48 protein-coding genes and 1 pseudogene (1 of these 49 cut by a window edge) are annotated in these 56,875 nt (G+C 69.9%); 19 read left to right on the plus strand and 30 right to left on the minus strand.

The window, feature by feature from the left end; all coding sequences use genetic code 11:
* Nucleotides 1-120 precede the first annotated feature (120 nt).
* From KF708C_RS11435 to KF708C_RS11450, 4 genes are all read left to right on the plus strand, one after another.
* On the plus strand, nucleotides 121-1,506 hold the full coding sequence (locus KF708C_RS11435) for an MmgE/PrpD family protein (protein ID WP_020202250.1): 1,386 nt from the start codon (nucleotides 121-123) through the stop codon (nucleotides 1,504-1,506).
* Nucleotides 1,507-1,531: 25 nt separating this feature from the next.
* On the plus strand, nucleotides 1,532-2,407 hold the full coding sequence (locus KF708C_RS11440) for an HpcH/HpaI aldolase/citrate lyase family protein (RefSeq protein WP_059411895.1): 876 nt from the start codon (nucleotides 1,532-1,534) through the stop codon (nucleotides 2,405-2,407).
* The gene (locus KF708C_RS11445; RefSeq protein ID WP_059411896.1) at nucleotides 2,404-3,258 is read left to right on the plus strand and encodes an FAS1-like dehydratase domain-containing protein; all 855 of its coding nucleotides are present in this window, start codon (nucleotides 2,404-2,406) and stop codon (nucleotides 3,256-3,258) included. The genes KF708C_RS11440 and KF708C_RS11445 overlap by 4 nt, the downstream gene beginning before the upstream one ends.
* Nucleotides 3,259-3,343: 85 nt before the next feature.
* A complete protein-coding gene (locus KF708C_RS11450; RefSeq protein ID WP_059411897.1) occupies nucleotides 3,344-4,327 on the plus strand; it encodes a tripartite tricarboxylate transporter substrate binding protein in 984 nt (327 codons plus the stop codon).
* A 287-nt stretch (nucleotides 4,328-4,614) separates the two neighbouring features.
* Here the strand turns inward: KF708C_RS11450 and KF708C_RS11455 are convergent, their stop codons facing one another.
* From KF708C_RS11455 to KF708C_RS11465, 3 genes are all read right to left on the minus strand, one after another.
* Nucleotides 4,615-5,577, minus strand: coding sequence for a Bug family tripartite tricarboxylate transporter substrate binding protein (locus KF708C_RS11455; protein ID WP_059411898.1), 963 nt, complete (start codon nucleotides 5,575-5,577; stop codon nucleotides 4,615-4,617).
* A gap of 37 nt (nucleotides 5,578-5,614) precedes the next feature.
* On the minus strand, nucleotides 5,615-7,168 hold the full coding sequence (locus KF708C_RS11460; protein WP_059411899.1) for a class I adenylate-forming enzyme family protein: 1,554 nt from the start codon (nucleotides 7,166-7,168) through the stop codon (nucleotides 5,615-5,617).
* Nucleotides 7,169-7,241: 73 nt separating this feature from the next.
* Nucleotides 7,242-8,222, minus strand: coding sequence for a tripartite tricarboxylate transporter substrate binding protein (locus tag KF708C_RS11465; RefSeq protein ID WP_020202244.1), 981 nt, complete (start codon nucleotides 8,220-8,222; stop codon nucleotides 7,242-7,244).
* Between the two features lie 343 nt (nucleotides 8,223-8,565).
* On the opposite strand from KF708C_RS11465, the gene KF708C_RS11470 reads away from it, so the two are divergent.
* Entirely contained in the window at nucleotides 8,566-9,768 is a 1,203-nt protein-coding gene (locus KF708C_RS11470; RefSeq protein WP_059411900.1) for an acyl-CoA dehydrogenase family protein, read from the plus strand.
* Nucleotides 9,769-9,797: 29 nt separating this feature from the next.
* Entirely contained in the window at nucleotides 9,798-10,925 is a 1,128-nt protein-coding gene (locus KF708C_RS11475) for an acyl-CoA dehydrogenase family protein (protein ID WP_059411901.1), read from the plus strand.
* A gap of 8 nt (nucleotides 10,926-10,933) precedes the next feature.
* Here the strand turns inward: KF708C_RS11475 and KF708C_RS36890 are convergent, their stop codons facing one another.
* The 8 genes from KF708C_RS36890 to KF708C_RS11505 all read right to left on the minus strand — a co-directional run bounded on the left by KF708C_RS36890 (nucleotide 10,934) and on the right by KF708C_RS11505 (nucleotide 19,854).
* Complete coding sequence (locus tag KF708C_RS36890) at nucleotides 10,934-11,062, minus strand: hypothetical protein (protein ID WP_269432149.1); 129 nt, start codon at nucleotides 11,060-11,062, stop codon at nucleotides 10,934-10,936.
* On the minus strand, nucleotides 11,059-12,216 hold the full coding sequence (locus tag KF708C_RS11480; RefSeq protein WP_082079513.1) for an AAA family ATPase: 1,158 nt from the start codon (nucleotides 12,214-12,216) through the stop codon (nucleotides 11,059-11,061). Before KF708C_RS11480 ends, KF708C_RS36890 begins: the two co-directional genes overlap by 4 nt.
* Entirely contained in the window at nucleotides 12,213-12,458 is a 246-nt protein-coding gene (locus tag KF708C_RS35590; RefSeq protein ID WP_156173795.1) for an AAA family ATPase, read from the minus strand. The genes KF708C_RS11480 and KF708C_RS35590 overlap by 4 nt, the downstream gene beginning before the upstream one ends.
* A gap of 433 nt (nucleotides 12,459-12,891) precedes the next feature.
* Nucleotides 12,892-14,430: an acetolactate synthase large subunit gene (locus tag KF708C_RS11485; protein WP_059412032.1), complete on the minus strand. Its 1,539-nt coding sequence runs from the start codon at nucleotides 14,428-14,430 to the stop codon at nucleotides 12,892-12,894.
* A 113-nt stretch (nucleotides 14,431-14,543) separates the two neighbouring features.
* Entirely contained in the window at nucleotides 14,544-15,362 is an 819-nt protein-coding gene (locus KF708C_RS11490) for a GntR family transcriptional regulator (RefSeq protein WP_059411902.1), read from the minus strand.
* A 252-nt stretch (nucleotides 15,363-15,614) separates the two neighbouring features.
* Nucleotides 15,615-16,565 carry a DUF535 family protein gene (locus KF708C_RS11495; RefSeq protein ID WP_059411903.1) on the minus strand — a complete coding sequence of 317 codons (951 nt, stop codon included), beginning with the start codon at nucleotides 16,563-16,565 and terminating at the stop codon, nucleotides 15,615-15,617.
* A 487-nt stretch (nucleotides 16,566-17,052) separates the two neighbouring features.
* Entirely contained in the window at nucleotides 17,053-18,276 is a 1,224-nt protein-coding gene (locus tag KF708C_RS11500) for an MFS transporter (RefSeq protein WP_052165841.1), read from the minus strand.
* A gap of 111 nt (nucleotides 18,277-18,387) precedes the next feature.
* Nucleotides 18,388-19,854 carry an SLC13 family permease gene (locus KF708C_RS11505; RefSeq protein WP_059411904.1) on the minus strand — a complete coding sequence of 489 codons (1,467 nt, stop codon included), beginning with the start codon at nucleotides 19,852-19,854 and terminating at the stop codon, nucleotides 18,388-18,390.
* Nucleotides 19,855-20,045: 191 nt separating this feature from the next.
* Between KF708C_RS11505 and KF708C_RS11510 the strand changes: the two genes are divergently transcribed.
* Nucleotides 20,046-20,831: an AraC family transcriptional regulator gene (locus KF708C_RS11510; RefSeq protein WP_059411905.1), complete on the plus strand. Its 786-nt coding sequence runs from the start codon at nucleotides 20,046-20,048 to the stop codon at nucleotides 20,829-20,831.
* 112 nt (nucleotides 20,832-20,943) lie between these two features.
* A complete protein-coding gene (locus tag KF708C_RS11515) occupies nucleotides 20,944-21,267 on the plus strand; it encodes an antibiotic biosynthesis monooxygenase family protein (protein WP_020202232.1) in 324 nt (107 codons plus the stop codon).
* 44 nt (nucleotides 21,268-21,311) lie between these two features.
* On the opposite strand, the gene KF708C_RS11520 is transcribed toward KF708C_RS11515, so the two are convergent.
* Together KF708C_RS11520 and KF708C_RS11525 are read right to left on the minus strand one after the other, a co-directional pair.
* On the minus strand, nucleotides 21,312-22,946 hold the full coding sequence (locus KF708C_RS11520; RefSeq protein WP_059411906.1) for a Na+/H+ antiporter: 1,635 nt from the start codon (nucleotides 22,944-22,946) through the stop codon (nucleotides 21,312-21,314).
* 95 nt (nucleotides 22,947-23,041) lie between these two features.
* A complete protein-coding gene (locus KF708C_RS11525; protein WP_059411907.1) occupies nucleotides 23,042-24,508 on the minus strand; it encodes a metal-dependent hydrolase family protein in 1,467 nt (488 codons plus the stop codon).
* A 546-nt stretch (nucleotides 24,509-25,054) separates the two neighbouring features.
* Between KF708C_RS11525 and KF708C_RS11530 the strand changes: the two genes are divergently transcribed.
* Entirely contained in the window at nucleotides 25,055-25,402 is a 348-nt protein-coding gene (locus KF708C_RS11530; RefSeq protein ID WP_059411908.1) for a hypothetical protein, read from the plus strand.
* Here the strand turns inward: KF708C_RS11530 and KF708C_RS11535 are convergent.
* Nucleotides 25,399-28,515 carry a sensor histidine kinase gene (locus KF708C_RS11535; RefSeq protein WP_231586453.1) on the minus strand — a complete coding sequence of 1,039 codons (3,117 nt, stop codon included), beginning with the start codon at nucleotides 28,513-28,515 and terminating at the stop codon, nucleotides 25,399-25,401. The two genes, KF708C_RS11530 and KF708C_RS11535, sit on opposite strands and share 4 nt — an antisense overlap.
* Nucleotides 28,516-28,615: 100 nt before the next feature.
* Between KF708C_RS11535 and KF708C_RS11540 the strand changes: the two genes are divergently transcribed.
* Nucleotides 28,616-29,287: a response regulator transcription factor gene (locus KF708C_RS11540; RefSeq protein ID WP_059412033.1), complete on the plus strand. Its 672-nt coding sequence runs from the start codon at nucleotides 28,616-28,618 to the stop codon at nucleotides 29,285-29,287.
* Nucleotides 29,288-29,787: 500 nt separating this feature from the next.
* Nucleotides 29,788-30,492 (plus strand): LuxR C-terminal-related transcriptional regulator, encoded by a 705-nt coding sequence (locus KF708C_RS11545; RefSeq protein ID WP_043366050.1) that lies wholly within the window; start codon nucleotides 29,788-29,790, stop codon nucleotides 30,490-30,492.
* 129 nt (nucleotides 30,493-30,621) lie between these two features.
* Here the strand turns inward: KF708C_RS11545 and KF708C_RS11550 are convergent, their stop codons facing one another.
* From KF708C_RS11550 to KF708C_RS11570, 5 genes are all read right to left on the minus strand, one after another.
* Nucleotides 30,622-31,911, minus strand: coding sequence for an EAL domain-containing protein (locus KF708C_RS11550; RefSeq protein WP_156173796.1), 1,290 nt, complete (start codon nucleotides 31,909-31,911; stop codon nucleotides 30,622-30,624).
* Nucleotides 31,912-32,214: 303 nt separating this feature from the next.
* A complete protein-coding gene (locus KF708C_RS11555; RefSeq protein WP_155888021.1) occupies nucleotides 32,215-33,177 on the minus strand; it encodes a fimbrial protein in 963 nt (320 codons plus the stop codon).
* Nucleotides 33,178-33,278: 101 nt separating this feature from the next.
* On the minus strand, nucleotides 33,279-35,882 hold the full coding sequence (locus KF708C_RS11560) for a fimbria/pilus outer membrane usher protein (protein WP_059411911.1): 2,604 nt from the start codon (nucleotides 35,880-35,882) through the stop codon (nucleotides 33,279-33,281).
* A 182-nt stretch (nucleotides 35,883-36,064) separates the two neighbouring features.
* Complete coding sequence (locus KF708C_RS11565) at nucleotides 36,065-36,799, minus strand: fimbria/pilus periplasmic chaperone (RefSeq protein WP_020202222.1); 735 nt, start codon at nucleotides 36,797-36,799, stop codon at nucleotides 36,065-36,067.
* An 89-nt stretch (nucleotides 36,800-36,888) separates the two neighbouring features.
* Nucleotides 36,889-37,407 (minus strand): fimbrial protein, encoded by a 519-nt coding sequence (locus tag KF708C_RS11570; RefSeq protein WP_441602038.1) that lies wholly within the window; start codon nucleotides 37,405-37,407, stop codon nucleotides 36,889-36,891.
* Between KF708C_RS11570 and KF708C_RS36650 the strand changes: the two genes are divergently transcribed.
* On the plus strand, nucleotides 37,292-37,579 hold the full coding sequence (locus KF708C_RS36650; protein WP_231401588.1) for a hypothetical protein: 288 nt from the start codon (nucleotides 37,292-37,294) through the stop codon (nucleotides 37,577-37,579). The two genes, KF708C_RS11570 and KF708C_RS36650, sit on opposite strands and share 116 nt — an antisense overlap.
* Nucleotides 37,580-38,198: 619 nt before the next feature.
* Here KF708C_RS36650 and KF708C_RS11575 read toward each other — a convergent pair.
* Genes KF708C_RS11575 through KF708C_RS11585 form a run of 3 tightly spaced genes read right to left on the minus strand, consistent with a single transcriptional unit; the run spans nucleotide 38,199 to nucleotide 43,963 of the window.
* Nucleotides 38,199-41,324, minus strand: coding sequence for an efflux RND transporter permease subunit (locus KF708C_RS11575; RefSeq protein WP_020202220.1), 3,126 nt, complete (start codon nucleotides 41,322-41,324; stop codon nucleotides 38,199-38,201).
* 13 nt (nucleotides 41,325-41,337) lie between these two features.
* Entirely contained in the window at nucleotides 41,338-42,561 is a 1,224-nt protein-coding gene (locus tag KF708C_RS11580) for an efflux RND transporter periplasmic adaptor subunit (RefSeq protein WP_052165833.1), read from the minus strand.
* Between the two features lie 37 nt (nucleotides 42,562-42,598).
* On the minus strand, nucleotides 42,599-43,963 hold the full coding sequence (locus KF708C_RS11585; RefSeq protein WP_369796874.1) for a TolC family protein: 1,365 nt from the start codon (nucleotides 43,961-43,963) through the stop codon (nucleotides 42,599-42,601).
* Nucleotides 43,964-44,550: 587 nt separating this feature from the next.
* Between KF708C_RS11585 and KF708C_RS11590 the strand changes: the two genes are divergently transcribed.
* A complete protein-coding gene (locus KF708C_RS11590; protein ID WP_020202217.1) occupies nucleotides 44,551-45,315 on the plus strand; it encodes a sulfite exporter TauE/SafE family protein in 765 nt (254 codons plus the stop codon).
* A 30-nt stretch (nucleotides 45,316-45,345) separates the two neighbouring features.
* Here KF708C_RS11590 and KF708C_RS11595 read toward each other — a convergent pair whose 3' ends face one another.
* The gene (locus KF708C_RS11595) at nucleotides 45,346-45,831 is read right to left on the minus strand and encodes a GFA family protein (protein ID WP_059411912.1); all 486 of its coding nucleotides are present in this window, start codon (nucleotides 45,829-45,831) and stop codon (nucleotides 45,346-45,348) included.
* 700 nt (nucleotides 45,832-46,531) lie between these two features.
* On the opposite strand from KF708C_RS11595, the gene KF708C_RS11600 reads away from it, so the two are divergent.
* A complete protein-coding gene (locus KF708C_RS11600; RefSeq protein WP_059411913.1) occupies nucleotides 46,532-47,182 on the plus strand; it encodes an HAD domain-containing protein in 651 nt (216 codons plus the stop codon).
* 25 nt (nucleotides 47,183-47,207) lie between these two features.
* Here the strand turns inward: KF708C_RS11600 and KF708C_RS11605 are convergent, their stop codons facing one another.
* Complete coding sequence (locus KF708C_RS11605) at nucleotides 47,208-48,074, minus strand: DMT family transporter (protein ID WP_059412034.1); 867 nt, start codon at nucleotides 48,072-48,074, stop codon at nucleotides 47,208-47,210.
* Nucleotides 48,075-48,231: 157 nt separating this feature from the next.
* Nucleotides 48,232-48,387: a hypothetical protein gene (locus KF708C_RS35595; RefSeq protein WP_155888019.1), complete on the minus strand. Its 156-nt coding sequence runs from the start codon at nucleotides 48,385-48,387 to the stop codon at nucleotides 48,232-48,234.
* 199 nt (nucleotides 48,388-48,586) lie between these two features.
* On the opposite strand from KF708C_RS35595, the gene KF708C_RS11610 reads away from it, so the two are divergent.
* The 3 genes from KF708C_RS11610 to KF708C_RS11620 all read left to right on the plus strand — a co-directional run bounded on the left by KF708C_RS11610 (nucleotide 48,587) and on the right by KF708C_RS11620 (nucleotide 50,132).
* A complete protein-coding gene (locus KF708C_RS11610; protein WP_059411914.1) occupies nucleotides 48,587-48,790 on the plus strand; it encodes a SlyX family protein in 204 nt (67 codons plus the stop codon).
* Nucleotides 48,791-48,870: 80 nt separating this feature from the next.
* Entirely contained in the window at nucleotides 48,871-49,461 is a 591-nt protein-coding gene (locus KF708C_RS11615) for a DUF1439 domain-containing protein (protein ID WP_059411915.1), read from the plus strand.
* Nucleotides 49,462-49,652: 191 nt separating this feature from the next.
* Nucleotides 49,653-50,132, plus strand: coding sequence for a hypothetical protein (locus KF708C_RS11620; protein ID WP_020202209.1), 480 nt, complete (start codon nucleotides 49,653-49,655; stop codon nucleotides 50,130-50,132).
* A gap of 381 nt (nucleotides 50,133-50,513) precedes the next feature.
* Here the strand turns inward: KF708C_RS11620 and KF708C_RS11625 are convergent.
* Both KF708C_RS11625 and KF708C_RS11630 read right to left on the minus strand, forming a co-directional pair.
* Nucleotides 50,514-51,112 (minus strand): annotated as a pseudogene (locus KF708C_RS11625) (DUF938 domain-containing protein).
* A gap of 153 nt (nucleotides 51,113-51,265) precedes the next feature.
* On the minus strand, nucleotides 51,266-53,293 hold the full coding sequence (locus KF708C_RS11630; protein WP_059411916.1) for a PhoX family protein: 2,028 nt from the start codon (nucleotides 53,291-53,293) through the stop codon (nucleotides 51,266-51,268).
* A gap of 308 nt (nucleotides 53,294-53,601) precedes the next feature.
* On the opposite strand from KF708C_RS11630, the gene KF708C_RS11635 reads away from it, so the two are divergent.
* On the plus strand, nucleotides 53,602-54,237 hold the full coding sequence (locus KF708C_RS11635; protein WP_020202206.1) for an IMPACT family protein: 636 nt from the start codon (nucleotides 53,602-53,604) through the stop codon (nucleotides 54,235-54,237).
* On the plus strand, nucleotides 54,234-54,590 hold the full coding sequence (locus KF708C_RS11640; protein ID WP_059411917.1) for a 2Fe-2S iron-sulfur cluster-binding protein: 357 nt from the start codon (nucleotides 54,234-54,236) through the stop codon (nucleotides 54,588-54,590). Before KF708C_RS11635 ends, KF708C_RS11640 begins: the two co-directional genes overlap by 4 nt.
* On the opposite strand, the gene KF708C_RS11645 is transcribed toward KF708C_RS11640, so the two are convergent.
* From KF708C_RS11645 to KF708C_RS11655, 3 genes are all read right to left on the minus strand, one after another.
* A complete protein-coding gene (locus KF708C_RS11645; RefSeq protein ID WP_059411918.1) occupies nucleotides 54,523-55,638 on the minus strand; it encodes an extracellular catalytic domain type 1 short-chain-length polyhydroxyalkanoate depolymerase in 1,116 nt (371 codons plus the stop codon). The two genes, KF708C_RS11640 and KF708C_RS11645, sit on opposite strands and share 68 nt — an antisense overlap.
* Nucleotides 55,639-55,880: 242 nt before the next feature.
* Nucleotides 55,881-56,297: a VOC family protein gene (locus tag KF708C_RS11650; protein WP_059411919.1), complete on the minus strand. Its 417-nt coding sequence runs from the start codon at nucleotides 56,295-56,297 to the stop codon at nucleotides 55,881-55,883.
* 35 nt (nucleotides 56,298-56,332) lie between these two features.
* On the minus strand, nucleotides 56,333-56,875 hold the final stretch of the coding sequence (locus KF708C_RS11655; protein ID WP_059411920.1) for an N-acyl-D-amino-acid deacylase family protein. It continues 912 nt past the right edge of the window; the window shows 543 of its 1,455 coding nt (coding positions 913-1,455); its start codon lies beyond the right edge, outside the window; it ends in the stop codon at nucleotides 56,333-56,335.

Here is a 56,875-nt window from a genome sequence, read left to right on the forward strand (position 1 = left end):
TTTGACTTTGACTTTGATCTTGACGTTCAGCAGTTGACTTTGAAGTTGACTTTAAGCCCAAATAACTCTTGACTCTAAAGTAAAAAACCATCCAAAAACGAACAACCCAGAGCAAAAAAAATGACCCAACAACCCGACACCCAAACCTACCCAACCCGCCAACTCTGCGACTTCCTCGCCACCCTGAAACTAGAACAAATCCCCCAGGAAGTCATAGAAAAAACCAAAGACCTCTTCCTCGACTGGATCGCCTCCGCCATCGCCGGCAAGGACGCCCCCGCCATCCGCAAACTGCAGGAATTCGCCGCGGCGATGGGCCCGCAGCAAGGCCCCTCCGAAGTCTTCGTCGACCGCCGCCGCACCTCCCCGTATTTCGCCGCGCTGATCAACGGCGCGTCCTCCCACGTGGTGGAGCAGGACGACGTGCACAACGGCTCGGTGCTGCACCCGGCCGCGGTGGTATTCCCGGCGGTGATCGCCGCCGCGCAGGCCGAGGGCAAGAGCGGCGCGGACGTGCTGCTGGCTTCCATCGCCGGCTATGAGGCCGGCATCCGCATCGGCGAGTTCATGGGCCGCTCGCACTACCGCGTATTCCACACCACCGGCACGGTCGGCACGCTGGCGGCGGCGGCGGCGGTGGCCAAGCTGTACGGCATGGATGCCGAGGGCATCAACCAGGCGCTCGGCTCGGCCGGCACGCAGGCCGCCGGCTTGTGGGAATTCCTGCGCGACGCGGCGGACTCCAAGCAGTTGCACACGGCCAAGGCGGCGGCGGACGGCCTGATGTCGGCGTGGATCGCGCGCGCGGGCTTCACCGGCGCGAAGCGCATCCTGGAGGGCGCGCAGGGCATGGCCGCGGGCATGTCGAGCGACGCCAACCCGGCCGCGCTGACCGATGGCCTGGGCACGCGCTGGGCCACGGCCGAGACCTCGTTCAAGTTCTTCGCCTCGTGCCGCCACACGCATCCGGCGGCCGACGCGCTCAAGGCGCTGATGCTGCGCGAGCAGATCCGCGCGGACCAGATCGCCGCCGTGACCGCGCACGTGCACCAGGGCGCGATCGACGTACTCGGCCCCGTGACCGATCCCAGGACCATCCACCAGGCCAAGTTCTCGATGGGCACCGTGCTCGGCCTGGTGGCGCTGCACGCGCATGCCGGCCTCGGCGAGTTCGAGGACCACGCCTTGCAGGACGCGCAGGTGGCCGCCTTCCGCGACAAGGTGGAGATGGCGCTCGACGACGAGATCAACGCGGCCTATCCGCGCCAGTGGATCGGCCGCGTCACCGTGCGGACCACCGATGGCCGCACGCTCGGCGCGCGCGTGGACGTGCCCAAGGGCGACCCCGGCAACACGCTGTCGCGCCCGGAGCTCGAAGCCAAGGCGATCCAGCTCGGCGCCTTCCGCCACGGCGCCGGCGAGGCGGAGATGCGCGCCATCATCGCGCGCGTGTGGGCGCTGGAAAAGCAGCCGGACGTCAACGGCTGGCTGCCGCTCGCGCGCTGACGCCTCACCTTCCCGGGAAATACCGATGTCCTCAGTCTCCACCGCCGCCACCGCCATCACCTACCTGTTCGTGCCGGGCGACCGACCCGAACGCTTCGACAAGGCCGCCGCCGCCGCGCCCGACGCGCTGATCCTCGACCTCGAGGACGCCGTGCACCCGGACGCCAAGCCGGCCGCGCGCGGCGCCATCGCCGCGTGGCTGCGCGAGCGCGGCGCGCACGCGCACGCCTACGTGCGCATCAACGACGCCAGCTCGCCCGCCTTCGCCGCCGACATGGACTGGCTGCGCGCGCTGCCGCCGGACACGCCGCTGGCCGGCCTGCTGGTGCCCAAGGCCGAAGACCCGGTCGCGCTCGGCGAGATCGCCCAGGCGCTGGCCCAGGTCAACCCGCAGGGCCGCATGGTGGCCATCATCGAAAGCGCGCGCGGGCTGCACGGCGTCGACGCGGTGGCCGCCGCGCCGGGCGTGTCGCGCCTGGCCTTCGGCTCGCTCGACTTCGCCGTGGACCTGGGCTGCGCGCACACGCGCGAAGCGCTGCTGCTGGCGCGCTCGCGCATCGTGCTGGCCGCGCGCGTGGCCGGCCTGCCGCCGCCCGTGGACGGCGTCACCACCGCGCTCAAGGACGAGGCCGTGCTGGCCGACGACGTGGCCCACGCGCGCGCGCTCGGCTTCGCCGCCAAGCTGTGCATCCACCCGGCCCAGCTCGCCGCGGTGCGCGCCGGCTTCCTGCCCACCACGCAGCAGCTCGACTGGGCGCGGCGCGTGCTGGCCGCCACCGCCAGCGGCAGCCACGCGGTGCAGGTCGACGGCAAGATGGTCGACCGCCCCGTCATCGAACAAGCCCGGCGCCTGCTCGCGCTCGCCGGCCACCCCGAAACCCAGCAAGCCAATCCGTCATGACCCAGCTCGAACACCTGCGCACCTGGATCGGCCGCAGCGAAAGCCGCACCGAGACCCTTTCCCCCGAACCCGTGATCGGCCTGGCCGCCACGCTCGACCTCGACGCCGACGCGCTCGTGCGCGGCCCGCTGCCGCCGCTGTGGCACTGGCTGTATTTCCTGCCGCGCGCGCCGCAGCGCGAGCTCGGCCGCGACGGCCACCCCGCGCTGGGGGGCTTCATGCCGCCGGTGCCGCTGCCGCGCCGCATGTGGGCCGGCGGCGAGCTCGACTTCAAACGCGCGCTGCGCGTGGGCGACACCGTCACGCGCACCTCCACCGTGCGCAACGTCGAATACAAGACCGGCCGCAGCGGCGAGCTGTGGTTCGTCACCGTGGAGCACGTGCTCACCGTCGGCGGCGAGACCGCGCTGACCGAGCGCCACGACCTGGTCTACCGCGCCATGCCCGAGCCCGGCCAGCCGCTGCCGCCGCGCCCGCGCCTGGCGCACGCGCCGACGTGGCAGCGCCAGCTCCAGGCCGGCCCGGTCATGCTGTTCCGCTTCTCGGCGCTGACCTTCAACGGCCACCGCATCCACTACGACCACGACTACGTGCGCGACGTGGAAGGCTATCCCGGGCTGGTGGTGCACGGCCCGCTGCAGGCCGCGCTCACGCTCGACCTGCTGGCGCGCGAGATGCCGGCGGCCAAGGTGCGCCGCTTCGGCTTCCGCGGGCTGGCGCCGCTGTTCCACCACGACACCGTGACCGTGGGCGGCGCGCCGGACGCCGCCACGCCCGGCAGGATCGCGCTGTGGACCGGCGACGACGCCGGCGGCCAGGCGATGGAGGCCTGGGCCGAGGTGGAGGGCTGACGGGAGGGACGACGCAGGCTGACCGGCGCGGCACACCAATACAACATCGGGATCAGCGGGGAACCACGATAAATGGAGACTTCCTATGCATGCATCCCGAAAGGCCGGGCGGCGCGCCCGCCGCCTCGCCGCCTGCGGCGCCATCGCCGTGCTCTGCGCCGCGTCCGCGCGGGCGCAGCCGCCCTATCCGGCGCGGCCCGTCACGCTGATCGTCCCCTACGCGGCGGGCGGCACCACCGACGTGGTGGCGCGCCAGTTCGCCGTGGCCCTGCAACAGGCGCTCGGCCAGAACGTGATGGTGGAAAACAAGCCCGGCGTCTCGGGCACGATGGGCGCGATGGCCATCAGGCAGGCCCGGCCCGACGGCTACACGCTCGCCGTCATGCCGGTCACGGTGTTCCGCCAGCCCTTCGTCCAGAAGACCACCTTCGACCCGGCGCGTGACTTCACCTACCTCGCGCGCATCACCGGCTATACCTTCGGCGCGGTGGTGCGCGCCGATTCGCCGTGGCGGGACTGGCATGACTTCCTCGCCGCCGCGCGCGCACGGCCCGGCACGCTCGGCTACGGCTCGCCGGGCCAGTTCTCCTCGCCGCACCTCACCATGATGGAACTGGCCGGCAAGGAAAACCTGGCCGTCAACCACGTGCCGTTCAAGGGCGACGCCGACTGCATCAACTCGCTGATGGGCAACCACGTGCAACTGTGCGCCGCGGGCAACTCGGCCGGCACGCTGGTGGATGCCGGCAAGCTGCGCTGGCTCAACCTGTGGACCGCGCAGCGCTCGTCGCGCTGGCCCGGCGTGCCCACGCTGCGCGAACTCGGCTACGACATCGTCTCCAATTCGCCGTACGGCGTGGCCGGGCCGAAAGACATGGACCCGCACGTGGTGCGCATCCTCGAAGCCGCGCTCAAACGCGCCGCCGAGGACCCGCAGCACCTCGCCGCGCTCAGGCAGCAGGACCAGGACCTGATGTACCTCGACAGCGCGAGCTACACGCGCTACGCCATGCAGCAGATCGCCAGCGAGAAGGCGCTGGTGGAACGGCTTGGCATCAAGGCGGACTGACTTGGCGGTTTGCGGGGGCGCGTGGTGGTGTGTGATGCTGTCGTGCCGGGGCGGGAACTGGTGCTTCTTGCGGAGTGAATGTCTTCGCTTTCGCCGGCGCTCGCCCTCTCCCCCGGCCCCTCTCCCGCGCGCGGGAGAGGGGCCGGGGGAGAGGGCCAGGCGCCACCACGAAGTCACCGCCACCGCGAGCCGCAACCCGCGCTTCCCCGCCGGATAAAAAACGGCAGCAAAAAAAAAGCGGCCCACCAGAGCCGCTTTCCTCCCAGCAACACAAACTCAGCGCATCCTCACTCCACCTGGATCTTCGCCGTCTTCACCACGCCGCCCCACAAGGCCAGCTCCTTCTGGATACGGTCCGACAGCGGCTTCGGCCCGGTGATGTTGAGGTCGTAGCCGCCCTGCGTCATGCGCTGCTGGAAAGCCGGATCATCGCCGATCGCCTTCTGCGCCTTGACCAGCTTGTCCACCACCTCGGCGGGCAGCCTGGGCGGGCCCACCAGCGCGTACCAGCCGGTGACGTCGTAGTTCTTCAGGCCGGACTCGATCATGGTCGGCACGTTGGGCAGCGCGGCGTTGCGGGCCTTCGACGTGACCGCCAGCGCGCGCACCTTGCCGCCCTGGATATAGCCGATGGCGGTGCCGGTGATGTCGAACATGAACGTCACCTTGCCGCCGATCACGTCGGCCATCGCCGGCGAGTTGCCCTTGTACGGCACGTGCAGCATCTTCACGCCGCCCATCTCCGCCAGCAGTTCCGCCGACAGGTGGTTGGAGGCGCCCACGCCGGCCGAGCCGAAGCTCACGCCTTCGGGATGCTTGCGCGCGTAGTCCACCAGCTCGCCCACGTCCTTGGCGGGGAATTCCTTGTTGATGAGCAGGACGTTGGTGTAGTCGGTGATCAGGCCGATGTAGCTGAAGTCCTTGGTCGGGTTGAAGTTCACCGACTTCTGGATCAGCGGCGTCATGGTCATGGTCGGGCTGGCCACGAAGTACAGCGTGTAGCCATCCGGCGTGGACTTCGCGATCAGGTCCGCGGCGATGGCGCCGCTGGCGCCGGCGCGATTGTCCACCACCACCGGCTGCTTGAGCACGCGGCCGAGGTAGTCGGCGTAGATGCGCGCGGCGGTGTCGACCGGGCCGCCGGGCGCGTAGCCCACCAGCAGCTTGACCGGGCGCGCCGGGTAGGCGTCGGCCCAGGCGGCGCCGTGCGCCGCGGCCAGCAGCAGGCCGGCCATCATCCATCGTTTCATCGTGTCTCCTCCTTCTTGTGTTTGCGCCGGCGCGCGTTCAGGCCGCCGCCGCGTTGCCCTCCACCAGGGCGCGCAGCGGCTGCTTGAGCAGCTTGCCGCTGGCGGTGGTGGGAATGGTCTCGATCACGCGCACCTGCGCGGGCCGCTTGTACGGCGCCAGGCTCTCGCGCAGGTAGGCCTGCAGCGCGGGCACGTCGAGCGTGGTGCCGGGCTGGGTTTCGATAAAGGCCACCACTTCCTCGTTGCCGTCGGCGGCGGCGCGGCCCACCACGGCGGACTGGCGCACGCCGGGAAAGGCATTGATGACCGACTCCACCTCGATCGGGTAGACGTTGAAGCCCGAGCGGATGATCAGGTCCTTCGAGCGGCCGACGATGAACAGCGCGCCGTCCGCGTCGAGATAGCCCAGGTCGCCGGTGTTGAGCCAGCCGCCGGGCAGCAGCGCCTCGGCGGTCTGCCCGGCGTTGCGGAAATAGCCGCGCATCACGCCGGGCCCGCGCACGCGGATCTGGCCGCGCTCGCCGGGCGGCATCGGCTGGCCCTGCTCGTCGGTGATGGCGATCTCCACGCCTTCGACGATGTAGCCGGCCGAGCAGTCCGCGCGCGGCGCGTCCTTGCGCGTGATGAACAGCGAGCCGGCGTACTCCGTGATGCCGTAGCCGTGGTGCAGCGGCTGGCCGAACCACGCCTCGGTGTCGCGCTTGAGCGTGGGGTCCAGCGGCGCGCCGCCGGTGTACAGGTAGCGCAGGCGCGGGAAGGCCGTGGCGCCGGTCTGGCCGGTGCGCGCGGTCATCTCGCGCGCCAGCGCCATGATGCGCGTGAACATGGTCGGCACGCCCTGCAGCATGGTGAGGCCGGGCGAGCGCAGCGCCGCGAACACGTCGGCCGCGTCGAAGCGCGGGCGCATCACCAGGCTGGCGCCGGCATAGAGCGTGGCCATCAGCACCGTGGCGATGCCGAAGATATGCGACAGCGGCAGCGCGCCGTAGGCGATGTCGTCCGGGCCGAGGTCGCGCGAGGTGGCGGAGATGCGCGCGAACACCGTCAGGCCCGCGTGCGGCACCATCACGCCCTTGGGCGCGCCAGTGGTGCCCGAGGTATAGATCAGCGTGGCGATGTCGCGCGCCTCGGCGGCCTCCACGCGCTGCGGCGCGTGCTCCGCGCGCAGCACCGTGAAGTTCGGGTCGAGCGCGGCGCAGTCCGACGGCTGCGCGCCGAGGCGGGCCGCGTGCGCGGCGGCCACGTCGGACACGTTGCTGGTGAAGAAGGTCAGCAGCGGCTCCGCATGCGCGCGGATGCCGTCGATCTCGCGCGGCGAGAGCCGCGCGTTGACCTGGATCGGCCACGCATGCAGCGTGCTGCACGCAAACAGCATGACCACCATCTCGGTGCAGTTCTCGCCCACCACCATCACGCGGTCGCCCTGACCCACGCCGCGCGCGGCCAGCCAGTCGCGCGCGGCGGCGATGCGCTGCCACAGCGCGCCGTAGCTCAGGATCCCGCCGGCCAGGTGCAGGCAGAGTGCGTCGGGCGCGCGCTCGGCCCAGTGCTTGGGGATGTCGTGGATGAACTCAGGGCGGAAGGAAGGCATGATGCGGGCGATGTAATGCGGATGACGCTGACAGGAGGAAGCCGGCGCCGCGAAGCGCCGGCCACGGGCAAAGCTACTGGTCCAGGTGGATGCCGGCCGACTTGATCAGCCCGTCCCACTTCTGGTACTGGCTGCGCATGTAGGCGCCGAACTGCGCCGGCGTGGACGGGAACGGCACCGTGCCCTGCGCCGCCAGCCGCGCGGCCAGCTCGGGCTGCGCCAGCGCGGCCACGATCTCGGCATTGAGGCGGTCGACCACCGCCGGCGGCGTGTTGGCCGGCGCGGCCACGCCGAACCACGCGGTCAGCTCGTAGCCGGGCACGCCCGCGGCGGCCAGCGTGGGCACGCCGGGCAACTGGTCCGACGCCTTCGCGGTGGTCACGCCGAGCGCGCGCACGCGGCCGTCGCGCACATAGGGCAGCGCCGTGGAAATGCTGTCGAACATCATGGTCAGGCGCCCGCCGATCAGGTCCGTCATGGCCGGCGCGCTGCCCTTGTACGGCACGTGGTCGATGCGCACGCCCGCCATGTGGGTAAACAACTCGCCCGCCAGGTGCGAGGACGAGCCGTTGCCGAACGAGCCGTAGCTCAGCTTGCCGGGCTCGCGCTTGGCCAGCGCGATCAGTTCGGCCACGTTGCGCGCGGGCACCGACGGGTGCACCACCAGCACGTTGGGCAGGTAGGCCACCGACGCCACCGGCGCGAAATCCTTGAGCGGGTCGTAGCCCGGCTTGTCGTACAGGCTCTTGTTGACGGCCAGCGAGCCGAAGGTGCCGAAGAACAGCGTGTAGCCATCGGCCGGCGCGCGCGCCACCGACACCGCGGCGATATTGCCGCCCGCGCCGGGCCGGTTCTCGATCACCACCGGCTGGCCCAGCCGCACCGACAGCGCATGGCTGATCTCGCGCGCCAGCAGGTCGGTGGCGCCGCCCGGCGGAAAGGGCACGACCAGCCGCACCGGCTTGTCGGGATAAGCCGCGAACGCGCTCGCGGCGGCCAGCAGTCCGCCGCATAGCGCGAGCAGCCTGGTGCATCGTTGGGTCCAGCGTGACATGCGCCTGTCTCCTCGGCGTGATTTCTGTTTTGTGCTGCGATGGCACGGCGCCAGTTTGGGCCAGCCGCCGCGGGCACGCCATTTGGATTTGGCTAAGGCCGCCTTCAGGCTGGCGTGAATGGCATGCTCCGCCATCCGCGCACTGGGGGAAACCCTTGTCAGGAATGCGGGGACAACAACCGCACAACGCTTTGTGCCTGCCGAAGTGCGGCTTTGCCATTGCGGAAACTCCGAACCACGCGCCGCACATAGAATCGTCCCACCGTATCGTGGAGGCAGCCGCGTTGCGCCGGCATGCCGCCGCCGCGACGCGGCCAGCCTTCCCAACCGAGGGGACAAGCAGATGGATTTGCGTTTCAACGCCGCGGAGCAGTCGTTCCGCGAAGAGGTTCGGACCTTCGCGCAGGCCAGCCTGCCGGCGGACATCCGCGACAAGGTGCTGGCCCACCAGCGCGTGGAGAAGGACGACTACGTGCGCTGGCACCGCGTGCTGCACGCGCACGGCTGGGGCGCGCCGACATGGCCGAAGCAATGGGGCGGCACCGGCTGGACGCCGCTGCAGCGCCTGATCTTCGAGATCGAGACCTTCCGCGCCGGCGCGCCGCGCCTGCTGCCGTTCGGCCTGACCATGATCGGCCCGGTGCTGATGAAGTACGCCAGCCCCGAGCACCAGGAACGCTTCCTGCCGCGCATCCCCACGGTGGAAGACTTCTGGTGCCAGGGCTATTCGGAACCGGGCTCCGGCTCGGACCTGGCCTCGCTCAAGACGCGCGCGGTGCGCCACGGCGACCGCTACATCGTCAATGGCCAGAAGACCTGGACCACGATGGCGCATTTCGCCGACTGGATCTTCTGCCTGGTGCGCACCGACACCGAGGCCAAGGCGCAGGAAGGCATCTCCATGCTGCTGATCGACATGAAGACGCCCGGCGTGACGGTGCGCCCGATCGTCACGCTCGACGGCGGCCACGACGTCAACGAAGTGTGGTTCGAGGACGTGGAAGTGCCGGCGGCCAACCTGCTCGGCGAAGAGAACCGCGGCTGGACCTACGCCAAGTACCTGCTCGGCCACGAGCGCACCGGCATCGCCGGCATCGGCCACTGCAACCGCGAACTGCGCCAGCTCAAGCACTACGCCGCGCAGGCCACCGACGGCGCCGGCCGCCCGCTGATCGACGACGTGCGCATGCGCGACAAGATCGCGCGCATCGAGATGGACATCATGGCGCTGGAAATGCTGCTGCTGCGCGTGGCCACGCAGTCCGCCGGCCAGCCCGGCCCCGAGGCCTCCATCGTCAAGATCCGCGGCTCCGAGATCCAGCAGGACCTGGCCATGCTGCAGATGGAAGTGGCCGGCCCCGGCGCCTGGCCGTATTCGCCGCGCTGGCTCGAGGCCGGCGAGACGCCCGCCGACCTGCCGACGCACGCGCCGGCCTGGGCCGCGCCCGCGGCCTCCACCTACTTCGACATGCGCAAGACCTCCATCTACGGCGGCGCCACCGAAGTGCAGAAGAACATCATCTCCAAGATGATCCTGGGTTTCTGAACGCCGGGACGGAAGGAACAAGCACAGTCATGGACTTCAACTACAGCGAAGAACAGCAGATGCTGGCCGACAGCCTGCGCCGCTTCATCGACACCGAATACACCTTCGCCCGGCGCCGCGCCAGCGCGCGCGGCGGCAACAGCCTCGACCGCGCCGCGTGGGCCCAGCTCGCCGAGATGGGCGTGCTCGGCCTGACCGTGCCCGCCGAATACGGCGGCTTCGGCGAAAGCGCCGCCAGCCAGCTGGTGGTGCAGCGCGAACTCGGCCGCGGCCTCGTGCTCGAGCCGGTCACGCCCGCCGCGGTCATCTCCACCGCCGTGCTGAGCGCCTACGGCAGCGCGGCGCAGAAAGAAGCATGGCTGCCCGCCATCGCCGGCGGCGAGCGCATCGTCACCCTCGCCTACCTCGAGCCCACCACGCGCTACCGCGCCGAAAGCGCGCGCGCGGCGGCCGAGCGCAAGGACGACGGCTACCAGCTCAACGGCACCAAGACCCTAGCCTGGCACGGCGAAGCCGCCGACGCCTTCCTGGTCAGCGCGCGCCTCGCCGGCAGCAGCGAACTGTCGCTGTTCCTGGTGCCCGGGGACACGCCCGGCCTGAGCGTGCACGGCTATCCCACGATGGACGGCCTGCGCGCCGCCGACATCACGCTGCACAACGCCACGGTCGGCGCCGCCGCGCTGGTCGGCAGCGAAGGCAACGGCCTGGCCGCGCTCACGCACGGCATCGACCACGGCATCGCCGCGCTGTGCGCCGAAGCCGCCGGCGCAATGGAACGGCTGATCGAGATCACCGGCGAATACCTGCGCACGCGCCAGCAGTTCGGCAAGCCGCTGGCCGCGTTCCAGGCCCTGCAGCACCGCATGGCCGACATGCTGGTGCAGAAGGAACTGGCGCTGTCGATGGCCTACGTCGCCGCCCAGGCGCTGGACGAAACCGACCCCGCGCAGCGCCGCCGCATGCTCAGCGGCGCCAAGGTGGTGGTCGCCAGGGCCGGCCGCTTCGTCGGCCAGCAGGCGGTGCAGCTACACGGCGGGATGGGGATGACGGACGAACTCGAGGTGGGGGACTACTTCAAGCGGCTGACGATGATCGACCCGCTGCTGGGAGATAGCGATTTTCATGTGCAGCGGTATGGGGAGGTGATGGTGGGGTAGGGGTCGTCTCAAGACGATCCTGGCATCGTCGCGCGGCCCGGCAGGTGCCGCTTGCACTCGATGACACAATCGGCCGACACGTCGGCATGCTGCCCATTCGCCACCAGCAGGACATTGGTATCGATGACAGCCTTCATTCTGCCCTGTCCTTCTGGTCCAACTCACGCCTGCGCTGCATCGCTGCCAGGGTGCGGCCCGCGATGTCGGCCATCTCGTCGCCGAAGAAGTGGTCCGGCCAGTTCTCGATTTCGCCGAACATGTTCAACTGCAGCGGCTCCAGTTCGGTGGCGGCGCCGGCACGACGGCAGAAGTACACCGCCACGTCCTCGGGTGCAACGGCGCCCTCGGCCACGCGGCGCTGCAGGCGGTTGAGGAAATGCTCGGAGTGGCTTTCCACGATCAGTTGAACATGACGCGCCCTGCCGTTTTCACGCGCCTGCGTGGCCGAAATGAATACGTCCGCCAGTTCGGCCTGCACCTGCGGGTGCAGATGAATCTCGGGCTGCTCCATCCACACCGTGGAGTTCGGCGGGCAATAGAAAGCCTGCACCAAAGCCGGAAGCACCTGCGACACGCCGAACCCGACATCGGTGATCTTGACCTCCGGCGCCTTGGCATGCGTCCTGACCAGGACTTCGTATTCCTTGCGCCCTTCTGCCACGGGCTTGACGGAAAAATCATGTATCACGCCCAGGTCTTTCAGCCAGGCGGCAATGAACGTGGCAAATCCCTGCTTGGCCCGCTTCGGGCCACGGTTGAGCATGCGCCCTTCGCTCTGTGCCGCCAGGATTGCCGCGATGGCGTACTCGCCCATCTGCCCCACGCTCGAAGGCGTATCTCCCGACCACTGATAGATCCGCTGGGGATGATTGCGCGGAGGCCCCAGATAGGACAGGCTATCCAGCATGGCCTCGGTGGCCAGCGCGAAGTCCGCCAGGAAGCCCGCGTTCTTGAAGCGCGCATTGCTGACGTCCGACAGGCGATAGAACTTCTCCGGCTCCTCGAGAGGCCATTTGCGGCCGTCGGCCATCTTGAACCCGTAGCGCTGCGATGACAGCGTGAATTTCCGCTTGTCATCTCGCCGCAGCGACACATCGAGAACGTCTTCCGCATCCGAGCCCAGTACATAACTCAGTGCCTGCACCTCGGGCTGGGCGGACTTGCCGGCAACCAGTTCCACCGCCAGCCGCATATGGTCGCCCTGGTAACGCACCGCGACTTGCAGTGGATCGCGCACCTCCAGCGCCCTGGGCAAAGACCAGCCGATCTCGAACTCCAGTGACTGCGTCAAGTCATGGCCGTGCAGGCGCAGTCTGCGAAGGTGCCCAGATCGATGAGTGAGGAGGTATCTCCCAGATGCAGAGCCCGTTTTCGATCTGTCGAGCGCGCCGTTTGCTGCAGAGCCAGCAACAAGTGCCCGAGGCTGCTTTTACCCGCGCTGTTGGCGCCGAAAATCACCGTCAATGGCGCCAGACGAATCGGACCCGTGTCTTTCCAGGCTTTGAAGTTCTTGATATGAAGATGGTTCAGCATCGGCGGATGTTCCCTTCTCAAATTCCGCTAACGAATGACCTCTCGCCGCTCACCGACGCATCGGCAACCAAGCGGAAGCCCTTCATCGAAACCGAGGATACGTGTTGGATCCACAGCGCCACCCCGTCGATCAGGAGATGGCAAAGTGGTAGTCGACGATGTACTGGAAAGGTGATGCGGCATTGGGATGTTTCTCTTCCTGCTTCCTTTATGCCGCAGCCTGTTGACGATCATTGCCGCCAATAATGCATCCAATCACATCCGATACTTCCGCCGGCACGCTGCCGGGAACGCAGCGTGGCAGGACATGACGGATTCCCTGGAACAATCCATCTTCGCGATTGCCTGCCGTGGCTGGCCCGATACCGCACGGTGGCCAGTCCACGATATGCCTGTTCCAACGGATTCCCCATCGGGCGCGCCGGCTAACAGCTCAAATCACCAACTCAATCAAGAACGGCCCCGCCTTCGCATTGGCCGCCGCGAACAGCGCCGCAAACCCCTCCATATCCACCGCGCGCGCGCCTTCCACCCCCATGCCGTTGGCCAGCTTCACCCAGTCGAGATCGGGGTTGCCGATGTCGAGCATGTCGAGCGCGGTCTTGCCGGGATTGGCGCCGACGCCGGCGAGTTCGCCGAGCAGGATCGCGTATTTGCGGTTGGCCAGCACCACCACGGTCACGTCGAGCTTTTCGCGTGCCATCGTCCACAGCGATTGCAGCGTGTACATGCCGGAGCCGTCGGCCTGCAGCGCGACCACGCGGCGGCCGGGCGCGGCGACGGCGGCGCCGGTGGCCAGCGGCAGGCCGTCGCCGATGGCGCCGCCGGTGAGCTGCAGCCAGTCGTGCGGCGCGGCGTGCACGGTGCCCGGATAGAAGGCGCGGCCGAAGCTCACGCTTTCTTCCACCACGATGGCCTGCTCGGGCAGCAGCGCGGTCAGCGTCTGCGCCACGGCTTCGGAGGTCACGGCGCCCTTGGCGATTTCGTGCGACGCAGCGGAGGCCGGCAGCGCGACGGCGGGCGCGCCGAGTTCGTCGGCCAGGCGCGCGAGCGCTTCGGCGAGGTCCTGCTCGGGGCGGGCGAGCACGAGCACGTCGGCGTCTTCCGGGTACGGGCGCGGCGACTTGCCGGGATAGGCGAAGAAGGTCACGGGCGGCGGCGCGCCGACCAGGATGACGTTGCGGATGCCGGCCAGCTTGGCGCGCGCCACGTCGCCGGAGTACGGCACGCGGTCGACGTTGAAGCGGCCGCGGCCGCGCGACACGCGCGCGTTGGACATCGGCGTGATCAGGCGCGCGTCGGTGGCGGCGGCGATGCGGTGTGCGTCGGCCAGCGGCGCTTCGCGCAGCGCGGCGCCGGCCAGCACGATCAGCGTGGGCTGGCCGGAGCGCAGCACGCGCGCGGCCTGCTGCACGGCGTCGGGCGAGACCTTGGGCACCGGCAGCGGCGGCAGCGGCGCGGCGACCTTGCCGCCGGCGTCCCAGCACACGTCGGAGGGCAGGATCAGGCTGGCCACGCCGCCCGGCGCGCCGAGCGCGGCCTGCACCGCGGCGGCGGCATCGGCGCCGACCGAGGCGGCATGCGTGGCGGTGCGGGTCCAGACCGAGACCGGGCGCGCCCAGCCTTCGGTGTCGGCGGTCAGCGGCGCGTCGAACGGGCGGTGGTAGGTGGCCTGGTCGCCGACGATGTTGACCACCGGCGTCTGCGCGCGGCGCGCGTTGTGCAGGTTGGCCAGGCCGTTGGCCAGGCCCGGGCCGCAGTGCAGCAGCGTGGCCGCGGGCTTGTCGGCCATGCGCGCGTAGCCGTCGGCCGCGCCTGTCACCACGCCTTCGAACAGGCCGAGCACGCAGCGCATGCCGGGGATGCGGTCGAGCGCGGCCACGAAGTGCATTTCGCTGGTGCCGGGATTGGCAAAACAAGTATCCACGCCGCACGCCAGCAGCGTCTTGACCAGGCTTTCGGCGCCGTTCAGTTCGCCCTGCCCGTTGTCTGCGTGGTTCGGCTGGTTGCGCTCGGTTGTCTGCATTGGCTTGGTTTCCGGTTGGGTTGCAGGATGAGGGTGCTGAATCGGGACGGCCGCCGCGGTCACGGCTGCGCGGCCGGACGTGGCGGATAAGCGGGGACGGCGCCCGCGCCGGGCGCGAGCAGGTCGAAGTCGAGGCAGACGAACTCGCTCGGGAATTCGATGCGCGCGTAATAGACGATCACGCCATCCACGCAGGCATGGCGGCGCAGCTCGGCCACCGGCGCGCCGACCGGCAGCGCCAGCCGGGCCGCGGTTTCCGCGCCGGCGGCAATGACGGACAGGCGCTGGCGGGCGGCCGTGACCTTGAGCTGCGGGAAGCGGTCCAGCACCGGCACCGAGGCGCCCTGGCGGAACGCCTCCGGCTCGCGCGCGAACACGCCGGCCTCGATGTACACCTCGCTCAGCGCGAACGGCTTGTGCTCGATGCGGTGCAGGCGGCGCAGGAAGCGGTAGCCCGGCGCGCGCGCGGCGCTGCACGGCAGGCCGAGCTCGTCGGGCAGCGGCACCAGGCCGTCGGATTCGCCGAGCGCCTCGGTGCCGAGCCGCTCGCCCACCGCCACGGCCTGATCCCAGCTGACCGGCAGCGTCAGCGGGCGGCGCTCGCGGCAGCCGGCCTTGACGAAGGTGCCGCGGCCGCGCTCGCGGATCAGCAGGCCTTCCTCGTCCAGCAGGGTCAGCGCGTTGTGCATCGTCATGCGCGCCACGCCGAACTCGCGGCAAAGCTGCTCGAGCGAGGGAATGCGCTCGCCGGGCCGCCACTCGCCGCTCTCGATATGGCGGCGGAAGATGGTGGCGAGCTGGAGGTAGACGGGTTGACGGCTGCGCGAAAGCAGATCGCCGGAGGCGGCAAAGGCTGGGGGCAGCGCGGAGTTCTGCATGTTCGGCGAAAGGAGCGGCGAAAGGAGCGGCGGAAAGCTCGGCAAGCCGCGCGAGCGGCGGGCGCAGCCTGGCTGCAAGCGAGCTACTTTAGTAAGGTCTACAAACCTAGACTACTAGGGTTAACTAGCGGACCCGCAGCCGGACACGAAAAAAAAGCGCGGGAGAATTCCCGCGCTTTGCGCTCGTCCTGGTGGCATGCGGCGCGGCGCCGCCTCGCCGCATGCCGTCCTGAGGCTGCCCTGATGCCACCTTCAGGCCGCCATCGGCGACGAGCCTTCCGGCGGCCTGACCTGCATCAGGGCCGGCGCATGCATGGTGGCCGGCATGGCGTCGGGTGCGGTCAGCCAGCCTTGCACGGCCGCCTGGATGCCGTCGGCCTGCGCCTGCTTGCGACGATAGGCGGCGCGCTTCCTGGAGGGCAGTTCCATCACGTCGCGGCGCGGCTGGTCGACCGGCATGCCGATGTTGCCGCAGCCGAGCGGCACGCCGCCGTACTCCGCCCAGAAGCTTTCGTAGTCGCACAGGATCGCGCGCGGCGTATGGCGCTGGCGTCCGACGTGGTTGCGCCGGGATACCCCCACGATGCGGCGCGCGCCGAGCGCCGCCGCCAGGGCGAGCAGTGCTGCCATGACCGTGTCCTTGGGGCGCAGGCCATCGCAGGCCTTGGTCGATTCGCGGATCAGGTCGCGGCTGTGCTCGCCCATCGGGCCCTGCAGGCCGCCGACGAAGATCTCCGCGCCATCCTTGCCCTGCCGGAGGTAGAAGCTGAGCTGGCTCAGGCAGGTGCCGCTGGCGGTGTCCTGCCAGTAGAAGGCCAGTTCGCCTTCCTTGGGGTTGGGCCCCGAGTCGGCCAGGCGCAGCGCATAGCGCGCCTCGCCAAACGCGCAGGCCAGCCCGCCATGCACGTAGATGCGCTCGCACAGCGCCATCGGCACCAGCGCGCGCAGGGTGCGATAGTGGTCCAGCACCGTGTCCATGCGCGCGCGGAAGCCCAGCCCGGACACACCCAGCGGGCGGTACGGGCGCTCCAGCAGCGCCGGCCTGGCCACCGCCACGCACCGCATCAGCGCGCAGGCATCCACCGCCTGCAGCCAGGCGCGCACCGCCGCGAAGCGGAACGCCGAGCGGCAGAACAGTTTCAGGCGCTTGAGACGCGAGCGCGCGCCATATTGCGGATAACAGAACACCGCCAGCGCGCTCAATGTCGCCAGATAGCGAAAGTAGAAAAACGGCCCGAAGTCACGGAATAAACCACGGGCGTGGATTGCCGAGAGCCATTGAAGGCTCGACACTGGTCCCTGCACGGCTTGAAGCTCCCCTGTTCCGCAGCTGAGCCGGTAACCGGTCTTGTCTGTCCGCGGCATCTGACACGATGTTTACGAGACGGCAGGTCTCCCGACGGACGGGAGGCCAGGCAAATGTATCCGGCCCGTAATATTTCGTAACGAACAGTAATAGTTCCCGTTGACAGGAAAGTGGGGAATTTCTGCGGACAACAAAAAAGGCCGGCTTGGGGCCGGCCTCGCGCGCTCGACAAGATCAGCTCGCCACTTGCTGTTTCCCTCCCCGCGCGGGCAAAGGAAGGCACCGGGAAAGCGCCGGCGCCATCACGAAGTCAGCGCCTACCCTCGCCCATTCCGCGGCAGTCCGGACAATCCGGGACCAATCCGGGACCAATCCGGCCCCGGCTCAGCGGTGTGCCGCTGCCGGCCGCCGCTCCGTCGCGAAATACAGCCCCGCCAGCACCGGCAGCCCGAACCCGATCCAACTGGTCAGCATCCAGCCGCCGTGGGCGAAGGCCCAGGCCCCCAGCGCGGAGGCGATGGCGCCGCCGGCGAAGAAGATCGCCATGAAGACGCCGTTGAGCCGCCCGCGGATGGCGCCGCCGAGCGAGAAGATGGCGCGCTGGCCGACCACGAGGTTGGCCGCCACGCCGAAGTCGAGCGTGATGGCGGCGATGGTGAGCGCGGCCAGCGCCGGCATCGAGCCGGGTGTGCCGGCCATGCCCAGCAGGAAGGCGCCGGCCGCCAGCGCCATCGCCAGCGCGGTGGTGGGGCGGCCCAGGCCGCGGTCGGCCAGGCGCCCGGCGATGGGCGCGGCCACGGCGCCGGCCACGCCGGCCAGCGCGAACAGGGCGATGCCCTTCTGGCTCAGGCCGAACTCCGGTCCCGCCAGCCACAGCGGCACGGTGGTCCAGAACAGGCTGAAGGCGCCGAACATGCAGGCCTGGTAGGCCGCGCGCCGGCGCAGCACGGGCTGGGTGCGCAGCAGTTCCCACATCGATGCCAGCAAGGCGCCGTAGCGCACCGGCACCGGGCGGCGGTCGGGCAGCAGCCGCGCCAGCACGGCGGTCAGCACGGCCATGCCGACCGCCGAGCCGGCGAAGATGGCGTGCCAGCCGAACAGGTCGGTGACCAGGCTGGAGACCGGCCGCGCCAGCATGATGCCGAGCATCAGCCCGCTCATCACGTTGCCCACCACCCGGCCGCGCACGTGCTCGGGCGCCAGGTGCGCCGCAAACGGCACCAGCACCTGCGCCGCCACCGAGCTCAGCCCGATGCACACGGCCGCGGCCAGGAACACGCTGGCGTGGCCGGCCAGCGCCGCGACCGCCATCGCCACCGCGCTGGCCGCCAGCAGCGTGCAGATCAGGCGGCGGTTCTCGATGATGTCGCCCAGCGGCACGATCAGCAGCAGGCCCAGGCCGTAGCCGGCCTGGATCAGCGTCACGATCAGCCCGGCGGCCTGCGGCGACAGCCCCAGCGCGTGGCCGATCGGGCCGATCAGCGGCTGGGCGTAATACAGGTTGGCCACGATCAGCCCGCAGGCCGTGGCCAGCAGCAGCGTCATCCAGCTGGCGCCGCCCACCGGGCCGGCTTGCGTTGCCGCGGCACAGTCCGCTCTTGTCGTCATGTCGATTGCATTCCTACGGTTGAGCCGGGCCGGTCCCGCAGTCGGGCGAGCCACGGATCGAAGGTCGAGATCATGCCTCAGATGGCCCGAGCTTGCAGGCCATCGCCGCGCTCAGGGCAGGTAGCCGAGCAGGCGCCACCAGAAGTAGTCCAGCGGCAGCAGCACCAGCAGGGTCGGCGCGGCCAGCGCCAGGCACAGCCGGCTGCCGGCGCGCAGCCCCACGCCGCCGAGCTGCATGGCGATCACGATGGGCGGCGACTGGTACGGGAAGAACACCGTGGAGAACACCGGCACCTGCAGCATCAGCACGCTTTCCAGCGGCAGGCCGGTGGCCTGCGCCAGCTCCCCGGCCAGCGGCGTGAGCACGGCGGGCAGCGCGGGCAGCGTGGCCACCAGCCCCAGGGCGGCGCCCATCGCGCCGAGCGCCGCCACGTTGGCGGCGTCGTGCCCCGGCGCCAGCGGCAGCCATTGCAACAACGCCCTGCTGATCGCCAGGCCCAGCCCGGTCGACTCCACCACCGCGCCCAGGCCGAGGAAGCCGGCCACGTAGATCAGCGGCGTCAGGTGCACCTGCTCGGCCAGCATGCGCGGCGACACCAGCCCCACGCCGGGCAGCAGGCACACGATGCAGGCCGCCAGCGAGATCCACGCCGGCGAGATGCCGTGCAGCGCGTCGGTGGCGAAGCCGGCCACGGCCAGCGCCAGGATCGCCGCCAGCACGGTTTCCTGCCGGCCCGGCGCGCCCGCGTCCTGCGGCGGCGGCGCGGCGGGACGCCCCGCTTCCGGGAACAGCCGGCACACCAGCCACACCAGCAGCACGGTCTTGAGCGCGCCGAGGATGGGGAAATGCAGCAGCAGATAGCTGCCGTAGCTCAGGTTGATGCCATACAGCGAGCCGGCCGCGCCGAGCAGCACGCTGTTGGGAATGTTGGCCGGCAGGATGGTGGTGGGCGGCATGTAGCTGGCCAGCGCCACCGTCAGCACCATGCCGATGCGCCCGTTCGAGCCGGGCGCGTAGCCGAGGCGGTCCGCCAGCGCCAGCACGATGGGCATCAGCAGCAGCACGCGCCCGGTGGTCGACGGCATCAGGAAAGCCAGGCCGACCGCGCTCAGCGCCACGGTGGCGATCACCTGCCGGTAGCTGCCCGTGCGCCCGCGGAAGACGATGGCCGCCAGGCGCTGCGCCAGCCCGGTGTGGCGCAAGGCCACGCCGGTCACTGCGCCGCCGAACATCAGCCACCACGCGGTGGAGGCGAAGCCGGAGAACGCCACCGCGGGCGGCGCCACGTGCAGCAGCACCGCGCACAGGAAGAACAGCAGCGTGGTGACGGGCTCCGGCAGCACGCCGAGTGCCCAGCAGCACACGGTGGACGCCACCAGCGCCGCAGCCGTCACCAGCGGCGCCGGCAGGCCGGCGGCGCGCCCCGCCAGCCACACGGCGGCCACGCACACGGCGATGACCGCGGCGGCGCGCGCGCTGTCGGAAAGCTTGCCGGCGGGCGGCGGGCTGGCCGCGGGCCGGGCCGTGGCGGTGGCCGGACTGGTGTTGCTGATGGTGTTGCCGATGGTGTTGCTCATGGGGGCGGGCTCCGTGGCGCCTTGGCATGCCGGTCATGCTAGGCCGCGCGCGTTTGGCGGAGTTACACTTTCCGGGCAACTTCTTACGAATTCCGGCCACCGCCGGCAATCGCACCGGAATTCGCACCGAAAATCACGCCGGACCCGGTGCAGGATCTGCCCCGGGAATCCCCGCGACGAGACACCCGCCGATGACGCGCACCACCTACCAGCCCATCCCGCTGACCGAACCGACCGCCGCGCAGCCGGTCGTCGTGCACCTGCGCCTGCCGCCGCCCAACGCCATCATCCGCCGCCACCGCCACGCATGGGGACAGGTCACGCTGCCGCTGCGCGGCAGCATGCGGGTGACGGCCGGGGACACCACCTGGGTGGTGCCGCCCATGCGCGCGGTGTGGATCCCGCCGGACGTGGAGCACGAGACCGTCACGCTCGGCGATGCCGCGCTGCATGCCTGCTACGTGCTGCCGGCCGCGGCGCCGCTGTCGCTTGCGAGCTGCACGGTGCTGGAGGTGTCGGCGCTGATGCGGCAGCTGCTGGTCGCCCTCGCCGGCGCGGCGGACCTGTCGCCGCGCCGGCGGCAGTTGAGCGCCGAGCTGCTGATCGAGGAGCTGCGCGCGGCGCCCGCGCTGTGGCCCGGGCTGGCGCTGCCGGCCGACCGCCGCCTCAAGGCGCTGTGCGACGCGCTGATGGAAGCGCCCGGCTCGGCCTTGAGCCTGGCGCAGTGGGCGGCGCGCACGGGCGCCAGCGAGCGCACGCTGGCGCGCCTGTTCCGCACCGAGCTGCACACCAGCTTCGCCGCCTGGCGCCAGCAGTTGCGGCTGGCCCACGCGGTGGACCTGATGAGCCGCGGCAAGCCGCTCGGGCACGTCGCGGCCGAGACCGGCTACGCCAATGCCGGCGCGTTCTCCACCATGTTCCGGCGCGCGCTGGGACAGGCGCCGCGCGATTTCATGGCGCACCGGGCCGACACGTAGGCCGATGCGTCGGCCGATGCATGGACCGACGAATGGGCCAACGGCACCCGGCCCGGCGGGGCCTTGGTAAGATGGCCGGCCAGTCCCCTTCCCACGCGACGAGAGGCCCCCGATGCCCATTGCCGACACCCGCGCCACCCCTTATTACGCCGTGATCTTCACCTCCATCCGCACCGGGGCCGACGACGGCTACGGCGCGATGGCCGAGGCGATGGAAGCCTCCGCGTCGCGGCAGCCCGGCTTTCTCGGCGTCGAGTCGGCGCGCGAGGACATCGGCATCACGGTGTCCTACTGGGAAAGCCTCGAAGCGATCGCGGCGTGGAAGCGCGACGCCGCGCACCTGATGGCGCAGCGGCTCGGCCGCGAGCGCTGGTACGCGGCCTACAAGACCCGCATCTGCCGGGTCGAGCGCGACTACGATTTCTCGCTGGACTGATACCGCGCAACCGACACCGCGCACTCCGCCCGCGCCGGCGCGGGTCAGGCCAGCCGCACTTCCTCCAGGTCCAGCAGCCGGACCATGTCGCGCGCCACCTCGTCCGAGATTTCGCGCTCGCGCGCGAGCTTGTAGATGGCTTCGCGCGATGCCTCGATCGCGGCCCGCCGCATGGCCCGCTCGACGTCCCGCCGCACCGGCTTGTGGCCGTCGCCCGCCGGCTCCGCGGCATGGCCGAGCGGCTCGTGCAGCCCCGCCAGCACCTGGTCGACCACGTCCATGTAGCGGCGCGCCTCCAGCGAGGAATCCTCTTCGCGCTGCGCGTCGAGGATGGTCGAGATGCGGTTCACCGCCGCCCGGTGCGCGGCCTGCCGCGCGAATTCCCGCTGCCGCTGGTGCGGCGAGGACCGCGCCGGCTCGATGCCCTTGAGCAGGCGCGGCATGCCGATGCTCGCGCCGACCAGCGAGATGATGATCACGGCCGCGGCGAGGAAGATCGCGAGGTCGCGCGCCGGGAACGCCTCGCCGCCGGGCAGCAGCAGCGGCAGCGTCATGACGCCGGCCAGCGTCACCGCGCCGCGCACGCCACCCAGCGACAGCGCGAGCATGATGCGCGGCGTGGCGCGCGCCTCGGGCGGCGGCGTGGCATTGCGCACGATCCGCGCCAGCCTGACCGAGACGAAGATGCACGCCAGGCGCAGGGCCGCCAGCATGAGCCAGATCAGCAGCGCGTACACCGGCAGCAGCCACGGGTCGTCCCCGGCCTGCGTCACGGTCCGCGCCGCCGCGCGGAAGACCCGCGGCAACTGCTCGCCGAGCAGCACGAACATGATCCCGTTGAGGACGAACTGCACCATGTCCCACACCGCCTGGCGCTGCATGCGCGCGAACGCGCTGACGCGCCCCGACAGCTCCGCGTAGCTCATGGTCACGCCGGCGGCCACGGCGGCCAGGATGCCCGAGGCGCCGACGTGCTCGGCCAGGAAATACGCGGCGAACGGAATCAGCAGGCTCAGCAGCACCTCGGAGCGCGGCTCCTCGCCGAAGCGCTTCGTGAAGCCGTCGCGCAGCCGCATGACGGCCGCCGTGACGAGCGCGCCGGTCGCCAGCCCCGCGCCCGCCACCCAGAGAAACGACATCACCGCCGACGAGAGCGAGAACGCGCCGGTCATCGCCGCCGCGATGGCGATGCGGAACGCAACCAGCCCGCTGGCGTCGTTGAACAGCGCCTCGCCTTCGAGGATCGAGGTGATGCGGCGCGGCACGGTCAGGCGGCGCGTGATGCCGGCCACCGCCACCGGATCGGTCGGCGAGATGATGGCGGCCAGCGCGAACGCGACGGCCAGCGGCATCGACGGAATCATCCAGTGGATGGCGTAGCCGGCGCCGACCACGGTCATGACGACCAGCACCACGGAAAGCTGGAAGATGCCCAGCTTGTCCCGCCGCAGCATGTCCTTGGGGATGTGCCATCCGTCGAGAAACAGCAGCGGCGGCAGGAACAGCAGGAAGAAGACGTCGGGGTCGAGCCTGACGCCGCGCTCGAACACGCCGGCGATCAGGAAACCCAGCGCGATCTGGAGCAGCGGCAGCGGCACCGGCCACGGGATGACCCGCACCGCCGCGCCGCTCACCAGCACCGCGCCCAGCATGGCAATGGCAATATTGATGCTTTCCAATGCGCCCCCTTCGGCTGCCCCGTATCCGCGCCGCGCCGCGGCCTTGCATGTCCGTTCGCGTCCCCCCGCGCCCCCGCGTCCCCTCGCCTGGCCGGCTAGTGGTACGGCACGCCCAGCGTGTTCTTGTGGATGCGGCCGTCCTTCATGATGATCTTCATGTTCCTGGCCGGGTCCGCGATCAGCGTGATGTCTTCGAGCGGGTTGCCGCCGATCACCAGCATGTCGGCGAACGCGCCCGGCTCGATGACGCCCAGCGCGCCGGGATAGGGGCTGCGGGCGCCCGACAGGCCGAGCAGCGCGGCGTTGCGGCTGGTGCCGAGCCGCAGCACGTCGGCGGGACCGAACCAGCGCGCCAGCTTGGCCAGTTGCCTGCCCTGCGTCAGCGCGCCCGCGGGATTGAACAGGACGTCGGTTCCCCACGCCATGTTCACGCCGTGCTTCTGGCCAAGCTCGAACGCGCGCACCGTGCCTTCTGCGATCGCCTTCTGCTGCAGCCGCTGCGCGTCGGTCGCCTTCGGGTTGGCGTCGTCGTCGGCCAGGAACGGCTGCAGGCTCCACCACGCGCCGGCGTCGGCGATCCGGCGCACGGTCTCTTCGTCCGCGAGCTGGCCATGCTCGATCGATTTCACGCCGCACGCGATGGCCCTGCGGATGCCGGCCGAGGTGTACACGTGGGCGCAGACGTAGGTGCCCCAGTCCGACGCGGCGGCGACGGCGGCGCGCATCTCGTCCTCCGTGTACTGGACCGAGTCGAGCGGATCGAACATCGACGACACGCCCCCGCCGGCCATGATCTTGATCTGGCTGGCGCCCAGCATGAGCTGCTCGCGCACGCGCCGCAGCATCTCCGGCACGCCGTCGGCGATCGACGAGATGCCCGCCACTTCCGCCGCGCTCAGCGAGCACAGCGCCGTGCGCGGCAGTTCGCCGCGCCGGCGGAAGTCGCCGTGCCCGGAGGTCTGGGAGATCATCGCGCCCGAAGGAAAGATGCGCGGGCCCGCGATGCGGTGCTCGTCGATCGCCTGCTTGAGCGAGAACGACGGCCCGCCCACGTCGCGCACGGTGGTGAAGCCGCGCAGGACGGTCCGCTCGGCTTCCTGCGCCGCGAGAAGGTAGATGTAGGTGATGTCGGCCGTCATCGCCACGTTCAGCGGCACCGCGGCGAGAATCGAATGCCAGTGCGCATCGATCATGCCGGGCATGACGACGTGCCCCGCGCAGTCGATCACCTGCGCATCGCCCGCGTCCTGCCCGGCCGGAACGAGGCCCTCGATGCGGTTGCCCGCGACGATCACGTCGAGGCCCTGCAGGAGCGCGTCCGACTTGCCGTCGAAGATCCGCGCGCCCCTGAGCCGCGTCGGGCGCGCCGCGGCCTGCGCCGGCACCGGCGCCGCCAGCGCGGGCCCGCCCGCCGCGGCGCCGGCCGCGAGCTCCTGCATGGGCAGGCGGCCCGATGCCGCCTCGCCGAGCCGCCGCAGGACCGCATGCGTCAGGTCACTCCGGCAACGGCACCGGGAGTTGTACGCCAGACGCTGACTCTCATTGCCAATCATGTTCGTCATTCCGTTCTCCGCGGCTTGCTGTGGCAGCAGGCTGCATTCTCTCACTGCCGGCGAATCTTTCGCAAACTGGATTTCGCGATGGCGCGATACCGCGCCGGCATGCGCGCCGGTTTGACACACTGCGGACATAACGCACCGGATTGGGGCGCAGTGAATCGGATATGTGCGATAGGACAACGTCGGCCAATGCGAAAAAGAACGATATGCATGACCACGATCCATCGCCATAAGCCCGCCGCGCCTTTCACCGCGAATTGGTTCAATTTTTTTATGACACGGAATGCCTAGGGATTGCCCTGCTTGCGGTCATTTCATGATGCGCACAGAATTTATTCAACCGGGCAATGATTAATCTTTAAATCCCGGCGCATCGATTTTTCATTCATTAAACCATTCTATCAACCACTCAATCGGCCAATCAATTGGTCATTCAACCGGCCATTCAATTACCAGGCATGATCTCGATTTCCATGTGCAGCGGCTAATCGCCAGTCTTCCGACGGACATGTCGATTGCCGCGACGCACCTCATCTCGCGGAGGTTTCCATGGCACGCCATTCGATCGTCTCTCACACCCTCCTTGCCTCGTCGCTGTTCGCAGCGCTGCTCCTCTCCTGCGCCGCCGCCAGCGCGCAGACGGGCGGGACCATCCGCTTCAGCGGCGCGCTGGTCGAGCCGCCGTGTTCATTCAGCGTGCGTCCCGCGGACAGCGAGCGGATGCGGTTCCACACGGCCTGCCCGCGCCCGGTCGCCGGCAAGGTTGCCTTCACCGGCACGCCCGGCCACCTCCCGGCGCGCCACGTCGGGTTCACGCACCGCACGCAGTCGATCGGCCTGCCGGCGCTCGCCGCCGCGCGCCATTCCCGGATGACCGCGGTCATCACCTACCGCTAGCCGCCGGCATCGACCCGCCCGAACCCGGCATCGCGCGTCATGCGCGCGAGCGCCGACGATGCCCGGCCGCGCACCTCGGCGAGCGCCTGCGCGAGCTCGCCGGGGGTGGCGCCGGAGGTGACTTCGGAAGTGACGCCGGAAATGACGCCGGAAGCGGCGTCGGGCCGGTCCGCCAGCAGCGCTTCCAGCCGCGAGCAGGCCTCGACCACGTCCGTGGCATGCAGCATCGCGAACGCTCCCTTGATGGAATGGGCCTCCGCCGACACGGTTGCCCGGTCGTCTCGCGTGATCGCGCTCGCGGCGGCCTGGAGCGACTGCGCGGTGCGCTGCTCCAGCGTGCCGAGCAGCATCTCGGACAACGCGGCATCGGCGCCCGCGGCGTCCGCCTCGATGGCGGCCTCGGCGCGCGGGTCGGCCGCCAGGCTCAGGTAGCGCCGCGCCGCGGCGTCGATGGAGGCCAGCGACATCGGCTTGAGCAGCACGCCGGAGATGCCCGCGTCGCGCAGGCGCTGCGAATCGGCGGCCGTGACGTCCGCGGTGATCGCCACGATCGGCGTGCGCGCGCCCTGGTTGCGCAGGCACGTGGCGAGCGTGTAGCCATCCATGACCGGCATCGACAGGTCGGTCAGCACCAGATCGTAGTGGCGCTCGTTGAAATGGCGCAGCGCGACCAGGCCGTTCTCGACGATGTCGCCGGTATAGCCCAGCGCGTCGAGCTGGTCGCGGATCAGCTCGCGGTTGACTTCGTGGTCTTCGGCCACGAGCACGTGGATGCCGCGCGCGTCGTGCCCGTCGCCGGCCGCGGGCGAGGCGTCGTCATGCGCGGGCGCGCCGCCCGCGGCCGGCCGCAGCGGCAGCGTCACCGTGAAGGTGCTGCCGCGGCCCGGCTCGCTCGCCACCGCGATGGTGCCGCCCATTGCCCCGGCGATGCGCCGGCACAGCGCGAGCCCCAGCCCCGTTCCGCCGAAGCGGCGCGTGACCGACACGTCGACCTGGTCGAACGCATCGAAGATGCGCGCCTGCTGCGCGGCCGCGATGCCGATGCCGGTATCGGCCACGCGGATCCGCAGCGGCGCCGCCGCGCTGTCCGCGCCATCCGTGCCATCGGCTGCCGCATCGACGTCGACCGACACGCGCCCCCGCTCGGTGAACTTGATGGCGTTGCCCAGCAGGTTCGCCACGATCTGGCGGACCCGGCCCGGGTCTCCCGTGTGCCAGCGCGGCAGCGCCGCGTCGAAATGCGCCTCCAGCGCGAGTCCCTTGCGCTGCGCCAGCGGCATGAACATCGCCACCGTTTCGCGGATCAGCGCCGCAACGTCGAAGCGGATCGGCTCGAAGCGCATCTCGCCGGCCTCGATCTTGGAGAAGTCGAGGATGTCGTTGAGGATGTCCAGCAATGCCCGCGACGACGACGCGATGGTGCGCACGCGCGGCGCCACGGGCGCCGCCTGCGGCAGCCGCTCGAGCAATTCGAGATGCCCCAGGATCGCGTTGAGCGGAGTGCGGATCTCATGGCTCATCGCCGCGAGGAAAGCGCTCTTCGCCGCGTTGGCGCTGTCCGCCGCCTGCTTCGCCGCGGACAGCTGGCGCGCGAGCTGGCGCTCGGTGGTGACGTCCGCCAGCGTCGCCACCACCACCGGCTGCCCCTGGTAGTGCGACGGCGCCAGCTTCGCGGCCACGTCGATGGTGCCGCCGTCCCCGGTGGGCAGGTTCAGCTCCACGTCGAACGCCGCCGCCGCGCGGCCGCCCGGCGCGCCGAACGCGGCCGGCGCGTGCCGCCGGAGCACGTCGCCGAGCTGCCCGTCGGCCGCCGTGCCGATGCGCCGCTCCAGCGCCTGCATGTGCGCGCTTTCCAGCAGCACGGTGTTGTCGTTCGCGTTGACGAGCGCGAGGCCGACCGGCACGGTCTCGATCAGCGTGCGGCTCAGGTGCTCGCTGTCGAACACGCGCTCGGAGCGCGCGAACAGCGGCACGAGGATCTTGCGGTTGAAAAGCAGCACGAAGGTCCACAGCAGCGCGATGGCCAGGCCGGTGGCGATGGCCGGCGCGGCGCCGTCCCGCGCCACGCGCGCGGCGATGACCCGGCCCGGCACCGCGTAGGCCAGCGTCCAGCCGGTGTCGCCGAGCGGCGCGCACAGCAGCAGCATGCCGTCGCGATAGGTCCCGGCGGCGCCGGGCGCGGCAGGCCCGCGGCACTGCGCCGCCCCGGCGCCGGCCGGCGGCAGCGCCGCCGGGTCGGACGCGCTGCCCGTCACCGCCTCGGCGCGCTCGTCGGCCACGCGGTAGGCCCCGGAAAACGAGCCCGGCTCCAGCCGCTCGAGCAGCCGCTCCGGGCTGAACTCGCCGGCGACGATGCCGATCGGCCGCCCGTGCGCCGTCATGGGCGCGAGCACGCGCAGGCGCGGCCGCCCGGTGAGCGGATCGGCCCGCGGGCGCAGCCAGCGCAGCGGCCGGCTGGCGCCGCGCGGCGCCGCGGACCACGAGGCGAGTTGCTCGAGGCCCGCGCCGTAGTAGGCGGACAGGCTGGCCGGATCGGCCGCGATGCGCGGCAGCGGCGCGCCGGCCAGGTCGGGCAGCGGGCTGATGCCCACCAGCGCGGCCGCCGGCGTCACGAAATAGCCGCTCAGCCCCCACGGCAGCCCGACCGCGTCGTTCATGGTCTTGACCAGGCTGCTGCCCGCGCCCGCGGTGCTCCGCGCCACCGCGAGAAAATGGCCGGCCGCCTCGCCGCCGGCGCCCTGCCCGCGCGCCAGCCGCAGGACCAGCGCGCCGCGCGAGTCCGGCGTGACGGGGAACACGATGCGGCCGTCCTGCGCCTCGAACGCGCTCACGTCGGCGGCATCGGCGGCGCCGGTGCCCTCCCAGGCGGTCTCGATCCCGACGGCGGCGATGCGCACCCGCGTCTCGCTCGCCCTGACGACGTCCATCACGCGCCCCAGGTCGCGCTGGAACGCCTGCCGCTCGTCGTTGAGGTCCTCGCGCACGAGACCGGCGAGACCCAGCGCGAACGCCAGCAGGATCAGGAGCGTCAGCGCCGCCGAGCCGATGAACAGGACGATGCGCTGATGGCCGCGGACGCGGGCGAGCAAGCTGGGAGACGACGATGCAGGCATGGTAGATTACCGTTGCTCTTTGATGCGTTCGCGCATCGGGATCCAGGCACGCGGCAACGGCCCGCGGCACAGGGACAACGCATGGCATGGCGGAGAAATCGTGAGCGCTGACAACCAGTTTTCGATCAAGGTCGTGATCGCCGACGACCATCCTACCGTATTGCGCGGTCTCGTCCATACGCTGGAGCCGATCGGCACGACCGAAATCGTCGCGACCTGCCGCAACGCCACCGAGCTGATCGCCGCGCTCGAGAAGCAGCCGTGCGACGTGGTGGTTTCCGATTATGCGATGCCGGGCGGCGAGCGCAGCGACGGGCTGGCGCTGTTCGAATACCTGCGGCGCCATTATCCGAAGGTCGGCATCGTCGCGCTGACGGTCATGGACAGCCCGGCGGTCATCCGCGCGCTCCTGGCGGCGGGCATCACCACCATCCTGAGCAAGTCGGACGCGACCGGCCACATCATCACCGCGATTCACAGCAGCTACGCCGGCGGCTCGTACCTGTCGCCGACCATCGAGAAGGTCGTGGCCGGCAGCGAGGGCGCGGGCACCGGCCAGCCGCTTTCGCCGCGCGAGCTGGAGGTGGCGCGGCTGTTCGCCTCGGGGCTGTCGATGACGGATATCGCGAAGCGGCTCAACCGCAGCAAGCAGACCGTCAGCACGCAGAAAGTGATGGCCATGCGCAAGCTCGGCATCGCGAACGACGTCGAGCTGATCCGCTACGCGATCGAAGGCGGGCTCGTCGCTTCGCCCGGTAAAGACGGCAAATAGGCGCTTCTCTGCCTGCCGGCGGCGCGCCGGCTTGTCGCCGCATTGTCGCCGGAAGCCACCGCGCCATCACGCCATCGCTTCGCAATGGGGATGGGAGATGCCCGCGCCATGCCTTTTCTTTTTTATCCTGTTTTTATCTCCGCTTTTAGCCAAAATCTTAATTTCAGTGCCAAAAAACATTGATTTTTTCGGTCTGGAATGAATTTCGTACGAGTACTAATCAAAATAAGTAAAGTCGATCAATCGTATGATTGGCGCCATCCATTCCTATTATTAAACTGACTTCGGCGGCTTCCCCATTGCACCAGTCCCTTGTGTGAACCACGCGAGGCGCAAACGGAAGGCATCCGCCAGGACTGGTTGCGACGACAAGGGCACCGTACCCCCGACGGGCCGAGCTTCGCATTGCCGCCCAGTCGCCGCCGTACCCGTTCCCTCACCGGGAAACGGGATACCCATGCCCTTGTCGCGCGCGCCCATTACTCAACGGATTAAATGGCATGAATAAATTCTCAATCCGCGTTGTGATCGCCGACAGCCACCCCGCGGTTCTGATCGGACTGCAACAGGTTCTCGAGAGCGCGGGCCACATAGAGCTCGTCGGCACTTGCCTGAACACCACCGAACTCGTCGAACTGCTGCAGCATGTCGCCTGCGACGTCGTGATCTGCGATTACACGATGTCCGATGGCGAATATGGCGACGGCATGGCGCTGCTCGGTTATTTGCAGAGGAATTTTCCGAATATCGGGCTTGTCGTGCTGACGACGATCAGGAATCCCGCCGTGATACGGACATTGGCCGCGCACAGCGGCCTGTCGTTCATCAGCATGGCGGACTCGACCGGCCATATCATCACCGCGGTCCACGCCAGCTTCGCGGGCGGGACGTACACGTCGCCGACCATCAGGGCCATCGCGACCACCCTGAACAAAGGCTCGGCCGACCTCGCCACCGAACTGTCGCCGCGCGAGGCCGAAGTGGTGCGGCTGTTCGCGTCGGGCAATACCGTGACCGATATTGCGGAACACCTGAAACGCAGCAAGCAGACCATCAGCTCGCAGAAACGAAGCGCCATGCGCAAGGTGGGCGCGTCGAACGACGTGGAGCTCATCACGTTCGTGCTGAACGGAGGCAATGAAGGCGCCTCGCTGCTCTTTCCGGCGGACGACCTGTCCGGCGCGCACGCGAGGGAGATTCCCTGAACCCCTGAACCTCTGATGCCTGACGGGGGCGGACGCGGTTGTCCCGCCCCCAAAAAGCGCGTCCCCGCCATTGCGGGGACGTTTGCGTTTACGGGCAGCCAGGCAATCGGCCTTGCTGCGGGGAAAAGCCTACAGGCCTTCCCCGCTCTCGACGGCAGGGTGCCGGCTTGCCGGAACGCTCGCGCCCAGCCCAGGCAATCCGCCGCCCGCCGCGAGGCGCTGCAGGTAGTCCGCCGCTTCCAGCGGCCGGCACAGCGCATAACCCTGTCCCGCCGAGCAGCCCGCCGCGCGCAGCGCGGCGACCGCCTGCACGGACTCGATGCCCTCGGCCACCACCGTCATGCCCCGCGCCAGCCCCAGATGGACCGTGGCGGCCAGCGCGCCGCCGAGGGCCGGGCTGTCCGCCATGCGGCGCACCAGCGCGCCATCGATCTTCATCTCGTCGAACGGCATGTCGCACAGCATCTTCAGCGACGCCGCGCCGGTGCCGAAATCGTCCATCGACACGCCGAATCCCCTGGCGCGCAGCCAGTGGATGGAGGACGACAAGGCCAGCTCGTCGAGCACCGGCTCGCTTTCGGTCAGCTCCAGCTTGATGAGCGAGGCGGGCAGCGAGGCCTGCGCCAGCGCGCGCTCGAAGGCCGGCACGAAACCGGCCGACGACAACAGCGAACAGGGAACGTTGACCGCGACGGGCACGGCCCGGCCCAGCCGGGCCGCGCGCTCGAGCACCGCGACGACGCGGCCCAGTTGCAGGAAGAAGAAGCGCTGCGCGCGGGCCGCGTCCTGCGTCCACGGGATGAACGTGGCCGGCGACACGGCGCCGAACTCGGGATGGCTCCAGCGCGACAGCGCCTCGGCGCCGACGATGCGGCCGTCGCGCAGCGAGAACTGCGGCTGGACCACGATCCTGAAGCCCTCGTCCCGCGCCAGCGCGTCGACGAACGCGGCCTCGCAGCCTTGCTGCCGGTCCGCCGCGGCGCCGCGCGGCGGCGCGGCGCCATGCGGGACGTCGGGCAACGATGCGATGACCTGCCTGAGCGCGCCGGCAACCGCGTGCGGCGAGCGCTCGCACAGAATATGGACCGGAACGCCCGCCTCCCCGGCGAGCCGCGCGTGCGACGCCAGCGCCTGCCGCGACAGCTCGGTCGCGTAGACCACCGGCGGCACCGCCGCCAGCCGGCCTTCGTCGCGCGCGGCGGCAAGGCGCGAGGGCAGGAACAGGCCTTCGCCGTTGTCCCGGCAGAGCTGCGCGAAGACGACGGTGCGCATGCCGGATGCCAGCAGTGCGAGCAAGGCATCCGTCGAACCCGCGAACTCGACCGTGACGCCGGACAGCCAGCGCAGCGCGGCGCCGAGCCATGCCGGCACGTCGCCCGGCGCGGCCAGGACGACCAGTTGCGTGTGGGCGCCGGGCATCCGGCGCGCGGCGCCGCCCTCTCCCGTGCGGGCCGGCGCCATGCGCCGGCCGGATGCCGGCGCGTGCCGCGCGTTGCCGCAGCCGCGCGCCCGGATCATATCCGCCACACCGGTCACACCGGGCACACCGGCCACACCGGCCGCGCGCGCGCGGACCCGGTCCTCGTTCCTGCTTTCCACCGTCGCTTTCATGAGCATCCTCCCAGTCCTGCGAACAGGGATGACGCCATCGCCCGTTCGCTTTCCCTTTTGGTTTTCCTTCCGCTTTTCCTTCCGTGCTGGCTGTCCATCCGCGCGCGCCATCTACTGATAGTCGACCAGCACCATCACGCTGCCCTTCACGCTGCCGACCGTCACCGGGTCCGCCGTCTTGATGTATGTCGCCTTGTACGGAACCGCGTACGAGCCGCCGGTCGTCTTGCTATAAGCATTGAGCTTGATCGACTGATTGAACGTGGCGGGCGTGCCGTTGGCGTCGGTGATCCGTATGCGCACGCCGGTGGCGGTGGAGTCCGCGCCGAGCGGCAATACCCCGGTGTAGGCGCTGGTCTCGGAGCCGACCGGCACGAAGCTGTAGCCCACGCGGTTGAAGCCCGCCGGGCAGTTGTTCAGCCGGACGTTGAAATCCACGCCGCCGGCGCTGCTGCCCACGGCGCCGAGCTTGCCGAGCGCGATCGGGGGCAGGGTGACGGCCTGGCTCGGCGTGGAGCAGGTCCCGTCGATGGTCTGCACCGTCGCCGCCAGGAAGATCTGGTATTTCGTGTTCCCGTTCGAGAAATACAGGATGTAGTACGCGGGGGAGAGGGTGGCGCCGTTGGCCTTGAGCGGGCCGCCAACCACCTTGGTCCCGTTGGACACCAGCTGGATCTCGATGGGCCGCGAAAAGGAGACCGTGCTGGGCCCGGCCATCATCGTCTGCCCGTTGATGATCAGACGCGTCGAGAGCCCGGTGACGGTGGTCAGGACGTCCGGTCCCGGCACCCGTTCGGCGCCGCCGTACTTGTACATCTCGATGTACGTCAGCGTGCAGGTCGTCCCGTAGCAAAGCTGCGACGGCGTCAGGTAGTCGCGCGCGACCACGGTGCCGCCGGCGACGCTGGCCGGCACCGTGATGGTGGACTGGCCGAACACGTACTGGGCGAATGCCGGCGACGACAGCGCGGCCATCAGCCCGGCGGCCACGAGGCCGTTCCTCGCCCAGCGGGCGGGCGCGATCCGCGCGGCCGCCCGGGCCGCGCGCATGACGATGGAAAGAAGTCTGTTCATGCTTGGGTTCCTGTCTGTTTGAACTACACCCGGATTGCGGGACGCGGCGTGTGGCGCGCCGGCTGCGCGGCGCCGCCACCTGCCGTTGCCTTCGGCCGCCGTCAGTCGGCGGCAGGCCCGCAGGTCGTTTCGATCTGCTGGTAGCTGCGCGCGGGCTGCTGCCCCTTCGCCGCCGCCAGCGTGTACGGCATGGCGCACGACGCGCCGCCCTCGTTGCCCCAGCGCACGGTCAGCGTGCCGTGCTCGTCGAGGCCGCGCGCCAGGATGCGGCCGCCCTGGCCGACCACGCCGACCTCCGTGCCCGCCGCGTTGAGCACCTGGGCGCCGAACGGCAGGGCCTCGCCACCGGCCTGGCGCGCGGCGATCAGCGCCGCGCGGCCGACCACGGTCGGGAAGCGGATCAGCGGCACCGCGCCCGCGCGCGGCACCACCTGCTGCGCGGTCACGCTCAGCTCGACGTCGAGCGGCAGCCCCGTGGGATCGAGCTCGACCTCGTTGATCGAGTACGGCGTGAGCATCGGCACCACGGCATAACCGCGGCTGTCCATGCGCACCCCTTGCGAATTGAGCACGCGCGCGCCGGCCGAGCCCGGCGCCTCGACCACGGCGAAGGTGTCGGACAGCGGCTGCGACAGCGTGACGCCGCCGGGATGGACGACCACCCCGCCGCGCGCGCCGACCGAAGCCTGCTGGTAGCCCTGGCCGACGCCAGCGCTCGCCGTGAGCTCGGCATACGGCGCGCGATACACGACCGTGCCGCTGCCGTTGGTCGAGGCGCCGCCGTCCTGCGACGCGTGGTTGCCCGACACGCTGTAGAACAGCGCATCGTCGCGCCCGGCGCTGCCCGACAGCGTGGCCTGCGCCTGCGCGCGCCCGTTGGTGTCGAACGACAGCGCCGAGGACGCGATGACCGGGCGCTCCCTGCCCAGCGGAATGCTCACGCTCGCGTAGAACGTCGTGTTGCGGTTGCCCAGGCTGCCGTTCTCGCGCGTCACCGACAGCCGGTAGGTGATCCGGCGGAACACGTTCGAATACGAGGCGGCATAGGTGATGTCCGAGCCGGGACGGTTCCAGTAATTGCTCCCCGACAGCGTCATGCCGAACTGCCCGAAGCGGGCGCCCAGGTTCTGGTTGACCGACAGCGACGCGCGGCTGCGCTGCCGGGCGATGTCGTCGGGCGAGCCGCCGCGCTCCACCTGGTCGCGCATGAGCATGGCGTCGTTGAGGCCGAAATAGCCGCTCGTCGAATAGCGGTACGCGGCGATGGCGATGTCGGTGGAGGTCTGCGTGATCGACTTCGCATAGCTCACGCGCGCGCTGGTGCCGTGAAAGCGCCGCGTGCCGGGCGCCACCGTGGTCGCCTGCGTGACGTCCACGCCGAACGCGCCCACCGAGGTGTTGAGCGCGCTGCCCAGCATGAACGACAGGTAGCCCTGCGCCGCGGTCACGCCGCCGTAGCCCGTCACCAGGTTGGTGAGGCCCTGCCGCCACGTGCCCTGCATGAACAGCGGGTTGCGGCTGCTCTGCGCGGTGCGCACCGCGCCGGCCACGAAGCTGTAGCGGTGCGTGCCCGGGCGCAGCGCCAGCGGCACCGCCGCGTACGGCACGGAGAACTCGTGGACCGAGCCGTCGGCTTCCTTGACCGAGACGTTCAGGTCGCCGCCGTAGCCGGTCGCGTACAGGTCGTCGATCTCGAACGCGCCCGGCGCCACGGTGGTCTCGTAGATCTTGACGCCGTTCTGGCTGACGGTGACGCGCGCGTTGCTGCGAGCGATGCCGCGCAGGACCGGCGCGTAGCCGCGCGCCGAGTCCGGCATCATCCGTTCGTCGGTCGACAGCTTGACGCCGCGGAACTGCGTGGAGTCGAACAGCTCGCCCGACGTGTAGGCTTCGCCGATGGTCAGTTGCGAGGTGAGCCTGGGCAGGTCGCGCTGCACGTAGGTGGCGATGTCCTGGTAATGCCCGCCGTTGTTGTTCGACCAGCTATACGAGCCCTGGTGGCGGAAATGCCAGTTGCCCACGTTGAAGCCCGCCGTCAGGCCGGCGAAGCCCTGCGTCAGCGACGGGCCGTCGTTGTTGCGCGTGGTGTACAGGTCGGCGCTGTAGTTCAGCATGCCGGTGGTCACGCCGGCTTCCCAGCGCTCCGGCGAGACGTAGCCGCGCGGCGTGCGGCGCAGCACGCCCTGCGGAATGCTGAGCGACAGGCGCTGCTCGTCGAACACGAATGCCGCGCTCGCGTCGGCGATGGCCTCGGGCAGCCCGACGCACGCGTCGTCCGCCTTGAGCCGGTCGCGCACGTCGTCGGGCAGCTTCAGCAGGTCGACGCCGAGCTCCTCCAGCAGCGCCCTGCTGAAGCAGGGCTGCGCGTCCTTGCCGTCGGCGGCGGCGCGGAACGGCACCTGCGCGCGCGTGACGCTGTCGCCGTTGACGTAGAGGTCAACGCGGTAGTCCCCGGGCAGCACGCCATTGCTTTTCTCGAAGCGGCTCAGGTCGATGCGCTGCTGGTCGGCATGCACCAGGAAGCCGCTGTCGAACTGGACGTCGGTGGCGGCGGGCTGCGTGCTCGCCGCGGCGCCCTGGCGGCCCGCGGTCGCGGCCTCGGCCTGCCCTTGCCACAGCAGCAGCGTGGACAGGACGGCCAGGTACAGCGGGTTCAGTCGTGGCACCCGACCACCGTCGATGCCACCGTGGCAAAACAATGTCATATGACTCCTGAGATGTCTCTTGAGACCGGAGGCCGATAAAGCCGCGGGGCACCGGGCAAAGCGGGACCACGTAGCCGGGCAATGGGCGAACACCCGCCCCGCCGGCCGCTGTCGGGGCCTGCAAGGGCGAATGGATGAAACGGGGGCGGGCGGTGCGCCCGGGATGCCGGCGCGCGGGCGCGTCAGTGGAGCGCGTCGCTCCTGGTGACGCTGGCCGCGGCGGCCGGGCGGATCACGCCCCAGTCGTCGATGCTGCTGAACGTCACGCTCGCGCCGCCCACGGGACCCGTGGCGAGGCGGGGAAGCGGCATGCGGGCCGCGTCTTTCGCGCGGACGTAGGTCGGTTCGACCTCGTATTTCTGCCCCGCCGCCTCGAGCGTCACGCTGCCCAGGTTCACCACGTAGGGGCTGGGATTCGACACCTTCAGCTCATGCTCGCCGCTGTCGTCGCGGCGCACGATCTCCCACCGCAACTGCCGCGCGGCATCTTCCGCGTTGCCGGCCAGCCCGGCCGGCCGGTACATCACCTTGATCCGCGAGCGGAACGCCAGCTGGATCTTGTTGGCTGCCTCGTCGTCGCGCGCCTTGGGCGGGACTTCCAGCACGTTCAGCCAGAACAGCGATTCCTTGTCCGTGGGCAATGGTTCGCCCGTGTAAAACATGCGCAACGTCTGTCCCTTCTCGGGATCGATCCGGAACATCGACGGCGTCAGGATGAACGGCACCTTGATCGACTCCGGCGCCGCCTTCTCGTCGCCCGTGTCCATCCAGGTCTGAACCAGCGCGGGCGTGTTCCCGTCGTTCAGAAGCCGGACGGTCACTTCGCGGCTGTCGCCCGGAAACACCACGCGCGTTCCGGTGATCACCACGCTTGCCTGGGCCATGCCGCTCAGAACGGTTGCGCTCAGAGCCAGCATGGCAACTGCCTTGGATACCCATCGACTCATCTGCTACTCCTTTCTGGTCATCTGGCGGGCGGCTGCCGCCGCCCGCCGCTTTCGTGGACTTACTGGTAGTTCAGCGAGTACTGGATGCGCGAATCCGCGGTGCCGGCGGTCGCCTTGCCGGTGGCCACGTATTCGGCGTAGTACTGCAGCGACGCGGCGCCGCCGTTCAGGTCGACCGTCTGCGAGTTCTGCGTGCCCACGGGCGCGCCGGCCACGATCGGGTTCTGCGCGTTGTTCAGCAGGCGGATGCGGACGTTCGCCGCCACCGGCTTGCCGCTGCCGTCGTCGATCAGGTTGATCTGGCCCGATGCCTGGTCGACCGTGTTGCCGGCCTCGAAGTAGGTCGAGACCTTGGTGGAGCCGGCGGTGCAGCCGCTCAGATTGATCGAGAACGGCGTGCGGCCCGCGGTGTCGCCGGAGCTGCCCAGCGAGGACACCGACACGGTCGGCAGCTTCACCGTCATGTTGCTGGTGCCGGTCGCGCCGCCGCCGCCGGTGATGGTGCACGTGGTCGACAGCACCTGGCCGCTGAAGGTGATCTCACCATCCGCCGCCATTGCCGCCGGAGCCGACGCCACTGCCGCGGCGATCGCCAATGCCTTGAAAATGGAATTCGTGTTGATTTTCATTTTTGCCTTACCTGTCTTTATATGCCTGCATAGTGAACTCCCCCGGATCGGGTGGACGCTGACGGCGTGTCATTTCAACGCCAGCCCAGATTGTGGCAACCTTGCGTTTTTGGCGAAATAGGACTGCCGCGAAAGCTATTTACAGCCATTTAGTAATCGTACTAAAAGCACGGCAAGGGCCTATTAAGACCCATGATTTGGGCGCGCATCATGAAGATCGCGACCCGGATCGCGCATCCTGCTGGGGTTTTCGAAGAAGATGAGAGCGGATTCGGGGGTGCTGTGGCGGCGAGGCAAGTCCGCGGGCGGGTGGAGCGGACGGCGCAAACCCGTTCCGGACCGGATTTTCCGATCCGGCGTAGCGGGGTGCCGCGTTATACACCCGGAGGCTGGCCGGTTTTCCGTTGCTCGGTTTATTCCGAATCAATATCGGAACTATCTCGTGTTTTCGGATTTTCGGCAGTGACCCGCGCGGCGATGGCCGCGATGGGAATCGCCATATTCCGATAATGCCGGGAAATAAATCCGACGGGGCGATCAGAAAATACCGAGCGATAAACCGGCGGGCGCCGGCCCGGCACAGGCCGGGAAATCCGGCGCCAACGACAAAAAAGGCCTGTGCCGTAAGACGGCACAGGCCCTGCTGACAAGGTCGGCTTGCGGCTTGTGGCCCCCCTCACCCGCAAGCGGGGGAGGGGGGCCAGCCGGCGGCAAACCCGGATGCCGCTTTGCCGCGCGGATCAGGCCGGCACCGAATCCGACAGGCGGTTCTCGTCGCCGTTGCCGCCGCCTTCTTCGTCCGGCCAGTTGCGGCCGACCATCCATTCGTACAGCGTGGGCAGCACGATCAGCGTGAGCAGCGTGGCGGTGATCAGGCCGCCGATGATGACGATGGCCAGCGGGCGCTGCGTCTCGGAGCCGATGGCGCGCGAGATGGCCATCGGGAACAGGCCCAGCATGGCCAGCAGCGCGGTCATCAGCACCGTGCGCAGGCGGTCCATCGAGCCGGTCAGCACGGCCTGGCGCACCGGCATGCCTTCGTCGCGCAGCTGGTTGAAATACGTCACCATCACCACGCCGTTGAGCACGGCCTGGCCGAACAGCGCGATGAAGCCGATGGCCGCCGACACCGACAGCGGAATGCCGGTGAGGAACAGCGCGAACACGCCGCCGATCAGCGCGAACGGGATGTTCGAGATGATCAGCGTGGCGCTCTTGAACGACTTGAACGCGTTGAACAGCAGCAGGAAGATCACCAGCACCGACAGCGGCACCACGATCGACAGGCGCGCCATCGCGCGTTCCTGGTTCTCGAACTCGCCGGACCAGCTGATCTTGACGTCGTCGGCCTTGACGTTCTTGGCCACCAGCGCCTGCATGTCCTTCACCACGCTGCCCATGTCGCGGTCGTGGATGAAGATGCCGATGGAGGTGGTGCGCTGGCCGTTCTCGCGGCTGATGTTCATCGCGCCCGATGCCGCGCGGAAGTGCACCAGCTGCGACAGCGGCACCTGCGCGCCGTCCGCGGTCTGCATGAAGATGTTCGGCAGGTTGGGCAGCTCGCGCTCGCCCGGCTTCAGGCGCACGACCACGCTGAAGTGCTTCTCGCCCTCCCACAGCTCGGTGGCGGCCTTGCCGGCCAGCGCGGTTTCCATCAGATCCTGCACGTCGCCCACGTTGATGCCGTAGCGCGCGGCCTGGGCGCGGTCGAATTCCAGCACGTACTGCGGCAGTTCGCCGTCGCGGTCGATGAACGCGCGCATCACGCCCTGGACCGACTGCACGTTGGCCAGGATCTGGTCGGCCACCTGCTTGTTGTGCTCGAGGCTGTCGCTCTGCACCTTGATCACGATCTGGCCCTTGATCTGGGAGATGCTCTCGAGGATGTTGTCGCGCACCGGCTGCGAGAAATTGGGCTCGATGCCGGGCAGCTGGCGCAGGTTGGCGTTGATCTCGTTGATGATCTTGCGCTTGTCGTAGCCGGCGCGCCACTGCTTGTCCGGCTTCAGGTCCACCAGGATCTCGACGGTGTTGATCAGCTTGGGATCGGTGCCGTCGTCGGGGCGGCCCACCTTGGAGATGGTGGTGTTGACCTCGGGCGTCTTGCGGATCACGCCGCGCAGGCGGCGCGCCTGGTCGCGCGCCTCGTCGAGCGAGACCGAGGCCGGCAGGTCGAAGCTGACCCACATCGAGCCTTCGTCGAGCTCGGGCAGGAACTCGCTGCCGAGGAACTTGCCCACGCCCACGGTGGCCACCAGCAGGCCCAGCGCGATGCCCACCACGGTGCGCTTGTGGTCGAGCGCCCAGGCCAGCATCGGCTCGTAGATGCGCTTGCTGTGGCGGACCACGAAGTTGTCGTCGTGCGCGATGTTCTTGGTCAGCAGCAGGTGGCACAGCAGCGGCACCACCGTCAGCGAGATGATCAGCGAGCCGATCAGCGCGCCGGTCACGGTGTAGGCCATCGGCGCGAAGATCTTCCCTTCGTGGCGCTGCAGCGTGAAGATCGGGATGTGCGCGGCGATGATGATGATCATCGAGAACACGGTCGGGCGGCCCACCTCGGTGGTGGCCTGCAGGATCGCGTGCATGCGCGCGCGGCTGTCCTTGATCTGCTGCTCCTTGAGTTCGCCGAGGCGCTTGAAGATGTTCTCCACCACGATCACGGCGCCGTCGACGATGATGCCGAAGTCCATCGCGCCGAGCGACAGCAGGTTGGCCGGAATGCCGACCCAGGTCAGGCCGATGAACGTGGACAGCAGCGCCAGCGGGATCACCAGCGCCACGATGGCCGCGGCGCGCACGTTGGCCAGGAACAGGTACAGCACCGCCATCACCAGCAGCGCGCCCTCGACCAGGTTGCCGAACACGGTGTGCAGGGTCTTGTCGATCAGCGTGGAGCGGTCGTAGTACGGCACGATCTTCACGCCCTTGGGCAGGATCTGGTTGTCCAGCAGCTCGATCTTCTTCTTGAGCGCCTCCAGCACCAGCGAGGGGTTCTCGCCCTTGCGCATCACCACGATGCCCGAGACGATGTCGTCCTCGTCGTCCTGGCCCATCAGGCCCTGCGGCGGCGCCGCGCCGACCTTCACGTCGGCGATGTCCCTGACCAGGATCGGCGTGCCGTTGACTTCCGTCACCACCACGCTGGCGATGTCGGCCGAGGTGCGGAAGCTGCCCAGCGAGCGCAGCAGGAACTGCTGGCGCCCGTTGGCCACGGCGCCGCCGCCGGCGTTGGAGTTGGCGCGCTGCAGCGCGGTGAACAGTTGCGCCAGCGAGATCTTGGCGTCGCGCATCTTCGCCAGGTTGGGGTTCACCTCGTACTGCTTGATGGTGCCGCCGATGGTGACGAGGTCGGCCACGCCGGGCACCTGGCGCAGGTTCTTCTCCACCACCCAGTCCTGCAGCGTGCGCAGCTCCTGCGCGGTGTAGCCCTTGCCGGTCAGGCGGAAGCGGAAAATTTCGCCGATGGCGGTGGACAGCGGCGCCAGGTCCGGCTGCACGCCGTCGGGCAGGTCCACGCCGCGCAGGCGCTCGATGACCTGCTGGCGCGCCACCACGTCGGTGGCCTTGTCGTTGAACGTGACCATCAGGAAGGACAGGCCGAACTGGGTGTGCGAGAACACCCGCACGGAATTCGGCGTGCCCGCCAGCGCGGTCTCGATCGGGATCGTGACCTGGCGCTCGACTTCCTCGGCGGCGCGGCCCGGGTACAGCGTGATGACGTTGACCTGGATGTCGGAGACGTCCGGGAAGGCTTCGATCGGCAGGTTCTTGAAGGCCGCCAGGCCACCCCCGATGAAGATGGCGAGGCCGAGCCAGACGAACAGCTTCTGGTGCAGCGCGAAATGAACGATACGCGAAATCATGTGGCGGTCTTCCTCACTGCTTCGCGCCGGAGCTGCCGCCGGCTTCGCCGGCACGCGCGGCGTTCACCGCGGTGGCGTCGCGCAGGATGTCCTGCAGGTACAGGTTGCCGTCGGTCACCACCACGTCGCCCGCCTTGAGGCCGTCCACCACCTCGGTGGTGCCGGGCAGCGACACGCCCAGCCTGACCGGGCGGCGCTCGAAGCGGTTCTGCGCGGCGCGCACGAACACGTAGTGGCGGTTGTCGGCCAGGAACACGGCCTTGGACGGCACCGAGATGCCCTGGAACGAGGCCGCCGGCAGCCGGGCCGTGACGAACATCTCGGCCTTCAGGCGGCGGTCCGCGTTGGGCACCGACAGCCGCACCTTGATGCTGCGCGCGACCGGATCGACGTAGTCGGCAACCTTGACCACCTTGCCCGGGAAGGTCTCGCCGGGATAGGCGCTCGACACCAGCTGCACGCTCACGCCGGGCTTGAACAAGGCGAGGTCGGCCTCGGCGGCGTCCACCTGGGCCCACAGCTCGGTCGGGTCGGTGACCAGGAACAGCGGCGCGGCGGGCGGCTGGTCGGGGCGCAGCTCCATGCCGACGTTGATGTTGCGCTCCACCAGCAGGCCGTCGATCGGCGTGCGCAGGGCGAAGCGGTTGACCGCGCCGTCGCCCTGGGCCGGGGCGCCGTACTGGCGCAGCGCGGCCTGGGTGCGCTGCAGGTCGGCGCTGGCGCGCGCGGCGTCGGCCTGGGTCTGCTCCAGGTCCTTCTGCGCCACCACGCCGGCCGCGAACAGCTCGCGCTGGCGCGCCAGCGCCTTGCCGGCGTAGGCGGCATCGGCCGCGGCCTTGCGCGCGTCGGCCTGGGCCATGCCGAAGTCGGTCGAGGTCAGCGTGGCCAGCACCTGGCCGGCCTTCACGCCGGTGCCCGGCTGCGCCAGCACCTCGGTCACGCGCCCGGCGAACGGGCTGGACACGCGCACGGTGCGGTCTTCGTTCCACACCAGGCGGCCGGGCAGGCTCAGCATGCGCTCGCCGCCGCTCTTGACCGCTTCGCCGGCGATGCCGGGCAGGGTCTTCACGGAAGCGGGGAATTCGACCACGTTGCCGGCGACCTTGGGGTCGTCGCTGGGCGGCGGGGCTTCCTGCTTGCCGCAGGCGGCCAGCGCCAGCGCGACCAGCGAAAGCGTGGCCAGGCGCACGCGCAGGCCCGGGCGGGCGGGAGAGATCGAAGCGGGCGTAGCAGTCATCGGGGACATCGAAGCAGACATCGGAGCGGACACGGGATTAAGGGCGCGGCACATCGGTACGAGCCTGGGCATTGGGTGAGGACTGCAGGGCGGCGCGGTAGGCCGACAGCGACTTGGCGTACTCGCCCCGCGCGGCCACCGCGTCGAGGCGGGTCTGGCGCAGCGCGCGGCGCGCGTCGAGCAGGTCCAGCACGCCGCTGGCGCCCCTGGAATAGGCGAACTCGGCGCTGCCGGCCACGCTTTCGGCGGCGGGCACCACGCTCTCGACCATCTGCTTGAGCGACAGGCGCGCGGCCTCGAGCTGGCTGCGCGAGCGCTCCAGCTCGTTCTGCGCCTCGAGCAGCACGCGGTTGCGGTCGTCCAGCGCGGCGTAATAGTCCACCTCGGCGCGGCGGGCCTCGCCGCCGAAGCTGTGGCGCACGAACAGCGGGATCGACACGAACACGCCGAAGCTGTTGCCGCTGCCGGTCTGGTTGGCGTCGGAGACCGGATAGTGCTCGGCCTGCGCGCCCACGGTGACGTCCGGCACGCGCCCGGCGCGGGCCAGGTCGCGCGCGCTGGCGGCGGCGGCCAGGCGAGCCTCGGCGGCGGCCACGTCGGGGCGGCGCTGCACGGTGTCGGCGTCGGGTTCCGGCACCGGCACGCCGAGCTCGGGCCAGTCGGCCACCAGCCGGTTGTCGGCCAGCGTGCCGGGCACGCCGACGGCCTGCGCCAGCGCGGCCTTGTCGCTGGCGTAGCCGGCCGTCGCCGCGCGCAGGTCGGATTGCGCGCGCAGCACATCGAGCTGGAGCTTGGTCACGTCGGCGCGCGACACGTCGCCCGCCTTCAGGCGCACCTCGTTGGCCTGCTGGGTGCGGCCGTACAGGGCCAGCGTCTCGTTGAGCACGGCCACGCGCTCCTGGCTGACCAGCGCCGCGAAGAACGCCTGGTCGACCGCGCTGGACTGCTGGGTGATGACCGCTTCCAGCATCTCGCCGGCGGCGCGGCTGGAGGCGCGCGCGCTTTCCACGCGCAGGTTGCCCTTGTTGGCGGTCTCGATCACCTGGTCCACGCGCAGCGTGGAATCCACGGTCTTGCTGCGCGGGCCGCCGGAATTGAAGCCCTGGTGCGGGTTGATGTTGGCCACGCCCAGGCTGAGCACCGGGTTGGGCCGCTGCGAGGCGATCTGGATGTCGGCCTGGCTGGCCTCTTCATTGCGGCGCGCGGCGATGATGTCGCGGTTGCAGCGCACCGCGTCGAGGCGCACCTGCGCCAGGGTCAGCGCGGCCCTGGCGGGCGGCGCCACGCACGGGCCGTCCGCCGGCAGCGGCGCGCTCGGGGGAACATCCGAGCCGGCCACGGCGACGCCGGCAAGGGCGCTGAGCAGGCTCGTCAGCAAGAAACGTGGAAAGGAAAATGACACGATCAATCAGGCTCGGTTCGACTTTAGTGTGCGGTAAACGACCATGACGGCCGATCGGTGCACCGCGGCCGCGAACTTTCACTTATCTCCATGAAACATGCCGCGTTCGTGCCGGCATCCGCAAACGGGCGCCGGTCGGCCGAAGGGCGCGACATATCCCGTGCGCATTCAAACTGAAACGCATTACAAACGGCTTTCATCAGCGCAGTAAAAGCCGGCGTAATCGTAGGAACGCGCCGATTTCGAGGGAAAACCCTGACGAAAGCGCCACTTTCGTGAGGAAAGCACGCGCGGGCGGCAGCCATCGGCAAAGGCTCGTATGATTACGCACTTTGCGTCCGCGAGACAGGGGCAGCGCGCCGGCATGGAAATGGGTGTTGCAGTGCCGCATCGGCCCGCCGTTTCCCGGCTTGCTTCCTGGCTGGTTTCCCGGCTTTCGGCCGCCCTGTCCCGGGGCGGTCATATTGTCCGGCTAGGCCGCCCGGCACCGTCCGCGGCATCGTTCCGTGCTGCCCTGTATGGCGCCGCGTTGCCCGTGTTGCCGGCGCCGTTTCGCCATTTCGCCATTCCCCCAGCCCTCCGTTCCCATGCCCGACCATTCCCTGCTGTCCTCCCTGATGATCTTCGGCCTTGGCGGGGCGCTGGGCGCCGTGGGCGGCCTGTTCGGCATCGGCGGCGGGCTGATCGCGATTCCGGCGCTGGGCCTGCTGTACGGCATGGACCAGCAGCTGGCGCAGGGCACCGCGCTGGTGATGATCGCGCCCAACGTGCTGATCGGCTTCTGGCAGTACCGCCGCCGCGCCGACATCGCGCTGCGCACGGCCGTGGTGCTGGGCCTGTCGGCGGTGCTGGCCACCTATCTGGCGGCCCGCGCCGCGACCGCGATGGATGCCGTGCTGCTGCGCCGCATCTTCGCCTGCTTCATGATCGGCATGGCGCTGTATTTCCTGTGGCGCCTGCTGCCGGGACGCGCCGCCACCGTGCAGCGGGCGCGCCTGTCGCCGCGCTGGATGCCCGCGCTGGGCGCCGTGGGCGGCGCGTTCTCGGGCTTTTTCAGCGTGGGCGGCGGCGTGGTGGCCGCGCCCGCGCTGGTCGGCCTGTTCGGCTTCCGGCAGGCGGCGGCGCAGGGGCTGGCGCTGGCGCTGGTCACGCCCGGCGCGGTGGTGGCGCTGGCCACCTACGCCAGCGCCGGCCACGTCGACTGGGCCAGCGGCATCCCGCTCTCGCTGGGCGGCATGCTGACCATCTCGTGGGGCGTGGCGCTGGCCCACCGCATGCCCGAGCGGCGCCTGCGCGCGCTGTTCTCGCTGTGCCTGATCGCCACCGCGGCGATCATGCTGGTGCGCGGCTGAGCGCCGCCATCCGCCTCCCCGCCTGAACGCCTACCCCAGCAGGCCCTTGCGCCGGTGCCACTCGGCCAGCGACTCCGCCGGCCACGTGCCGCAATGCACGTGGCCGCGGCCCGTGGGCACGTCCACCCACGGCGCGGCGTAGTCCAGCGCGGCCTCCACCACTTCGGGCGGCCTGGGCAGCGGCGTGTCGATGGCCGACGCCTGCGGGTGCACCAGCTCCGGCCAGCGCGGGTCCCACAGCCACAGCGCGCTGCCGCACTTGAGGCAGAAATGCCGCTGCGCCTGCGAGCGGTACGCGCGCCGGCCCGGCTCGCGCATCACGGCGTGATAGATGCCGACGTGCTTCCTGCCGCGGACCTTGAGCGTGGCGGCGTCGCCGCCGAGGTTGATGGCATAACCGCCGCCGCCGGCCGTCTTGCGGCAGATCGAGCAATGGCAGTGCATGAACGGATAAGGGGAATCGGCCTCGAGGCTGAAGCCGACGGCGCCGCAGTGACAGGAACCTTCGAGATGCATGGGACCTCCTGCTGGTTGGGGGAAAGTCCATTCTAGGCAACGCCGCCGGCGCGGGGCCGGCTGGACAGGACATGCCCGCTATGGCATAAGGACCAGTCCGGCGGCGGCCCGAGATTGCGGCCGTACGCCAACCGCCAACCCGAACCCGGCCCGAACGCCGCATGCCCATCGTCCCGACCGCTCCGCGCGCCGCCCTCCCGCCTGCCCCGCAGGCCGCGCCGGCCTGCGCGCGCGCGGCGGCCCCCCGGGGTCTCGCCGCCGTGCTTTTCCTCGCCGTGCGGGGAAGGCGGGACATCGCCATGCTGTCCTGATCTCCCCGCACGGCACCTTGCCAGCGGGCGCGCGCGCCCTTTGTCCAACGTGCAACCGGGAGAACAGCCAATGTCCTCGATCTACCGCAAGACCCTCTGCGCCATCGGCGCCGTCGCCGTGGCCTACCTGCTCATCAACCTGTGAAGCCGCGGGACGCCGCGCACCGGCGCCGGCGTCCCGCGCGGGCGAGCTGGGCGAGTCGGGCGAGTCGGGCGAGTTGTTTCGGCGCGAAACAACTCGCCGCGGCGAACGGATGAAATTTACGAAGCCGCATCTCAAGTTACAGATATGTTGCACATTAGGCCGCATAGCGCACTGCAGATTTCCCGGCCCGCGTCGTAATCTTCAACACGTGCCAACCACGGCGCTGCCACCAGAACAGGAAATCATGTCAGAACGCCTCATCATGCTCGACGTCCCCGGTGTCCTCTATTCGGGCCGCTCCGAGGCCCGGCTGGGCGGGATTCCCGATACCGGCACCCTGCGCGACGTCCGTTTCTTCGATCCGCTCGCGCTCGGCTTCGTGCGCCGCCTGTTCGGCCTCGCCGGCGCGCGCGTGGTGGTCTCCGAAGCGTGGCGCCGCGGCGTGCCCGCGGCGATCCTGCAGCAGCTCGACCTGCAGGTCGAAGGCATGACGCCCGACGTGCCCGGCGGCCATGCCGCGCGCGTCGCCGCCTATTTCGCCAAGCGCCCCGCGCCGCAGGCGTTCGCCATCCTGACCTGCGACACCGCGTCGCTGCGGGACGAGCGATACGCCTACCTGCGCCCGCACACGGTCGCCGTGAATCCGGCCGAGGGCCTCACGCCGGCCAACTTCAAGCAGGCGCTGGACGTGCTCGGCGTGGCCTGCCCGTCCACGCTGAGCCTCGACACCCAGCCCGACGCCGGCCTCGAAGCGCGCCTGCAGCGCCTGCGCCGGCTGGCCCGCGAAGCCCCCGCGCGCTTCGCGCCGGGCGCGATCGCCACGCCGCTGCTGCAGGGCGTGCCCGAGCTGGTCCTGCCGGCGCAGGTCGTCGCCCCGGCAGTGGCGCACGCGTGACGGCGCGGCGCGCCGCCGCCCGGCGCTAGCGCTGGCCGGCCGCTCGCCCGAACACCAGCGCGAGCCCGGCCACGATGGCGCCCATGCCCGCGAGGGTGGACGCCGTGAGCCGGTTGCCGAGGAACAGATAGTCCAGCAGCGCCGTCACGGCGGGCACGAGGTAGAACAGGCTGGTCACGCTGACGAGGTTGCCGGCCTGGATCAGCCGGTACAGCAGCAGCGTGGCGCCCACCGAGATCACCAGCGCGAGCCACGCCAGCGAGAGCAGCAGGCCCGCCGCCGGCGTGGCCGTCATCGGCTGGAACGGCACGAACAGCAGGCACAGCGCCAGCCCGGCGCCGTATTGCAGCGGCAGCACGTCGAGCGGCGCCTGCCGGATGCCTTTCTGCAGGATCGCGCCGAACGTCATGCAGGCCAGCGCGGCCAGCGCGAAGCCCACGCCGGTCGGCGACAGCCGCGCGCTGTCGATGCTCGCCGACACCACCAGCACCAGCCCGCACAGCGCCGCCGCGAGGCCCGCCAGCCGGCGCAGCGGATAGCGCCGCTCCACCAGCAGCAAGGTCAGCACCGGCTGCGCGCCCAGCACGGTGGCCAGCACGCCCGGCGTCACGCCGCGCGCCAGCGCGAGCAGGTAGCAGATCGAATAGGCGCCGGTCATCAGCAGGCCGGCGGCCATCACGCGCACGCGCGTGCCCGGCGCCGGCAGCCAGCGCCGCCGCCACGCGGCCAGCGCCAGCAGCACCAGCAGCGCGAGCGCGAAACGCGCGGCCAGCAGGGCAAAGGCGGATGCATACTCGAGCCCGAGCCGCGCGAAGATCGCGCCGCTGCTCCACAGCAGCACGAAGAGCGCGGTCGAGCCATGCGCGCCCAGGGCGGTTTTGTTCAATGTCATGATGTTCACCTGTCGCGGGCATCCGGCCCGTGGCCGGATGCCTTCGAAAACTTCGCGTCGAAAACCTTCGGCAAGCCGGTGCCGGTCACGCGCCATGCGTGCGGCAGGGAAAAAGCCGAAGATGAAAAGACGGGCCGGGGGTCGGGAGTCGGCCCGGTCAGCCCCGCGTGGACGGCGGCGGCGGCGCGGTGCCGGCCCGCGCGCGCGGCGGGGAGGCGACAGGGGGAGGCGAGGCGATGAAGACCGCGCACGGCAGCGCCGCGCCCGCGAGGGGAGCGTCGGCGGCAAGCTGGAAGTGCGTGGCTGCGGTCATGATGGTCCGTGTGCCCGGCGCGGATCGCCATACTGGATCGGCCGGTGGATGCGCAACGTTACACCGGCGCGGCGCGAGAGGCAAGCGAGAAGCAAGCCGGGGCCTGCCTTACAATGCGCGGCCGCCTCCCGTGCCGGAACACAGCCGGCAGCGGCAGCGGCAGCGGCATGCACACCGAAACGAATACGGAGAACGCGCGATGGAATCCCGCCTGACCGAACTGGAGATCAAGGTCGCCTTCCAGGACGACCTGCTCGAGACGCTGAACCTCGCCGTGGCGCGCCAGCAGCGCCAGATCAACCTGCTGCAGGAACAGCTCCAGGCGCTCTACCAGCAGATGCGCTCGGGCGGCCCGGGCGGTGCCGACAACGGCCCGCAGCACGAAATCCCGCCGCATTACTGAGCGCCGGCGACACGCGACAGGAACATCCCCGCCGCCGCCGCGTCTGACCCTGAACCCGCGCGCCAACCCGGAGGAGCCGCATGAAAACGAAGCCGAACGCCATCCGCGCCACCCGCGCCGCCGCGCGCTTCGTGCTGTGCGGCGCGCTTGCCGCGCTCGGCAGCGCCGGCGCCCGGGCCGGCTACAACGTCTGGACCGGCGACTACACGTTCTCGCGCCAGGAGCTGCAGGAGGCCATCGACAAGCGCTTTCCCGCGCGGCTGCGCTACGGCCAGGTGCTCGACGTGCGGCTGGCCAATCCGCGCCTGGTCCTCGACGACGCCGGCAACCGCGTGAGCACGCAGATGGACGCGCAGGTCAGCAACACGCTGCTGCCCGCGCCGCCGATCACCGGCAAGCTGTCGCTGAGCAGCGGCCTGCGCTACGACCCGGACAAGCGCGCGGTGCTGCTGGACAATCCGTCCGTCGAGCGCGTGCAGGTCGACGGCATGCCGGCGCAATACGGCGAGCAATTGAACGCGATCGGCGCCGTGGTGGCGCAGCAGGTGCTGCGCGATTACCCGCTTTACACGTTCACGCCGGAACAATTGCGCGTGGGCGGCAAGGATATAGAGCCCGGCGCGATCACCGTGCTGCCGGACGGCATCAAGGTCCGGATCAATACCCGCTGAAACCGGTGAAATTACGAAAAGGCCCATACGTGGGCCATATTTTCATCTTCGGCGCGCGCCGGGTCCGGATAAGGGCGTTGTATCGGCGCACGTTTTTCCGTTGGAAATCAACCGCATTTATTTGAACGCGTGGAAGTCATGGCGCGCGAAAGGTTATACTCCGCGCTCCACAAACTAACGGGTAAATCATCATGGCCGTGACCACCAAGAAAGTTGTAAAGACCAACGCAGCAGCAAAGGCCAAGCCGGCCGCCGCCAAGAAGGCCGCCGTGCCCGCGAAGAAGGCCAGCGTCCTGTCGCGCGAACTGGCCGCCGCCAAGAAGGCCCTGCTGAAGCTGCGCGCAGATTCGAAGAAGGCCATCGAGACCGCCAAGCGCGACATCGTGCAGGTCGCCGAAGCCGTGAAGAAGGCCCTGCTGGCCGAGAAGCAGATCGCCAAGGAAAAGCTGGCCGCGCAAAAGGCAAAGGCCAAGGCCAAGCCCGCCGCCAAGAAGCCGGCAGTGAAGGCCGCCGCCAAGAAGGCCGCCGCCAAGCCGGCAGCGCCGAAGGCAGCAGCACCGAAGGCCGCTCCCAAGGCAGCCAAGAAGGCCGTCGCAAAGAAGCCGGCAGCACCCAGGAAGGCCGCTGCCGTGAAGACCGAAGCAGAAGCAGCGCCCGTCGCAGCGAAGTAAATCGCGCTGGGCCCGGCGCGGCCCGGAGATGCGCGCGGCGATCCGCGCCATGCTCCGCGCCGCGCACCTTGCTCGTGCAGACCGGCTGGCGCCTGGCCGGCCGGCACGCCAGCCCGGCATTGCCGCTTTTCCTGCCCGCTTTTCTGTCCGCCCTCCTGCCCGCGTTCTCCGCGCGCACGGCCTGGTCTTCCTTCCGCTGTTTTAACCGCACTCCCGCCACGCTTCAGCCACGCCTTGGCCGCGCCTGAATCCCGCCTTAACTCCGCCTTAACTCCGCCTTAGCCGCTTCCCCTATTGCCCCGCGCATTCGCGCGGCGCTCGCGCCCGGCCGCACCGCCACCGACCGCGGCCGCGCATTCCCGGCGCATTCCGGCATTTCCCCTATTTGCGGAATACCAGGCTGAAATTATTCGCCGGCATCGGAATTGGCTCGTCCAGGCGAAAGCCTTCCGCTTCGCCGAGCGCGGCAATATCTTCCATATTGCGCACGCCCCATTGCGCGTCCGCGCTGCGCAATTGCGCGTCGAAGGCGGCATTGCTCGGCGCCGTGTGCTCGCCGTTGCGGCGATAGGGGCCATACAGGTAAAGCACGCCGCCGGCCGGCAGCAGGCGGCCGGCACCGGCGAACAGCGCCTCGGCCGCCGACCACGGCGCGATGTGGACCATGTTGATGCAGACCAGCGCCTGCGCGGCCTCGATGCCCCACGGCTGCTGGCGCACGTCCAGCGCCAGCGGCGGCAGCACGTTGGCCAGCCCGCGATCGAGTCGCGCGCGGCCGGCTCCGGGTCGCTCGGCTGCCAGGTCAGGCCCGGCAGCGCCGCGGCGAAATGCGCCGCGTGCTGGCCGGTGCCGCTGGCGATCTCCAGCACCAGGCCGCTGGACGGCAGGATGCGGCGCAGCACCGCCAGGATGGCGTCGCGGTTGCGGTCGGTGGCCGGGGCCATGCGGCGCGCCTGGAGTTGCTCGTCTCGTGTCGGCATCGTGTATCTCCTGTTTTTTGTGGGGCAGCGTGCCGCAAGGTTAGCAGGCATGCCCGGCGGCGCAAAACAAAATGCCCCCGGCGACCGCTCGCCGGGGGCATTTTGCCGCGGGCCCGGCCCGCGGCCTCGCGGCCACGGGCCAGGCTATTGCGCTCAGGCCTTGCTCGTCTTGACGCTGGTGGCCTCGGCGGTCAGGTAGCCGACCGCCGCGCCGAACCTGTCCTTGTAGTTGGCGCGCACCAGCGGGTCCAGCGTGGGCTGTACCTTGGCGTGGAAGGTGGCATTCCAGTCGCCGGCGTGCTGGAAGTTGTTCATGATGTAGGTCCAGCCGTTGAGCTCGTCGACCGCATGCAGGCCGGTCGATTCGGCGCCCGACGGGGTGGACAGCACGCGGGCCAGCTTCTTGGTGTCGACGTTGTAGGCCCACAGGAAGTTGTTGATGTGCTGGCCGCTGTCCTCGCCGATGAACAGGGTGCGCATCTTTTCCGAGAACTTCAGGTTGTCCGGGTTGGCGACGAGGTCCGGGTCGGCCGTGTTGCCCAGCGCATCGGCGGCGATGTCCTTGCCCACGAGCAGCGCGCTGGTGTGCACCGGCACCCATTCGCTGTTGATCGCGGCGCCGTCCAGGTCCTTCTGGCCGCCGGCCAGCTTGTGCTGCATCACGCCGCCGGCCTTGAGGGCCGCGTCGACCGAGATGTTGCTCTGCGCGTTCCAGCCCTTGGCGTTGTTCTTCACCATCGAGTCCTGGATGTTCTGCAGCGCGGAGTAGGCGATCTTGTCCTTGATGTTGACGGTGGTGCCTTCCATCTTGGTGAAGCCCATGCTGCCGCCCTTGAGGAAGGCGTAGCGGTGGGTTTCCAGGAACGCGGCGACCCGCTCCTTGCCCGGCACGACCTTGATCCACTGGGCCGCGCCGTTGGCGAAGATCTTGGTGTAGGTGTTGTCGAGCGGATCGGCGTACACCACGTCCATGATGTCGGCCGGGCGGTGCGACTTGGCCATCGCCTCGACTTCCGCGCTGGTGGCGTGGCCGAGCTTGACCCAGGTCAGGTCGGCGCCGGCGGCGGCGGGATCGATGGAGAAGCCGGTGCCGACCTTGCCCACGTACAGCGTGCCCGCGGAGAGATCCTTCTCCTTGTCGGCCACGAACAGGAACAGGCCGCTGTTGGTGGCGTCGTCGCCCATCAGCACCGTGCGGTTGTCCGGCATCACCTGCACCAGCTCGTGCGAGATGCGGCCCAGGCAGTAGTGCTTCTTGATGCTGGCGGTGCCGTCCGGGTTGACCGTGACCTCGGGCAGGTGGCCGTAGAGATACGGGTTGAGCGGGATGCTCGCGTTGCCGTAGAGATTCGCGGCGTACTTGGCGTACTGGTCGACCAGGTCGAGGTAGGTGGCGTCGAGCGGGTTGGTCGCGTTGAGGAACGCGTCCGGCTCGTATTCCTCGCTCGACAGGTGCGTGTTCCACGGCGACAGGCTCGCGCCGCAGGTGATCCACAGGCCGTTGGCCGACGAGGTGTCGACGTTGTGGTACTTGACCAGGCTCAGCTTGCCGGTGGCGGGATCCTGGTCCAGCGTCAGCACGGCGATCGGCGACGGCAGGCGGCCGTACATGGTGGCGTTCGCCTGGTTGCGGGTGGTGTACTCGAACTGCACCACGGCGAACACCGTGTTGCCCTTCACGCCGTCCACCTTGGCGCCGTCGATCTTCAGCAGCGAGGTGCCGTCCGGCGAGTCGGAGAAGAACTGGCGTTCCTTGCCGGCCACGGACTTGTCGATGATCGGCTGGTTGTTGATGTCGAAGTAGCCGCCGGCCAGGATCTGGCCGCCCTTGACGTCGGCCACGGTGTCGCCGGTCATGAAGAACGGCTGGTAGGCCAGCTTGTAGGTCTGGCTGCTGCCGTCGCTGAACGACACCTTCAGGCTCGAGCCGACCGTGGTGGTCGCCATCGCGGCCGGGTTGGACAGCGCCGGCGCGGACATGCCGGTGAATTCGGCGGTGCTGAAGGTCGCGGCGGGCGTGCCCGGCGCCGCGGGCGCGGCGGGAGCGGGCGCGGCCACGGCATCGTCGCCGCCGCCGCAGCCGGCCAGCAGCGCGGTCGCGCCGAGGCCGAGCGGCAGCATCGGTGCGCCGGCCAGGAATTTGAGTGCCTTGCGGCGGGAAGCATCCGGTTTGTCGATCATTCTTCTTTCCCGTTTATTTTGTGAGTGGGTGAGCGACGCACGTGGCGCCACCGTGCCGCGCGCCGATGGGGACAACGACCGCGCAGCGATCAGGCCGAGTCGCATGCTATGAACCATTTGTGACAGCTTGTTTAAACTGACTTACTTTGCAGACATCCAGGAGGCCCGCCGCGTCTGCGCGGCGCCCCCGCGCGGCGCCCCAGGCCGGGCCGGGCGGCCCGCTGCGGTACACTGGCGCACGCCCGCAGCCCGCGGCGCCGTCCTTCCGTTTTTTCCGCCCGCCGCCGCAGCCCGGCGTGGCCCGATCAGTGCCGACCTACACCCTCGCCTTTCCGCTCCAGGCCGAACTGGAAATCCGCAAGAGCCGCTTCATCGGCTACGCCATCCCGGTGGCCGACCGCGCCGCCGCCGCCGCCGAGCTGCAGCGCCTGCGCGCCGAACATCCCGGCGCCACCCATGTCTGCTGGGCCCTGCTGGCCGGGGGGCATTCGGGCATGTCCGACGACGGCGAGCCGTCCGGCACCGCCGGCCGGCCGATCCTGGAAGTGCTGCGCCACCATGAGCTGGAGGGCGTGCTGGCGGCCGTGGTGCGCTACTACGGCGGCATCAAGCTGGGCGCGGGCGGCCTCGTGCGCGCCTACACGGACGCCATCGCGGTGGCGCTGAAGGACGCGCAGCGCATCGAGCGCATCGCCTATGCCGGGCTGGTGGTGGAGGTGGACTACGCCGACGAGGCGCGCGTGCGCCGCTGGATCGAACAGGCCGGCCACACGCTGACGCACGGCGAGCACGGCGCCGCCGCGCGCCTGACGATCCGGCTGCCGGCCAGCGAGCTGGACGCCGCGCGCGCCGCGCTGCGCGACGCCACCCACGGGCGCGCGCGCTTTCCCGATCCCGATGAGGGCGACGGCGAGGGCGACGGCGAGAACGGAGCGCAGCCGTGAGCGCGGAAACACCAGCAGAAACACCAGCGGCGCCGGTCTTCCACGCGCGCGTGGAACCGCTGGGCCGGGGCTTCGCCGCGCCGGGCGCGCAGACGCTGCTGCAGGCCGCGCTGCAGGCCGGCGTGCAACTGCCCAGCTCGTGCCGCAACGGCACCTGCCGCGCCTGCCTGTGCCGGCTCTCGGCCGGGCACGTGGGCTACCGCATCGCGTGGCCGGGCGTGAGCTTCGACGAGCGCGACGAGGGCTACATCCTGCCGTGCGTGGCGTACCCGGAAAGCGACGTGGTCATGCAAGCGCCGCTTGCCCGGCTGCGGGACGGCGAGCCGCCTCCGCCGCCGCCAGGCACTGCATGAAGAACTGCCACGCGATGCGCAGCGCATCGGGGCCGGCGGGATCGCTGAAGGCCTGGCTGGACGGCCCGCCGCTCCACGCATGGCCCAGCCCTTCGATGCGCACCAGCCGGACATAGGGCCGGCCCGCGTCCGACCACGCGAACACGTCGAAGGGCCGGCGCTGGCCGCGCTGGACGCGGCGCGGCGCGGCGGCCAGCGGCGCGGCCGGCAGCAGTTGCTGCCAGAGCGCGGCGGCGGCCAGCGCGTTGTCGAAATCCACCACGTGGTCGGCGCTGCCGTGCAGCAACAGCAGCGGCGGCGGCCGGCGTCCCGCCAGCAACAGGCGCGCGGCCTGCAGGTCGGGCTGGCCCTTGCCCTGCATGACGCGCGCCGCCTGCGCGGCATTGCCGGCGCTGAGCGCCACCGCGCCCGAGTGCGAGCCGACCGCGGCGAAGCGGTCCGGATAGCGCAGGCCCAGGATCTGCGCCATCGCGCCGCCGGCCGACAGGCCCAGCGCGAACACCTCGGCTGGCCGCACCAGCCGCTGCTCGCAGACGTGGTCGACGATGGCCATCAGCAGGGCCGCCTCGGTCGCCACGCGCGCCGCCGAGCGGAACCAGTTCCAGCAGCGCTGCGCATTGGCGTGCGAGGACTGCTCCGGCATCAGCACCACGCAGCGCGCGCTGCGCGCCAGCGCCGCGGCACGCGTGCAGGCGGCAAAGCTGGCCGAATCCTGCCCGCAGCCATGCAGCAGCACCAGCAGCGGCGCCGGGCGCGCCGCGCTCACGCCGCTCGGCACGAACAGCCGGTAGCGGCGCTGCACCAGCGGCCCCAGCCCCCAGCTGCCCTCCTCCCAGCGCCCGCCGGCCCGGCTCACCGGCGCCGCCACCGGCGAGGCCACGCCGCTGAGCACGCGCTGCGCGGCCTTGCTCATCGCCTCGCCCTGCCTGACCGCCGACTGGATCGCGCTGCGCGTGACGGTGCGCTGCGCGCGCCGCACGTTGCGCGTGGCGATCTTGCTGAGCGTGTTCCAGAGCTTCGCGCCGCTGCTCGTCCGGCGGCGTGTCATCGGAGGCCTGCCATGAGGGAGTCCCTTCTCGCGGGTGAGGATGCGCCGTAGTATGCCGCCCCGGGCGCCGTTCCCGCCAGATTTCTCGCGATGCGAGAACCGCGCGCCGCGCCGGCGGCCCGCCGGATGGGTCCATTCCGGCAAGCGCTCGCGGCGCGCGAGGCCACGCGCGGCCTCGCGCACGCGACGTGACGCGCGCGGCGCGGGTTGCGGCGCGGCGGCCCGATACCGAAACCGGCGCGCTAGTGCGCGTACACCGCCTCCCAGGTCTTGAATCCTTTCACTTCGATCGGATTGCCAAACGGGTCGAAAAAGAACATCGTCCACTGCTCTCCCGGCTCGCCTTCGAATCGGACCTGCGGCTTCAGTACGAAGTCCGTGCCGGCCGCGGTCAGCCGATCGGCCAGCGCGCGCCATTCCGGGAGCAACAGGATGATGCCGAAGTGCGGCATCGGCACCAGAGCGGTGCCTACGCGCCCCGTGCGCGCGGTCTCGAACGGCTTGCCAAGGTGCAGCGAGATCTGGTGGCCAAAGAAGTCGAAATCAACCCAGGTGTCGGTGCTGCGGCCCCCCTTGCAGCCAAGAACCCCTTGGTAGAAACGACGCGCCTCATCGAGGTCGGTGATATTGAATGCCAGGTGAAAAACGGACTGCGTCATGATTTTCGAGGTTGTTGGGTTAACGGATGGTGGAACTATGCGCGATGGCCGTGCCGGATGACGGTGCCGGCACGCGCGCCGGTCGCCGCGCCGTCGCGCCATGCCATGTCGCCATTGACGAACACACAGGCAATGCCGGCGGCCTGCGCCACCGGCTGTTCGAAGGTGGCCGTATCGATGATGCGCGCGGCATCGAAGACCGTGATGTCGGCGAAATTGCCCTCGGCCAGGACGCCGCGGCCACGCAGGCCGAAGTGCCGCGCCGTCAGGCCGCTCATCTTGTGGACCGCCGTCTCCAGCGGAAACAGCCCCACATCGCGACTGTAGTGGCCCAGCACGCGCGGGAATGTTCCCCACAGGCGGGGATGCGGCACGGGATCGTGAGGCAATCCGTCGGAGCCGATCATCGTCTGCGGGAATGCCAGGATGCGGCGGACATCGGCCTCATCCATCAGGAAGTAGATGGCGCCCGCGGGCTGCAATGCGTCGACGGCCGCTTCCGGTGACACCCCCATCCGGGCCGCGATCACGTCGAGGTCCTGCCCCGCGTATTCCGGATGCGGCTGCGACCGGGTCAC

The sequence above is a fragment of the Cupriavidus basilensis genome (genome assembly GCF_000876015.1).
Taxonomy (GTDB): Bacteria; Pseudomonadota; Gammaproteobacteria; order Burkholderiales; family Burkholderiaceae; genus Cupriavidus; species Cupriavidus basilensis_B.

Bases quoted from the DNA above. Each gene is read 5' to 3' on its own strand.
- KF708C_RS11475 (WP_059411901.1), top strand. From the start codon at position 9,798: ATGGACTTCAACTACAGCGAAGAACAGCAGATGCTGGCCGACAGCCTG.
- KF708C_RS11445 (WP_059411896.1), top strand. From the start codon at position 2,404: ATGACCCAGCTCGAACACCTGCGCACCTGGATCGGCCGCAGCGAAAGC.
- KF708C_RS11530 (WP_059411908.1), top strand. From the start codon at position 25,055: ATGGCACGCCATTCGATCGTCTCTCACACCCTCCTTGCCTCGTCGCTG.
- KF708C_RS11455 (WP_059411898.1), bottom strand. From the start codon at position 5,577: ATGAAACGATGGATGATGGCCGGCCTGCTGCTGGCCGCGGCGCACGGC.
- KF708C_RS11575 (WP_020202220.1), bottom strand. From the start codon at position 41,324: ATGATTTCGCGTATCGTTCATTTCGCGCTGCACCAGAAGCTGTTCGTC.
- KF708C_RS11535 (WP_231586453.1), bottom strand. From the start codon at position 28,515: ATGCCTGCATCGTCGTCTCCCAGCTTGCTCGCCCGCGTCCGCGGCCAT.
- KF708C_RS11600 (WP_059411913.1), top strand. From the start codon at position 46,532: ATGTCAGAACGCCTCATCATGCTCGACGTCCCCGGTGTCCTCTATTCG.
- KF708C_RS11515 (WP_020202232.1), top strand. From the start codon at position 20,944: ATGCCCATTGCCGACACCCGCGCCACCCCTTATTACGCCGTGATCTTC.
- KF708C_RS35590 (WP_156173795.1), bottom strand. From the start codon at position 12,458: ATGCTGAACCATCTTCATATCAAGAACTTCAAAGCCTGGAAAGACACG.
- KF708C_RS11630 (WP_059411916.1), bottom strand. From the start codon at position 53,293: ATGATCGACAAACCGGATGCTTCCCGCCGCAAGGCACTCAAATTCCTG.
- KF708C_RS11620 (WP_020202209.1), top strand. From the start codon at position 49,653: ATGGCCGTGACCACCAAGAAAGTTGTAAAGACCAACGCAGCAGCAAAG.
- KF708C_RS11580 (WP_052165833.1), bottom strand. From the start codon at position 42,561: ATGACTGCTACGCCCGCTTCGATCTCTCCCGCCCGCCCGGGCCTGCGC.
- KF708C_RS11505 (WP_059411904.1), bottom strand. From the start codon at position 19,854: ATGAGCAACACCATCGGCAACACCATCAGCAACACCAGTCCGGCCACC.
- KF708C_RS11500 (WP_052165841.1), bottom strand. From the start codon at position 18,276: ATGACGACAAGAGCGGACTGTGCCGCGGCAACGCAAGCCGGCCCGGTG.
- KF708C_RS11435 (WP_020202250.1), top strand. From the start codon at position 121: ATGACCCAACAACCCGACACCCAAACCTACCCAACCCGCCAACTCTGC.
- KF708C_RS11550 (WP_156173796.1), bottom strand. From the start codon at position 31,911: ATGCCCGGCGCCCACACGCAACTGGTCGTCCTGGCCGCGCCGGGCGAC.
- KF708C_RS11615 (WP_059411915.1), top strand. From the start codon at position 48,871: ATGAAAACGAAGCCGAACGCCATCCGCGCCACCCGCGCCGCCGCGCGC.
- KF708C_RS35595 (WP_155888019.1), bottom strand. From the start codon at position 48,387: ATGACCGCAGCCACGCACTTCCAGCTTGCCGCCGACGCTCCCCTCGCG.
- KF708C_RS11555 (WP_155888021.1), bottom strand. From the start codon at position 33,177: ATGAACAGACTTCTTTCCATCGTCATGCGCGCGGCCCGGGCGGCCGCG.
- KF708C_RS11645 (WP_059411918.1), bottom strand. From the start codon at position 55,638: ATGACACGCCGCCGGACGAGCAGCGGCGCGAAGCTCTGGAACACGCTC.
- KF708C_RS11545 (WP_043366050.1), top strand. From the start codon at position 29,788: ATGAATAAATTCTCAATCCGCGTTGTGATCGCCGACAGCCACCCCGCG.
- KF708C_RS11590 (WP_020202217.1), top strand. From the start codon at position 44,551: ATGCCCGACCATTCCCTGCTGTCCTCCCTGATGATCTTCGGCCTTGGC.
- KF708C_RS11610 (WP_059411914.1), top strand. From the start codon at position 48,587: ATGGAATCCCGCCTGACCGAACTGGAGATCAAGGTCGCCTTCCAGGAC.
- KF708C_RS11440 (WP_059411895.1), top strand. From the start codon at position 1,532: ATGTCCTCAGTCTCCACCGCCGCCACCGCCATCACCTACCTGTTCGTG.
- KF708C_RS11470 (WP_059411900.1), top strand. From the start codon at position 8,566: ATGGATTTGCGTTTCAACGCCGCGGAGCAGTCGTTCCGCGAAGAGGTT.
- KF708C_RS11605 (WP_059412034.1), bottom strand. From the start codon at position 48,074: ATGACATTGAACAAAACCGCCCTGGGCGCGCATGGCTCGACCGCGCTC.
- KF708C_RS11465 (WP_020202244.1), bottom strand. From the start codon at position 8,222: ATGTCACGCTGGACCCAACGATGCACCAGGCTGCTCGCGCTATGCGGC.
- KF708C_RS11560 (WP_059411911.1), bottom strand. From the start codon at position 35,882: ATGACATTGTTTTGCCACGGTGGCATCGACGGTGGTCGGGTGCCACGA.
- KF708C_RS11525 (WP_059411907.1), bottom strand. From the start codon at position 24,508: ATGACGAACATGATTGGCAATGAGAGTCAGCGTCTGGCGTACAACTCC.
- KF708C_RS36650 (WP_231401588.1), top strand. From the start codon at position 37,292: ATGTTGCTGGTGCCGGTCGCGCCGCCGCCGCCGGTGATGGTGCACGTG.
- KF708C_RS11595 (WP_059411912.1), bottom strand. From the start codon at position 45,831: ATGCATCTCGAAGGTTCCTGTCACTGCGGCGCCGTCGGCTTCAGCCTC.
- KF708C_RS11450 (WP_059411897.1), top strand. From the start codon at position 3,344: ATGCATGCATCCCGAAAGGCCGGGCGGCGCGCCCGCCGCCTCGCCGCC.
- KF708C_RS11650 (WP_059411919.1), bottom strand. From the start codon at position 56,297: ATGACGCAGTCCGTTTTTCACCTGGCATTCAATATCACCGACCTCGAT.
- KF708C_RS11565 (WP_020202222.1), bottom strand. From the start codon at position 36,799: ATGCTGGCTCTGAGCGCAACCGTTCTGAGCGGCATGGCCCAGGCAAGC.
- KF708C_RS36890 (WP_269432149.1), bottom strand. From the start codon at position 11,062: ATGAAGGCTGTCATCGATACCAATGTCCTGCTGGTGGCGAATGGGCAG.
- KF708C_RS11490 (WP_059411902.1), bottom strand. From the start codon at position 15,362: ATGCAGAACTCCGCGCTGCCCCCAGCCTTTGCCGCCTCCGGCGATCTG.
- KF708C_RS11510 (WP_059411905.1), top strand. From the start codon at position 20,046: ATGACGCGCACCACCTACCAGCCCATCCCGCTGACCGAACCGACCGCC.
- KF708C_RS11460 (WP_059411899.1), bottom strand. From the start codon at position 7,168: ATGCCTTCCTTCCGCCCTGAGTTCATCCACGACATCCCCAAGCACTGG.